46 protein-coding genes and 6 tRNA genes are annotated in these 48,939 nt (G+C 54.8%); 15 read left to right on the top strand and 37 right to left on the bottom strand.

The genetic code is table 11. The features are described from left to right. Positions 1 to 125 precede the first annotated feature (125 nt). From ACK13D_RS10695 to sdhC, 21 genes are all read right to left on the bottom strand, one after another. Positions 126 to 201: transfer RNA gene (locus ACK13D_RS10695), tRNA-Lys, on the bottom strand. Between the two features lie 46 nt (positions 202 to 247). Further along, positions 248 to 323: transfer RNA gene (locus ACK13D_RS10700), tRNA-Lys, on the bottom strand. A 164-nt stretch (positions 324 to 487) separates the two neighbouring features. After that, positions 488 to 1,282, bottom strand: a complete 795-nt coding sequence (cpoB, locus tag ACK13D_RS10705; protein ID WP_010260773.1) for a cell division protein CpoB — start codon at positions 1,280 to 1,282, stop codon at positions 488 to 490. A gap of 9 nt (positions 1,283 to 1,291) precedes the next feature. Continuing rightward, positions 1,292 to 1,822 carry a peptidoglycan-associated lipoprotein Pal gene (gene pal, locus ACK13D_RS10710; RefSeq protein ID WP_010260771.1) on the bottom strand — a complete coding sequence of 177 codons (531 nt, stop codon included), beginning with the start codon at positions 1,820 to 1,822 and terminating at the stop codon, positions 1,292 to 1,294. Positions 1,823 to 1,872: 50 nt separating this feature from the next. Next, positions 1,873 to 3,168: a Tol-Pal system beta propeller repeat protein TolB gene (gene tolB / locus ACK13D_RS10715; RefSeq protein WP_010260769.1), complete on the bottom strand. Its 1,296-nt coding sequence runs from the start codon at positions 3,166 to 3,168 to the stop codon at positions 1,873 to 1,875. Positions 3,169 to 3,283: 115 nt separating this feature from the next. Continuing rightward, positions 3,284 to 4,585: a cell envelope integrity protein TolA gene (tolA, locus tag ACK13D_RS10720; RefSeq protein ID WP_418796319.1), complete on the bottom strand. Its 1,302-nt coding sequence runs from the start codon at positions 4,583 to 4,585 to the stop codon at positions 3,284 to 3,286. A 27-nt stretch (positions 4,586 to 4,612) separates the two neighbouring features. Then, positions 4,613 to 5,041, bottom strand: coding sequence for a colicin uptake protein TolR (gene tolR, locus ACK13D_RS10725; RefSeq protein ID WP_010260764.1), 429 nt, complete (start codon positions 5,039 to 5,041; stop codon positions 4,613 to 4,615). Between the two features lie 13 nt (positions 5,042 to 5,054). Continuing rightward, complete coding sequence (tolQ, locus tag ACK13D_RS10730) at positions 5,055 to 5,741, bottom strand: Tol-Pal system protein TolQ (protein WP_010260762.1); 687 nt, start codon at positions 5,739 to 5,741, stop codon at positions 5,055 to 5,057. Continuing rightward, positions 5,738 to 6,142, bottom strand: coding sequence for a tol-pal system-associated acyl-CoA thioesterase (ybgC, locus tag ACK13D_RS10735; RefSeq protein ID WP_010260759.1), 405 nt, complete (start codon positions 6,140 to 6,142; stop codon positions 5,738 to 5,740). The genes tolQ and ybgC overlap by 4 nt, the downstream gene beginning before the upstream one ends. Positions 6,143 to 6,320: 178 nt before the next feature. Beyond that, positions 6,321 to 6,614: a cyd operon protein YbgE gene (gene ybgE, locus ACK13D_RS10740; protein WP_022626040.1), complete on the bottom strand. Its 294-nt coding sequence runs from the start codon at positions 6,612 to 6,614 to the stop codon at positions 6,321 to 6,323. Then, positions 6,614 to 6,718, bottom strand: coding sequence for a cytochrome bd-I oxidase subunit CydX (gene cydX / locus ACK13D_RS10745; RefSeq protein ID WP_010260755.1), 105 nt, complete (start codon positions 6,716 to 6,718; stop codon positions 6,614 to 6,616). The genes ybgE and cydX overlap by 1 nt, the downstream gene beginning before the upstream one ends. Before the next feature lie 15 nt (positions 6,719 to 6,733). Next, positions 6,734 to 7,873 (bottom strand): cytochrome d ubiquinol oxidase subunit II, encoded by a 1,140-nt coding sequence (cydB, locus tag ACK13D_RS10750; RefSeq protein WP_010260752.1) that lies wholly within the window; start codon positions 7,871 to 7,873, stop codon positions 6,734 to 6,736. Between the two features lie 11 nt (positions 7,874 to 7,884). Beyond that, the gene (gene cydA, locus ACK13D_RS10755; RefSeq protein WP_010260749.1) at positions 7,885 to 9,456 is read right to left on the bottom strand and encodes a cytochrome ubiquinol oxidase subunit I; all 1,572 of its coding nucleotides are present in this window, start codon (positions 9,454 to 9,456) and stop codon (positions 7,885 to 7,887) included. A gap of 574 nt (positions 9,457 to 10,030) precedes the next feature. After that, complete coding sequence (gene sucD, locus ACK13D_RS10760) at positions 10,031 to 10,906, bottom strand: succinate--CoA ligase subunit alpha (RefSeq protein WP_010260744.1); 876 nt, start codon at positions 10,904 to 10,906, stop codon at positions 10,031 to 10,033. Continuing rightward, positions 10,906 to 12,072 (bottom strand): ADP-forming succinate--CoA ligase subunit beta, encoded by a 1,167-nt coding sequence (gene sucC, locus ACK13D_RS10765; RefSeq protein WP_003853151.1) that lies wholly within the window; start codon positions 12,070 to 12,072, stop codon positions 10,906 to 10,908. Before sucC ends, sucD begins: the two co-directional genes overlap by 1 nt. Positions 12,073 to 12,142: 70 nt before the next feature. Beyond that, positions 12,143 to 13,366, bottom strand: coding sequence for a 2-oxoglutarate dehydrogenase complex dihydrolipoyllysine-residue succinyltransferase (odhB, locus tag ACK13D_RS10770; RefSeq protein ID WP_010260740.1), 1,224 nt, complete (start codon positions 13,364 to 13,366; stop codon positions 12,143 to 12,145). Positions 13,367 to 13,381: 15 nt separating this feature from the next. Further along, positions 13,382 to 16,189 (bottom strand): 2-oxoglutarate dehydrogenase E1 component, encoded by a 2,808-nt coding sequence (gene sucA, locus ACK13D_RS10775; RefSeq protein WP_010260738.1) that lies wholly within the window; start codon positions 16,187 to 16,189, stop codon positions 13,382 to 13,384. Positions 16,190 to 16,389: 200 nt separating this feature from the next. After that, on the bottom strand, positions 16,390 to 17,106 hold the full coding sequence (locus ACK13D_RS10780) for a succinate dehydrogenase iron-sulfur subunit (RefSeq protein ID WP_010260736.1): 717 nt from the start codon (positions 17,104 to 17,106) through the stop codon (positions 16,390 to 16,392). A gap of 14 nt (positions 17,107 to 17,120) precedes the next feature. Further along, entirely contained in the window at positions 17,121 to 18,887 is a 1,767-nt protein-coding gene (gene sdhA, locus ACK13D_RS10785) for a succinate dehydrogenase flavoprotein subunit (protein WP_022626042.1), read from the bottom strand. Then, positions 18,888 to 19,235 (bottom strand): succinate dehydrogenase membrane anchor subunit, encoded by a 348-nt coding sequence (gene sdhD / locus ACK13D_RS10790; RefSeq protein WP_009091417.1) that lies wholly within the window; start codon positions 19,233 to 19,235, stop codon positions 18,888 to 18,890. Beyond that, on the bottom strand, positions 19,229 to 19,618 hold the full coding sequence (gene sdhC / locus ACK13D_RS10795) for a succinate dehydrogenase cytochrome b556 subunit (RefSeq protein WP_029519433.1): 390 nt from the start codon (positions 19,616 to 19,618) through the stop codon (positions 19,229 to 19,231). Before sdhC ends, sdhD begins: the two co-directional genes overlap by 7 nt. A 633-nt stretch (positions 19,619 to 20,251) precedes the next feature. On the opposite strand from sdhC, the gene ACK13D_RS10800 reads away from it, so the two are divergent. Beyond that, on the top strand, positions 20,252 to 21,535 hold the full coding sequence (locus tag ACK13D_RS10800) for a citrate synthase (protein ID WP_010260725.1): 1,284 nt from the start codon (positions 20,252 to 20,254) through the stop codon (positions 21,533 to 21,535). 286 nt (positions 21,536 to 21,821) lie between these two features. Here ACK13D_RS10800 and nei read toward each other — a convergent pair whose 3' ends face one another. The 11 genes from nei to ACK13D_RS10855 all read right to left on the bottom strand — a co-directional run bounded on the left by nei (position 21,822) and on the right by ACK13D_RS10855 (position 31,050). Continuing rightward, complete coding sequence (gene nei / locus ACK13D_RS10805) at positions 21,822 to 22,610, bottom strand: endonuclease VIII (protein ID WP_033766694.1); 789 nt, start codon at positions 22,608 to 22,610, stop codon at positions 21,822 to 21,824. Between the two features lie 11 nt (positions 22,611 to 22,621). Next, on the bottom strand, positions 22,622 to 23,269 hold the full coding sequence (gene pcp, locus ACK13D_RS10810; protein ID WP_346446363.1) for a pyroglutamyl-peptidase I: 648 nt from the start codon (positions 23,267 to 23,269) through the stop codon (positions 22,622 to 22,624). A gap of 6 nt (positions 23,270 to 23,275) precedes the next feature. Further along, the gene (locus ACK13D_RS10815) at positions 23,276 to 24,292 is read right to left on the bottom strand and encodes a DUF979 domain-containing protein (protein ID WP_346462147.1); all 1,017 of its coding nucleotides are present in this window, start codon (positions 24,290 to 24,292) and stop codon (positions 23,276 to 23,278) included. Further along, on the bottom strand, positions 24,292 to 25,020 hold the full coding sequence (locus ACK13D_RS10820; protein WP_346465274.1) for a DUF969 domain-containing protein: 729 nt from the start codon (positions 25,018 to 25,020) through the stop codon (positions 24,292 to 24,294). The genes ACK13D_RS10815 and ACK13D_RS10820 overlap by 1 nt, the downstream gene beginning before the upstream one ends. A 53-nt stretch (positions 25,021 to 25,073) precedes the next feature. Then, on the bottom strand, positions 25,074 to 25,811 hold the full coding sequence (gene pxpA, locus ACK13D_RS10825; RefSeq protein ID WP_045140672.1) for a 5-oxoprolinase subunit PxpA: 738 nt from the start codon (positions 25,809 to 25,811) through the stop codon (positions 25,074 to 25,076). After that, on the bottom strand, positions 25,801 to 26,730 hold the full coding sequence (gene pxpC, locus ACK13D_RS10830) for a 5-oxoprolinase subunit PxpC (RefSeq protein ID WP_010671294.1): 930 nt from the start codon (positions 26,728 to 26,730) through the stop codon (positions 25,801 to 25,803). Before pxpC ends, pxpA begins: the two co-directional genes overlap by 11 nt. After that, the gene (pxpB, locus tag ACK13D_RS10835; protein WP_033756894.1) at positions 26,724 to 27,380 is read right to left on the bottom strand and encodes a 5-oxoprolinase subunit PxpB; all 657 of its coding nucleotides are present in this window, start codon (positions 27,378 to 27,380) and stop codon (positions 26,724 to 26,726) included. The genes pxpC and pxpB overlap by 7 nt, the downstream gene beginning before the upstream one ends. 159 nt (positions 27,381 to 27,539) lie before the next feature. Further along, complete coding sequence (locus tag ACK13D_RS10840) at positions 27,540 to 28,283, bottom strand: type 2 GTP cyclohydrolase I (protein ID WP_010260703.1); 744 nt, start codon at positions 28,281 to 28,283, stop codon at positions 27,540 to 27,542. An 18-nt stretch (positions 28,284 to 28,301) separates the two neighbouring features. Continuing rightward, the gene (gene phrB, locus ACK13D_RS10845; RefSeq protein ID WP_191924564.1) at positions 28,302 to 29,726 is read right to left on the bottom strand and encodes a deoxyribodipyrimidine photo-lyase; all 1,425 of its coding nucleotides are present in this window, start codon (positions 29,724 to 29,726) and stop codon (positions 28,302 to 28,304) included. Between the two features lie 12 nt (positions 29,727 to 29,738). Next, entirely contained in the window at positions 29,739 to 30,695 is a 957-nt protein-coding gene (locus tag ACK13D_RS10850) for a YbgA family protein (RefSeq protein ID WP_010671291.1), read from the bottom strand. Positions 30,696 to 30,849: 154 nt separating this feature from the next. Beyond that, positions 30,850 to 31,050 (bottom strand): DUF2517 family protein, encoded by a 201-nt coding sequence (locus tag ACK13D_RS10855; protein WP_010671290.1) that lies wholly within the window; start codon positions 31,048 to 31,050, stop codon positions 30,850 to 30,852. A 257-nt stretch (positions 31,051 to 31,307) separates the two neighbouring features. Here ACK13D_RS10855 and kdpE point away from each other — a divergent pair, with 257 nt between their 5' ends. Continuing rightward, positions 31,308 to 31,982 carry a two-component system response regulator KdpE gene (kdpE, locus tag ACK13D_RS10860; RefSeq protein WP_346551205.1) on the top strand — a complete coding sequence of 225 codons (675 nt, stop codon included), beginning with the start codon at positions 31,308 to 31,310 and terminating at the stop codon, positions 31,980 to 31,982. 271 nt (positions 31,983 to 32,253) lie between these two features. Here kdpE and pgm read toward each other — a convergent pair whose 3' ends face one another. Both pgm and seqA read right to left on the bottom strand, forming a co-directional pair. Continuing rightward, the gene (gene pgm, locus ACK13D_RS10865) at positions 32,254 to 33,894 is read right to left on the bottom strand and encodes a phosphoglucomutase (alpha-D-glucose-1,6-bisphosphate-dependent) (RefSeq protein WP_010260692.1); all 1,641 of its coding nucleotides are present in this window, start codon (positions 33,892 to 33,894) and stop codon (positions 32,254 to 32,256) included. Between the two features lie 26 nt (positions 33,895 to 33,920). Continuing rightward, on the bottom strand, positions 33,921 to 34,469 hold the full coding sequence (gene seqA / locus ACK13D_RS10870; RefSeq protein ID WP_010260690.1) for a replication initiation negative regulator SeqA: 549 nt from the start codon (positions 34,467 to 34,469) through the stop codon (positions 33,921 to 33,923). Between the two features lie 250 nt (positions 34,470 to 34,719). Between seqA and ybfF the strand changes: the two genes are divergently transcribed. The 4 genes from ybfF to fur all read left to right on the top strand — a co-directional run bounded on the left by ybfF (position 34,720) and on the right by fur (position 37,383). Next, positions 34,720 to 35,484, top strand: a complete 765-nt coding sequence (ybfF, locus tag ACK13D_RS10875) for an esterase (RefSeq protein ID WP_033766681.1) — start codon at positions 34,720 to 34,722, stop codon at positions 35,482 to 35,484. Between the two features lie 168 nt (positions 35,485 to 35,652). Further along, on the top strand, positions 35,653 to 35,928 hold the full coding sequence (gene ybfE, locus ACK13D_RS10880; RefSeq protein WP_010260688.1) for a LexA regulated protein: 276 nt from the start codon (positions 35,653 to 35,655) through the stop codon (positions 35,926 to 35,928). A 132-nt stretch (positions 35,929 to 36,060) separates the two neighbouring features. Then, positions 36,061 to 36,591, top strand: coding sequence for a flavodoxin FldA (gene fldA / locus ACK13D_RS10885; RefSeq protein ID WP_010260687.1), 531 nt, complete (start codon positions 36,061 to 36,063; stop codon positions 36,589 to 36,591). Between the two features lie 348 nt (positions 36,592 to 36,939). Then, the gene (gene fur, locus ACK13D_RS10890) at positions 36,940 to 37,383 is read left to right on the top strand and encodes a ferric iron uptake transcriptional regulator (RefSeq protein WP_009091454.1); all 444 of its coding nucleotides are present in this window, start codon (positions 36,940 to 36,942) and stop codon (positions 37,381 to 37,383) included. Positions 37,384 to 37,454: 71 nt separating this feature from the next. Here the strand turns inward: fur and ACK13D_RS10895 are convergent, their stop codons facing one another. The 3 genes from ACK13D_RS10895 to nagE form a co-directional block, all read right to left on the bottom strand. Then, positions 37,455 to 37,850, bottom strand: coding sequence for a hypothetical protein (locus ACK13D_RS10895; RefSeq protein ID WP_010260686.1), 396 nt, complete (start codon positions 37,848 to 37,850; stop codon positions 37,455 to 37,457). Between the two features lie 235 nt (positions 37,851 to 38,085). Next, the gene (gene glnS, locus ACK13D_RS10900; RefSeq protein ID WP_010260682.1) at positions 38,086 to 39,753 is read right to left on the bottom strand and encodes a glutamine--tRNA ligase; all 1,668 of its coding nucleotides are present in this window, start codon (positions 39,751 to 39,753) and stop codon (positions 38,086 to 38,088) included. A gap of 152 nt (positions 39,754 to 39,905) precedes the next feature. Then, positions 39,906 to 41,933 (bottom strand): N-acetylglucosamine-specific PTS transporter subunit IIBC, encoded by a 2,028-nt coding sequence (gene nagE / locus ACK13D_RS10905; RefSeq protein WP_033779582.1) that lies wholly within the window; start codon positions 41,931 to 41,933, stop codon positions 39,906 to 39,908. A gap of 328 nt (positions 41,934 to 42,261) precedes the next feature. Here nagE and nagB point away from each other — a divergent pair, with 328 nt between their 5' ends. From nagB to ACK13D_RS10950, 9 genes are all read left to right on the top strand, one after another. Next, the gene (nagB, locus tag ACK13D_RS10910) at positions 42,262 to 43,062 is read left to right on the top strand and encodes a glucosamine-6-phosphate deaminase (protein WP_010260676.1); all 801 of its coding nucleotides are present in this window, start codon (positions 42,262 to 42,264) and stop codon (positions 43,060 to 43,062) included. A 62-nt stretch (positions 43,063 to 43,124) separates the two neighbouring features. Beyond that, complete coding sequence (nagA, locus tag ACK13D_RS10915; RefSeq protein WP_418796331.1) at positions 43,125 to 44,273, top strand: N-acetylglucosamine-6-phosphate deacetylase; 1,149 nt, start codon at positions 43,125 to 43,127, stop codon at positions 44,271 to 44,273. Positions 44,274 to 44,280: 7 nt separating this feature from the next. Continuing rightward, complete coding sequence (nagC, locus tag ACK13D_RS10920; protein ID WP_418796333.1) at positions 44,281 to 45,501, top strand: DNA-binding transcriptional regulator NagC; 1,221 nt, start codon at positions 44,281 to 44,283, stop codon at positions 45,499 to 45,501. Between the two features lie 39 nt (positions 45,502 to 45,540). After that, complete coding sequence (locus tag ACK13D_RS10925; RefSeq protein WP_010260664.1) at positions 45,541 to 46,293, top strand: HAD-IIA family hydrolase; 753 nt, start codon at positions 45,541 to 45,543, stop codon at positions 46,291 to 46,293. Positions 46,294 to 46,600: 307 nt separating this feature from the next. Further along, positions 46,601 to 48,268 (top strand): asparagine synthase B, encoded by a 1,668-nt coding sequence (gene asnB / locus ACK13D_RS10930; RefSeq protein WP_418796335.1) that lies wholly within the window; start codon positions 46,601 to 46,603, stop codon positions 48,266 to 48,268. A gap of 218 nt (positions 48,269 to 48,486) precedes the next feature. After that, positions 48,487 to 48,563 (top strand) — tRNA-Met (locus ACK13D_RS10935). Positions 48,564 to 48,572: 9 nt separating this feature from the next. Further along, a tRNA-Leu gene (locus tag ACK13D_RS10940) sits at positions 48,573 to 48,657 on the top strand. Between the two features lie 22 nt (positions 48,658 to 48,679). Then, positions 48,680 to 48,754 (top strand) — tRNA-Gln (locus ACK13D_RS10945). Between the two features lie 34 nt (positions 48,755 to 48,788). Continuing rightward, a tRNA-Gln gene (locus ACK13D_RS10950) sits at positions 48,789 to 48,863 on the top strand. The last annotated feature ends 76 nt before the right edge of the window (positions 48,864 to 48,939 follow it).

Below are 48,939 nucleotides of genomic sequence, written 5' to 3' on the forward strand. Positions count from 1 at the left end.
AACCTGCGACCAATTGATTAAAAGTCAACTGCTCTACCAACTGAGCTAACGACCCATCTTAGGTTGTGAAGCAATGCTGAAGTGTTCTTCTTAAAACTGCGCGGTAAAAGCGCGTCTGAGGAAGATGGTGGGTCGTGCAGGATTCGAACCTGCGACCAATTGATTAAAAGTCAACTGCTCTACCAACTGAGCTAACGACCCGCTGGGGGCTTACAACCGTTCAACACGCCAGGCGGCTGAGATAAGATGGTGGGTCGTGCAGGATTCGAACCTGCGACCAATTGATTAAAAGTCAACTGCTCTACCAACTGAGCTAACGACCCATCTTCAGGCTTACCAGACACTTTGCAATGTATCCCGGCAACGGCGGCATATATTACTGATTTAGCGGGGTAGCGCAACTCTTATTTCTGCTAAATGCTTCAGTTGCTTACCTTTCATACGGCAAGACCAGAAATCACACGATATCTGGCCTGAACCGTACAGATTACAGACTTGTCAGACGTTTTTGCGCCTGCTTAGCAGATTCGGTGTCTGGATAAAGTTTGATCACCTGCTGGAAGACCGCTTTAGCTTTCGCTGTGTCTTTTTTCTCCTGCATGATGACGCCCACTTTCAACAACGCTTCTGCAGCTTTTGGCGACTTCGGATAGTTTTTCACTACCGTGGCGTAATAGTAAGCGGCGTCGTCCTTTTTGCCTTTGTTATAGTTCAGCTGTCCCAGCCAGTAATTGGCGTTCGGCTGATAGGTCGAATCCGGGTAACGTTTTACCCACGCCTGGAGCGCGCTGATCGCCTGATCATACTGTTTCTTCTCCAGAATCAGCGCCACAGCCGCATTGTAATCGCTGTTAGCGTCACCGGTCTGCGCAGGTGCGCTATCCGTTGATGCTGCCGCGCCTGCGGTTGCTGCTGCGCCGGTATCCGCTGCGGCATTACTGCCCGCTGCCTGCTGACCGCCGCTGGTGCTGGCACTGCTCAGGCTGTCAATCTGCTGGTAAAGCTGCTTCTGCCGCTCAACCACCTGATTCAACTGATACGTGTTTTGCTGGATTTGCCCACGCAGCGCGTCGATATCACGCTGGTTATCGCTCATCTGCTGCTGCAATTGCTGCATCAGCTGTGCCTGGGCATTAGAAATTCGTTCAAGAGTGGTGACACGGTCTTCGACCGAGCCGGAGCCAACGCTACTGATTGACGCTTGGGCATTAGCGGCCCAGGGGGCCGCTACGCCAATCAGTAACGACAGACTCAACAGGTGATGTCTGAAGTTACTAACCATGTGATTCTCTTAGTAGACCAGAACGGCACGACGGTTTTTAGAATACGCTGCTTCGTCATGACCCAGAACAGCTGGCTTCTCTTTACCGTAAGATACGATAGACATCTGATCAGCCGACACGCCTTTGCCCTGCAGGTACATTTTAACCGCGTTAGCACGACGTTCGCCCAGGGCGATGTTGTATTCCGGCGTACCGCGCTCATCCGCATGACCTTCGATGGTCACTTTGTATGACGGGTTGCTGCGCAGGAAGGTTGCATGCTGATCCAGCATCTGTGCGTAATCAGACTGAACGTCATACTTGTCCAGGCCGAAGTACACGATGTTGTTCTGCTGCAGCTGCTGCATCTGCAGACGAGCCTGCTCGTCAGAAGACATGTTGCCGCCGTTGCCGTTCATGCCAGAATTTGCACCGTAAGCGCCGCCATCAGCGCCCATGCCAGTCTGGTCATTGTTGTTGTTCTTGTGTGAGCTACAAGCCGCTACTGCCAGAACCGGCAGAGCCAGCATCAAACCCTTCAGCACTTTGTTCAGTTGCATTTCAAAATCCCATTATTGTTTATTGTTTGTGATGTCTGAACTGTCAGACATTACAGATACGGCGACCAGGCAGGAAATTTTACCTGTCCATCAGTTGCCGGAAGACGCGCTTTGAAACGGCCGTCGGTAGAAACCAACTGCAACACGGAACCCATACCCTGAGTAGAGCTGTAGATTACCATTGTGCCATTGGGTGCCAGGCTCGGCGTTTCATCCAGGAACGTGTCCGTTAACGTTTGAACGGCTCCCGTTTCCAGATCCTGTTTGGCGACGTGTTGAGCACCACCGTTGGTGCTAATCATCACCATTGACTTACCATCTGTTGCGACATCCGCATCCTGGTTCTGACCGCCTTCCCAGGTAATACGTTGTGGCGCGCCACCGTTAAGTCCGACTTTGTAGATTTGTGGAGCACCAGCCTGATCGGAGGTGTAAGCCAGCGTCTGGCTGTCCGGGAACCAGGTCGGTTCGGTGCTGTTATAGCGACCATCGGTAATCTGACGCGTCTGACCTGAGGCCAGATCCATCACATAGAGGTTCAGGCTGCCGGTTTTAGAGAGTGCGAACGCTAGTTTAGAGCCATCCGGCGAGAACGCTGGGGCACCGTTGTGACGTGGATAGGAGGCGATCTGACGGATAGCACCGTTCGACAGCGTCTGTACCACCAGCGCAGATTTGCCGCTTTCAAAGGTCACGTAAGCAACTTTGCTGCCATCCGGAGACCAGGCTGGCGACATCAGCGGCTGTGGTGAACGATGCACGACAAACTGGTTGTAACCATCGTAGTCAGCAACGCGCAGCTCATACGGGAACTGGCCGCCGTTGGTCTGCACCACATAGGCGATACGGGTACGGAAAGCGCCCTTGATGCCGGTCAGCTTCAGGAACGTTTCGTCACTGGCCGTATGAGCGGCATAACGCAGCCACTGCTTCGTCACTTTATAACTGTTTTGAGCCAGCACGGTACCGGGAGCACCGCCGGTGTCGACCAGCTGGTACGAAACCTGATAGCTGCCATCCGGGTTAGACGCGACCTGACCGACGACCACGGCATCAATGCCGAGTGCACTCCACGCGGCAGGCTGAACTTCCTGCGCGCTGGCAGGCTGCTGTGGCAGACGCGAGCGATCCAGTGGATTAAATTTGCCACTGTTGCGCAGGTCAGCTGCAACGATGCCGCCGATATCTTCCGGCGCTGCGCCAGCACCGGCCCATTTAAACGGCACCACGCCAATCGGGCGCGCAGTGTTGACACCCTGGGTGATCTCAATTCGAACTTCTGCATGCAGCATGGCTGCCCACAGCAGGATAAAAAAGCCTAACGTAACGCGAAGAGCTTGCTTCATTTTATCTCCCTTATCTGAACCTCAGTCCACGATAATTGGCACTGTTCCTGGAAACCACGAGTACAACTTAAGTACGGCACGCTAAACATAGATCAACTTGCCGCCCGTTACTGCATTATTGCGGTTTAAAACGCATTGGGGCGTTTTTAAACACTTCGTAGACCGCCTGCGAAGGCGGCTTCGGAATACGTGCCTGTTTTGCGGCAGCAATCGCGGCCTGACAGAGCGCGGGATCGCCACCCTCTGACTTAACATCAATCAACAAGCCATCAGGCGCAAGTTTAATCCGCAAATCACAGGTTTTTCCGCGATACAGATCCGCATCATAGAATCGGCTCTGAATCGCACTCACAACCTGACCCATGTAGGAGTTGATTTCCGCGCCTGATGCACCCGCTTTCTTCTGGTTTCCCTGCCCTGCTGCGCCGCCAGAGGTGCCGCTTTTCGGTGCATTTTTACCGGAAGCGAGTCCACCCAGCAAATCATCGACATCGCTGTCGTTGGCAGCATCGGCGGCGGCTTTCGCTTTAGCATCCGCTTTGGCCTTAGCGGCAGCATCGGCTTTGGCTTTCGCCGCGGCATCGGCTTTCGCTTTCGCGGCAGCTTCCGCCTTCTCTTTGGCGGCCTCTTTAGCCGCTTCCGCTTTCTCTTTTGCTGCTTCTGCGGCTTTCTCTTTCGCCGCCTCTGCGGCTTTTTCTTTGGCTTCAGCAGCTTTTTGTTTAGCCTCTTCAGCGGCTTTGGCTTTGGCATCCGCCGCCGCTTTCACTTTGGCTTCAGCTGCGGCTTTCGCATCTGCTTCAGATTTCGCCTTCGCTTCCGCAACGGCTTTCTCTTTTGCTGCAGCGGCAGCAGCGGCTTTCGCCTGCTGATCAGCCTGCTTCTTTGCTTCGGCTGCGGCCTGTTTCGCCTGCTCAGCCGCAGCTTTTGCCTGCGCATCTGCCTGAGCTTTTGCATCCGCTTTGGCTTTGGCAGCCGCCGCTTCCGCCGTTTTTTGCTGCTCCTGCGCCTGCTTATCAGCGTCTTCGGCAGCTTTCTGCTGCTCAGCCTGCTGTTTCGCCTCTTCTTTCGCGGTTTCCTGCGCGGCTAAACGCTCTTTTTCCAGCGCTTTCAGACGCTGCTGTTCAGCAGCCTGTTTCTGTTGCAGCTCTTCAGCCTGCTGCTGCGCCTGCTTTTTACGCTGCTGCTCAGCCCGCTGGCTGTCACTTTGCTGGTTCTGCTGACGATTGTATTGACTCACGACGGCACCGGGATCGACCATCACTGCATCAATATCACTGCCTCCGCCACCCGCACTGCTGGCGTCAATGTGCTCATTAAACGAGCTCCAAATCAGCAGCGCGATCAGCACGATATGCAGAATCACCGAAATGATTATCGCGCGCTTTAACTTCTCGTTTTGCTCGGTTGCCTTCGACACACTCGGTTCCCAAAAAACGGTTCGATTTTAAATCGGCTGCGTCATCAAACCGACAGATTTAACACCCGCCTGGTGCAGCAGGTTGAGCGCTTTAATAATTTCATCGTAAGGCACCTCTTTCGCGCCCCCGATCAAAAAGACCGTCTTAGGATTCGCTTCCAGTCGACGCTGCGCTTCGCTGATTACCTGCTCTGGCGGAAGTTGATCCATACGATCGTGATCCACGACCAGGCTGTACTGACCCACGCCCGCCACTTCGACAATCACCGGCGGATTATCATCGCTGGCAACGGTTTTCGAATCGGTCGCATCAGGCAGATCCACTTCCACGCTCTGGGTAATAATGGGCGCCGTTGCCATGAAGATCAGCAACAGCACCAACAGGACGTCCAGTAGCGGAACGATGTTGATTTCCGACTTCAGGTCGCGGCGTTTGCGACCACGTACTCTGGCCATCATTAACCTCTATTTACTTAGCGCTATCGCTGGAGAAAGCCTGGCGATGCAGAATGGCAGTGAACTCTTCCATGAAGTTGTCGTAGCCCTGCTCCAGTTTGTTTACGCGCTGGTTCAGACGGTTGTACGCCATCACCGCCGGAATCGCGGCAAACAGACCGATAGCGGTCGCAATCAACGCTTCAGCGATACCCGGTGCAACCATCTGCAGGGTTGCCTGCTTCACGGCACCCAGTGCGATAAAGGCGTGCATGATCCCCCAGACGGTGCCGAACAGTCCGATATAAGGGCTGATAGAACCGACGGTGCCGAGGAATGGAATGTGGTTTTCCAGCGCTTCCAGCTCACGGTTCATTGAGATACGCATCGCACGGCTCGCACCATCAATGACCGCTTCCGGCGCATGGCTGTTGGCGCGATGCAGGCGGGCGAACTCTTTAAAGCCGGAATAGAAAATCTGCTCCGAACCACCCAGTTCTTCCCGGCGCTCCTGGCTCTCCTGATAGAGGCGCGAGAGTTCGATGCCGGACCAGAATTTGTCTTCAAACGCCTCCGCTTCTCTTCCCGCCGCATTCAGAATACGTGTGCGCTGAATAATGATGGCCCAGGAGGCAATAGAAAAGCCGATCAAAATCAACATGATAAGTTTGACCAGAAGGCTCGCCTTCAGGAACAAATCAAGAATGTTCATGTCAGTCACTGCTTGAACTCCGCGACAATAGACTTGGGAAGCGCAATCGGCTTCATTAGATGTGGGTTAATGCAGGCAATCAGGACTTCTGCCTCATTGAGCACTTTGCCTTCAGTATTCACGATACGCTGAGTGAACGTCATGGTAGCCCGTGTCATTGATGTGACCTCGCTCTGGATCTCCAGAAGGTCATCAAGACGCGCCGCCGCCAGATAGTCCACCGATATACGCCGTACCACAAAAGCGATCTGCTGTTCTAACAGCGTCTGCTGATTAAAATGGTGCTGTCGCAACATTTCAGTACGTGCTCGTTCATAAAAAGCGATATAGCTGGCGTGATAAACCACACCACCGGCATCAGTATCTTCGTAGTAGACCCGAACCGGCCAGCGAAACAGCGTTGTACTCACTCTACATCCCGGCCTCGTTTTAAACGTTGTTACTATACGCAAGAGAATTGGGGTTGGGAATGGCTCGTCAGAGCCAGGCGAAAATAATTATCGCTCCGTAACAAACGGAACGATTTCAGGGAGATTAATTGACCAGACGCTGACAAAAATTCACTGACAGCGCCGATGAGGCGGGGTCTTAAAGATAAAAACGGTAAAGCGCAATAAATAGCACCAGCATGGCGGGTAACGGGGCAAACAGCGCCTGCCATCGGGTTTGCTTTGGCCGGAAGCCCACACCGTGGATCACCCCACTGCAGACCGCCCAGATCAGCACCAGCCCCTGCAGAGCCGGTAACTGGCCTGCCTGATTGGCAAAGCGTGTTGGATCCCACATCACGCCGCCTGCGGTCAGCAGCGCCAGCAGCAGTGAAAGGGCCCGTAACGGGCCCTTATCCATCAGATCATACAGCATCCGAATTAGCGTTCGCATCAGTGAGGCTCATCCTGCGCTTCAATGTGCTCAATCGCCAGCGCGGTCACGATACCAAAGGCACAGGCCAGCAACGTGCCGAGAATCCAGGCAAAATACCACATGCGACGTCTCCTTAATTAATAGAGTGAGTGACTGTTGCTTTCAATATGCTCTTTGGTGATACGACCAAACATCTTCCAGTAGCACCAGGTGGTGTAGGCCAGAATGATCGGCACAAAGATAGCGGCGGCAACGGTCATGGTTTGCAGCGTCAGCAGGCTGGACGTTGCGTCCCACATGGTCAGGCTCACACCCGGCACCGTGCTGGATGGCATGATGAACGGGAACATTGCAATACCGGCTGTCATGATGACGCAGGCCAGCGTCAGTGAGGAGAACAGGAACGCCCAGGCGCCCTTCTCAACCCGCGAGCAGAGTATGGTCAGCAGCGGCAGCACAGCGCCCAGCAGCGGGAACAGCCACAGCACAGGGTGGTTCTGGAAGTTGACCATCCAGGCCCCCGCTTCGCGCACCACGGTTTTGCCCAGTGGGTTAGAGGCGGCGAAGTGATCCATAGTGCTGGTCACCACATAACCATCGATACCATATTTCACCCAGACGCCCGCCAGGATAAAGCAGACCATCATCACCAGGGCGGCAAGTTGTGCTGCGGTGCGTGAACGCAGATGCAGTTCGCCGGTAGTGCGCATCTGCAGATAGGTTGCACCCTGCGCCAGAATCATCGCCACACTGACCACACCCGCCAGCAGCCCAAACGGATTCAGCAGCTGGAAGAAGTTACCGGTATAGAACAGGCGCAGATACTCATCGGCATGGAACGGCACGCCCTGTAACAGGTTGCCAAACGCTACGCCGATCACCAGCGGCGGCACGAAGCTGCCAATGAAAATCCCCCAGTCCCAGGCACCGCGCCAGCGATTGTCTTCAATCTTCGAACGGTAATCGAAGCCAACCGGACGGAAGAACAGCGACGCGAGCACCAGAATCATCGCCACGTAGAAGCCAGAGAAGGCTGCCGCGTAAACCATCGGCCAGGCGGCAAACAGCGCGCCACCTGCGGTGATCAGCCAGACCTGGTTACCGTCCCAGTGTGGGGCGATACTGTTAATCATGATACGACGTTCAGTATCATTCCGGCCCAGAATGCGTGTCAGCATCCCGACACCCATATCAAAACCATCTGCGACGGCAAAGCCAATCAGCAGCACGCCAATCAACAGCCACCAGACAAAGCGCAGAACTTCATAATCAAACATGGTCGCTCTCCTTATCCCTGTACCGGCTGGGTGATTGCCGTGATCTGCTCATGATGATAACGCCCGGTTTTCAGGCTGCTCGGCCCAAGGCGGGCGAATTTGAACATCAGGTACATCTCAGCCACCAGGAACATTGTGTAGAGTCCGCAGATCAGGATCATTGAGAACAGCAGATCGCCAACGGTCAGGGAGGAGTTGGCCACCGCAGTCGGCAGCACTTCACCGATAGCCCAGGGCTGACGACCATACTCCGCCACAAACCAGCCTGATTCGATAGCGATCCACGGCAGCGGAATACCAAACAGCGCCGCTTTCAGTAACCAGCGATTTTTACCGATGCGGTTACGCAGTACGCTCCAGAACGCCAGCGCGATAATGCCCAGCAGCAGTACGCCACACAGCACCATGATGCGGAAGGCGAAATAGAGCGGAGCGACACGCGGGATAGAGTCCTGCGTCGCCTGTTTAATCTGCGCTTCGGTCGCATCAGCCACGTTGTCGGTATAACGCTTCAGCAGCAGACCGTAGCCGAGATCCTGTTTGTGACTGTTGAACGCGTCACGCACCGCCGGATCCTGGCTGCCACCGCGCAGCTCATTCAGCAGGGCATAGGCTTTCATGCCGTTGCGGATGCGCACTTCATGCTGTGCCATCAGATCTTTCAGGCCGGTTACCGGCGTATCGGTAGATCGGGTGGCGATCAGGCCCAGCAGCCAGGGGATCTGTACTGCGTATCGGTTCTCCTGAGTTGCCTGATCGGGCAGGCCAAACAGGGTAAACGAGGCCGGTGCCGGCTGGGTTTCCCACTCCGCTTCGATAGCGGCCAGTTTGGTTTTCTGCACGTCACCCATTTCGTAACCTGACTCATCGCCAAGAACGATGACTGACAGCACCGCCGCCATGCCAAAGCTGGCCGCGATAGCGAACGAGCGTTTAGCAAAGGCGAAGTCACGGCCTTTCAGCATGTACCAGGCGCTGATGCCCATAATAAACATTGCACCTGTGGTGTAACCGGCTGCCACGGTGTGCACGAATTTCACCTGCGCGACCGGGTTCAGCACCAGCTCTGAGAAGCTGACCATCTCCATGCGCATGGTTTCGAAGTTGAACTCAGAGGCGATCGGGTTCTGCATCCAGCCGTTAGCCACCAGAATCCACAGCGCCGACATGTTTGAGCCCAGCGCCACCAGCCAGGTGACGGCGAGGTGCTGCACTTTGCCCAGGCGATCCCAGCCAAAAAAGAACAGGCCAACAAAGGTGGATTCCAGGAAGAACGCCATCAGACCTTCGATGGCGAGCGGCGCGCCGAAGATATCGCCGACGTAGTGAGAGTAATATGACCAGTTAGTCCCGAACTGAAATTCCATGGTCAGGCCGGTGGCGACACCCAGCGCAAAGTTAATACCAAATAACTTGCCCCAGAACTTCGTCATATCTTTATAGATTTGTTTGCCGCTCAGGACATATACCGTTTCCATGATCGCCAGCAAAAACGCCATACCCAGCGTTAAAGGGACGAACAGAAAATGGTACATCGCCGTTAAGGCAAACTGTAACCGCGACAGCTCGACGATATCTAACATAAGGACTCCTTGCTCCTCGCTTTGTCTCCGTCACGCGCGCGATCAGATCGAACGCAATCAGAGTCAGCAACGACTGTTTATTGATTCCAGTTTTTTATTACCCGCAGAACAGGTCTGTGAGCTGCCCGAACAGGCGAGTAGCGAATGAAGCAGCTCAGAAAATTGTCAATCAGCGCTTTCGTTAACGCGTGCTTTAACAGGAGGAAAGCGGGTGTTATCCCGGGTTGAGCAGACGTTTGAAAATTTGTGTAAAAGGCTGGATTGATGCAGCGCAATTTACGCCCTTAGCGTTGCGCTTTGCCAGAGATATAGTTGGATATAAGTCGCGATTAATTGATCTGGATTAACGCAATAAATTTCCAGATAGGGTCAGGTAGGTTTCTTGTTAATGAGATGTCAGTAATGAAATAAAGCGCGAAGAAATAATTTACCTTTGACACTTTTTCTTAACGTGATGAGCCGCGGGCCAGCTATTTTACCGCGCACTCTTCTCTTTAGCTTCCTGCGTTATAGCTCTCATTTACAGGCATAAAAAAAGCCACCCGAAGGTGGCTTAGTCTCAGATGACGCTGACTTATTTAGCAGGTAATACGGCTTTAACTGCGTCACCGATATCCGCCAGGCTGCGGACAGTTTTCACGCCTGCCGCTTCCAGCGCAGCAAATTTCTCATCTGCTGTACCTTTACCACCGGCAATGATGGCGCCAGCATGGCCCATACGCTTGCCTTTCGGCGCGGTGACGCCAGCAATGTAGCCTACAACCGGCTTGGTCACGTGCTCTTTAATGAAGGCTGCAGCTTCTTCTTCTGCGCTACCGCCGATCTCACCGATCATCACGATAACTTCAGTCTGTGGATCATCCTGGAACATTTTCAGGATGTCGATGAAGTTAGAGCCTGGGATCGGGTCACCACCAATGCCAACGCAGGTTGACTGGCCGTAGCCGATATCCGTGGTCTGCTTAACCGCTTCATAGGTCAGGGTGCCTGAACGTGACACGATACCGACGCGGCCCGGCTGGTGAATGTGGCCCGGCATGATGCCGATTTTACATTCGCCTGGGGTGATAACCCCTGGGCAGTTTGGACCGATCATCCGCACGCCTGCTTCATCCAGCTTCACTTTCACGGTCAGCATATCCAGGGTCGGGATGCCTTCGGTGATGGTGATGATCAGTTTGATGCCCGCGTCGATCGCTTCCAGGATGCCATCTTTACAGAAAGGAGCCGGAACGTAGATCACAGTGGCGGTCGCGCCGGTTGCTTCTACCGCTTCGCGAACGGTGTTGAACACCGGCAGGCCGAGATGGGTCGTGCCACCTTTGCCTGGCGTCACGCCGCCAACCAGTTGGGTGCCGTATGCCAGCGCCTGCTCAGAATGGAAAGTCCCCTGGCCACCGGTGAAACCCTGGCAAATGACTTTGGTGTTTTTGTCGATCAGAATGGACATTATTTACCCTCCGCGGCAGCAACAACACGCTGTGCGGCGTCTGTCAGGCTGGTTGCTGCAATGATGTTCAGACCGCTGTCCGCCAGTTTCTGGGCGCCCAGCTCGGCGTTGTTACCTTCCAGACGTACCACAACTGGCACGTTCACACCCACTTCAGCGACTGCGCCGATGATGCCGTCGGCAATCAGGTCGCAGCGTACGATGCCGCCGAAGATGTTAACGAATACGGCTTTAACCGCATCGTCAGACAGGATGATTTTAAAGGCTTCGGTCACGCGCTCTTTGGTTGCGCCGCCGCCGACATCAAGGAAGTTGGCCGGTTGACCGCCGTGGTGTTTAACGATGTCCATGGTGCCCATCGCCAGACCTGCGCCGTTAACCATACAACCGATGTTGCCTTCCAGCGCAACATAGTTCAGTTCCCACTGTGTCGCATGGGCTTCACGCGGATCTTCCTGGCTTGGATCGCGCATTTCGCGCAGCTCTGGCTGACGGAACAGGGCATTGCCATCGGCACCCAGTTTGCCATCCAGGCAGATCAGGTCGCCCTGTTTGGTGATCACCAGCGGGTTGATCTCAACCATCGCCAGATCGCGCTCCAGGAACAGTGTCGCCAGGCCCATGAAGATCTTGGTGAACTGGCCAACCAGCTTGCCGGTCAGGCCAAGTTTGAACGCCAGCTCACGGCCCTGATAAGGCTGCGGGCCAGTCAGTGGATCCAGCGCCATTTTGTGGATCAGGTGCGGGGTCTCTTCCGCCACTTTTTCAATTTCCACGCCGCCTTCAGTGGAGGCCATGAAAATTACGCGACGTGTTGCGCGATCGACCACAGCGCCCAGATAGAGCTCCTGATCGATATCGGTCGCCGCTTCAACCAGAATCTGGTTTACCGGCTGGCCGTTTGCGTCTGTCTGATAGGTGACCAGGCGTTTGCCCAGCCAGTTTTCAGCAAATGCGCGAATCTCTTCTTTGCTGTTAACCACTTTCACACCGCCCGCTTTACCGCGGCCACCGGCATGAACCTGACATTTAACTACCCACGGGCCTGCGCCAATTTTAGAGGCTGCTTCTTCCGCTTCACGTGGTGTAGTACAGGCGTAACCCGTTGGTGCCGGCATGCCATACCGTGCAAACAGTTGTTTCGCCTGGTATTCGTGTAAGTTCATGATGTTCTATCCATTCAGGTCTGAAAAGAGTAATGAGGTTGGGCGCGCGGCAAGGCGCGCCCGGTGAAAATCAGACATCCAGCAGCAGGCGCGCCGGATCTTCCAGCATCTCTTTCACTGCAACCAGATAACCAACTGATTCACGGCCATCGATCAGACGGTGGTCGTAGGAGAGCGCCAGATACATCATCGGCAGCACCACAACCTGACCATTGACCGCCATCGGGCGATCTTTGATGGCGTGCATGCCCAGGATGGCGCTCTGCGGTGGGTTGATGATCGGGGTGGACATCAGTGAACCAAAGACGCCGCCGTTGGTAATGGTAAAGTTACCGCCGGTCAGATCCTCAACTGTCAGCTTGCCGTCACGGCCTTTCACTGCCAGCTCTTTGATTTTCTTCTCGATGTCCGCCATGCTCAGCGCATCCACGTCACGCAGGACGGGTGTAACCAGACCACGTGGCGTAGAGACCGCAATGCTGACGTCGAAGTAGTTGTGGTAAACCACATCTTCACCATCGATAGAAGCATTCACTTCCGGATAGCGTTTCAGCGCTTCAACAACCGCTTTGATGTAGAAGGACATAAAGCCCAGACGTACACCGTGACGCTTCTCGAAGGCCTCACCATACTGCTTACGCAGATCCATGATGGGCTTCATGTTGATTTCGTTGAAGGTGGTCAGCATCGCGGTGCTGTTCTTCGCTTCCAGCAGACGCTCGGCAACACGCTTACGCAGACGGGTCATCGGCACGCGTTTTTCGCTGCGGTTAGCCACTGGCTGCTGCGCGGCGGCCGCATCAGCAGCTGGCGCAGCGGCTTTGGCAGCCTGCGGTTTGTTGGCCAGATGTTTTTCAACATCTTCACGGGTCAGACGACCGCCGACACCGCTGCCTTTGATCTGCGAGGCATCAAGATTGTGCTCTGCAATCAGACGGCGGATAGCCGGGCTGAGCGCATCGTTGCTCTCTTCTTCCAGTGACGCAGTCTGACGCTGAGCCGGGGTAGACTCTTTGCTTTCAGACTTCGCGCTGCTCTCTTTACCGGCGCTGTTGCCCTCTTTCAGACGACCCAGGATCTGGCGGGAAGTGACGGTGGCGCCCTCTTCTTCCAGAACGGCTTCCAGGATACCGTCCGCAGAGGCTGGCACTTCCAGTACAACTTTGTCAGTTTCGATTTCGACCAGCACTTCATCGCGAGTGACTGCATCGCCTGGTTTTTTATGCCAGGTTGCCACAGAGGCATCGGCAACCGATTCAGGCAGGTCGGGAACGAGAATATCTACGCTACTCATTATCTTTCCTTTTAATTAATTAACGTTCAGCGCGTCATTAACCAGGTCTTGCTGCTGTTGTTGGTGTACGGACATGTAACCCACGGCCGGTGAGGCGGATGCCGGGCGGCCTGCATAACGTAAGGTGGCACCAAACGGCACAACTTCACGGAAATGATGCTGACTGCAATACCAGGCGCCCTGATTCAGTGGCTCTTCCTGACACCAGACAAAATCCTGCACGTGAGCATACGCTTTTAATGCTTCCTGTACCGCGTGATGCGGGAACGGATAGAGCTGCTCGATGCGCACGATAGCCACATCGGTCTGCTCATTTTTACGACGCTGCTCCAGCAGGTCGTAATAGACTTTACCGGAGCACAGCACGACGCGTTTCACGCCCTGCGGATCCAGATCATCGACTTCGCCAATCGCAGGCTGGAAGCTGCCATTAGCCAGTTCATCCAGCGTGGAGATAGCCAGCGGATGACGCAGCAGTGATTTCGGCGACATCACAATCAGCGGACGGCGCATACCGCGCAGCGCCTGACGACGCAGCATATGGTAAACCTGCGCAGGGGTAGACGGCACGCAGACCTGCATGTTCTGCTCAGCACAGAGTTGCAGATAACGTTCCAGGCGCGCAGAGGAGTGCTCTGGCCCCTGACCTTCATAACCGTGCGGCAGCAGCATCACCAGGCCACACATCCGGCCCCATTTCTGCTCACCGGAGCTGATGAACTGGTCGATAACAACCTGTGCGCCGTTGGCGAAGTCACCAAACTGCGCTTCCCAGATGGTCAGGATGCGCGGCTCTGCGGTAGCATAACCATATTCAAAGGCCAGTACCGCCTCTTCTGACAGCACGGAGTCCCACACCTTGAACTGACCCTGTCCGCTGTGCACGTGGTGCAGAGGGGTATAGGTTGAGCCGTTCGCCTGGTTATGGACTACCGCGTGACGATGGAAGAAGGTTCCGCGACCGGTATCTTCACCCGACAGACGCACCGGAATGCCTTCATCAACCAGCGTGGCATATGCCAGGTTTTCCGCGCCGCCCCAGTCAAAGGCTTTCTCGCCTTCAGCCATCAGACGACGGTCGTTGTAAATCTTGGCAACACGCGACTGCACTTCCACCTCTTCAGGCACCTGGCTGATACGCAGCGCCAGTTCCTTCAGACGTTTCATGTCGACCTGAGCCGGGTAAGGTTCATCCCACTCATGATTCAGGTAAGGTGACCAGGTAAAGGAGTGCAGGCTCATTGGACGCCATTCCGGCACCACACACTCACCCGCATCCAGCGCATCACGGTAGAGATTGACCATTTCGGTCGCATCTTCCTGCGTGGCAATGGCTTCACCTTCCAGACGGTCGGCATAGATTTTACGCGGCGTCGGGTGTTTTTTGATTTTCTGGTACATCAGCGGCTGGGTCGCACTTGGCTCATCCGCCTCGTTGTGACCATGACGGCGATAGCAGACGAGATCGATAAACACATCACGCTTAAAGGTGTTGCGATAGTCGAGCGCCAGACGGGTCACAAACGCGACCGCTTCCGGATCGTCAGCATTGACGTGGAAAATCGGTGCCAGCACCATTTTGCCGATATCGGTGCAGTAAGGGGTCGAACGCGCATCTTTCGGGTTGGAGGTGGTGAAGCCAACCTGGTTGTTGATGACGATGCGAACGGTACCGCCCACTTCATAACCGCGCGCCTGTGACATGTTCAGAGTTTCCTGAACCACGCCCTGGCCAATCACGGCCGCATCACCATGAATGGTGATCGGTAAGACTTTATTGCTGGCTGGCTCATCCAGACGATCCAGACGGGCACGTACTGAACCCATGACTACCGGGCTGACGATCTCCAGGTGCGACGGGTTAAACGCCAGCGCCAGGTGAACCAGACCGCCTTCGGTTTCCACGTCAGACGAGAAGCCCATGTGGTACTTCACGTCACCGGTGCCCAGATGCTCTTTGTGCTTACCGGCGAACTCGTCGAACAGATCCTGTGGCTTTTTACCCAGCACGTTGATCAGCACGTTGAGACGACCACGGTGCGCCATACCCAGTACGACTTCACGGGTTCCGCTCTTACCGGCATGACGGATCATTTCGCGCAGCATCGGAACCAGTGCATCGCCGCCTTCCAGCGAGAAGCGTTTGGCACCCGGGAATTTCGCTCCGAGATATTTTTCCAGCCCTTCGGCCGCGGTCAGCTCTTTCAGGAAACCTTTTTTCTCTTCATTGCTGAAGGCTGCACGGCCCGCAACGGACTCAAGACGCTGCTGAATCCAGCGTTTCTCATCAGTGTTGTTGATGTGCATATATTCTGCACCGATCGAGCCGCAGTAAGTCTGAGTCAGCGCCTCGAACAGTTCGGCCAGCTTCATGGTCTCTTTGCCAATGGCAAAAGAGCCGACGTTAAAGCTTTCCTGAAAATCGGCCTCGGTCAGATCGTGAAAAGCGGGATCGAGATCGGCTACCCGGTCCTGTTTCCACAGACCAAGCGGGTCAAGATTGGCGTGCTGATGACCGCGGAAACGAAACGCGTTAATCAGCTGCAGCACTTTTACTTGCTTGGAGTTGGTTTCAGGATCGGAGACAGATGAGGTGTAACGAGATGCGTCTTTCGCCAGGCGACGGAAGTACTCACGTGTGGTGGAGTGAAACTGCTCAGGTTTCATTCCGGTGCCCGGTAACTGCTGGAACATCGAGCGCCACACTGCATCGACAGAGTCAGGATCGGTCAGGAAATCCTCATAGAGCTGCTCTATGTAAGACTGATTCGCGCCGGCCAGCCAGGAAGAGTCCAGCCAGGGCTTCATCGCGCTGTTCTGCATTGTGATCCCTTAAGCATTGCTATGCTTTTTTGAGGTTTCATTTGTTGCCGCTTTCGCGGTTTGCCGTAGTGAGTTCAGCGATACGAGCACTTTGCGCAGCGCGCGTGGCCCGTAAGGGAACCTTTGTAAACGTGGTAATCACCGCGCTTACAGAGGCTTCCGTAAAACACCGGGAACCTGAGGTTCCCGGCAGAAACTGCTTATGCGCCGCGCTGCAGCAGCATCGACTTGATATGGCCGATGGCGCGCGTCGGGTTCAGCCCTTTCGGACATACGCTCACACAGTTCATGATGCTATGGCAGCGGAATACGCTGAAAGCATCATTCAGATTGTCGAGACGCGCCTCGGTTTCGGTGTCGCGGCTGTCAATCAGGAAGCGGTACGCGGCCAGCAGGCCAGCAGGACCGATGAACTTCTCAGGATTCCACCAGAATGATGGGCATGAGGTTGAGCAGCAGGCACAGAGTATACATTCGTACAGGCCATCCAGGTGTTCACGCTCATCCGGCGACTGCAGATGTTCACGAGCTGGCGGATTTTCCCCATTATTCAACAGGAAAGGCTTAATTTTCTCATACTGTGCATAAAACTGGCTCATGTCTACAACCAGGTCACGCACCACCGGTAAACCTGGCAGCGGACGGATAACAATTTTCTGTTTGCCGTTGCCCAGCGCCGAGACGGGCGTAATGCAGGCCAGTCCGTTTTTACCGTTCATGTTCAGGCCATCGGAACCGCAGACGCCTTCACGACAGGAGCGACGAAACGCCAGGGTCGGATCTTTCTCTTTCAGGCGAATCAGTGCGTCCAGCAGCATCATGTCGCGACCATCTTCCGCTTCCAGGGTGTAATCCTGCATGCGCGGTTTGTCATCGACGTCCGGATTGTAGCGATAAATTGAAAACTCGAGTCTCATGATCGTCTCCGAAATTAGTAGGTACGCACTTTCGGCGGGAAGGCCGCGCGCAGTTTCGGCTGCATGTTCACCTCACGGCGCGTCATGCTTTCGGTTTCCGGGACATAAAGACTGTGGCACAGCCAGTTTTCATCATCACGATCCGGGAAGTCGAAGCGACTGTGCGCACCGCGGCTTTCGGTGCGATAGTTAGCCGCTACCGCCGTGGCAAAGGCCGTCTCCATCAGGTTATCCAGCTCCAGGCACTCAATACGCTGGGTGTTGAAATCCGGTGAGCGGTCATCCAGACGCGCTGACTTCAGGCGCTGGCGAATCTCTTTCAGCTCTTCCAGACCCTGTGCCATCGCTTCGCCTTCACGGAATACCGAGAAGTTATTCTGCATGCAGCGTTGCAGCGCTTTACGAATCTCAACCGGATCTTCACCCGTGGTGTTGTTTTCCCAGCGGTTGAAACGCGCCATCGCCCCGGCGATCTCATCTTCTGTGGCATCACGCAGGTCGCCCTGCTCCTGAATACTCGCCAGCAGATGCAGACCCGCTGCACGGCCAAAGACCACCAGGTCGAGCAGTGAGTTACCGCCCAGACGGTTGGCACCATGCACCGATACGCAGGCGATTTCACCGACGGCGAACAGGCCAGGAATCACTACATCTTCGCCCTGCTCATTGACGCGCAGGGCCTGGCCGGTCACTTTGGTCGGAATACCGCCCATCATGTAGTGGCAGGTCGGAATGACCGGAATCGGCTCTTTAATCGGATCGGCGTGCGCAAAGGTGCGTGACAGCTCAAGGATGCCAGGCAGACGTGACTCAAGCACCTCTTTACCCAGATGATCCAGTTTCAGTTTGAGATGTGGACCCCACGGGCCATCACAGCCGCGACCTTCACGGATTTCAATCATCATTGAGCGCGCAACCACGTCGCGGCCCGCCAGATCTTTGGCGTTCGGCGCATAACGCTCCATGAAGCGTTCGCCATGTTTGTTCAGCAGATAGCCGCCTTCACCACGGCAGCCCTCGGTGACCAGCACGCCCGCACCGGCGATACCGGTTGGGTGGAACTGCCACATCTCCATATCCTGCACCGGTACGCCCGCACGCAGTGCCATACCTACGCCGTCACCGGTGTTGATGTGTGCATTGGTGGTGGACTGGTAGATACGGCCCGCGCCGCCGGTGGCCAGAATGGTCGCTTTCGCTTTGAAATAAACGGTTTCGCCGGTTTCGATGCAGATAGCGGTACAACCCACGACTGCGCCATCGGCGTTTTTCACCAGATCCAGTGCATACCACTCAGAGAAGATAGTGGTTTTGTTTTTCAGGTTCTGCTGATAAAGAGTGTGCAGCAATGCGTGACCGGTACGGTCAGCCGCAGCCGCCGTACGCGCCGCCTGCTCGCCACCGAAATTCTTTGACTGGCCACCAAACGGACGCTGGTAGACTCGACCATCTTCCAGACGCGAGAAAGGCAGACCCATGTGTTCCAGTTCCAGAATCGCTTCCGGTCCGGTTTTACACATATATTCAATCGCGTCCTGGTCACCGATGTAGTCGGAACCTTTGACGGTGTCGTACATGTGCCATTCCCAGTTATCTTCATGGGTATTACCCAGCGCAACGGTAATACCGCCCTGCGCAGATACGGTGTGGGAACGGGTCGGGAAAACTTTAGATAACAGGGCACAGCTCTGGCCGCCCTGGGAGATTTGCAGTGCGGCTCGCATTCCTGCGCCACCTGCGCCGATTACCACGGCATCGAACTCTCTGATTGGCAAACTCATTTACACACCCCACACCACAACAAATCCATAAATCGCATACCACAACAGCGCCACGACAATCACAAACTGCAACAACAAGCGGGTTGGCAGTGATTTAACGTAGTCTGTTAACACCTGCCACATGCCAATCCAGCCGTGGATCAGAATGGAGAACAGCGTCAGCAGCGTGAACACTTTGGTGAATGCGGAAGCGAAGAAGCCACGCCACAGGTCATAAGTCAGCGTGTCTGTCATCACCACGAAACCGAGGATATAGACGATGTAGAGCGTTATGAGAATTGCAGTTGCCCGCAGCAGCAGCCAGTCCTGAATGCCGTTGCGACCCAATGCGGATGCATTGCTTACCATACGAGGACTCCCGCCAGAATTGCCAGCACGACAGTGATCACAAAAGTCATATGAGCGGAACGCTTACCAACCTGCAGCGTTTCGGCCAGATAACCAAAATCCATCAACATATGACGAATCCCGCTCACCGCGTGATAGGCCAGCGCCGTTAAGATGCCCCACATAATGAACTTCGCGAAGAAGCCATCCATGATGGACGCAGCGTGCTGGAAACCTTCAGGAGAGGAGAGAGAGAGACCGAGCAGCCACAGCAGGATGCCAATGGCAACCAATGTGATTACGCCGGAGACGCGGTGAAGAATGGACGATATTGCAGTAACGGGAAACCGGATCGTCGAGAGATCCAAGTTGACAGGTCTTTGTTTTTTCACGGTTTTGCCCACACAGCTCTTTTTTATTTTGCTTCCTCCGGACCTGAGGCGGAGTCTAATCACAACGCGTGGCAGACTTTAACCGTCACCAAAAAAGCAACATCCAGTGTTAATTGACGCGGTAGTAAACGCTGGGTGGCTCCTGGTGTCAGGGTGTTCCGGAGACCTGCCTGGAGTATAGGAGGATCACATTCTGATTACAATTCCCCTACAAACTCTTTGGTATATTTTAGGTGGAACAGTGATCCTACTCACGATTTTCACAATTGATACAATTTTAATTATCTGATTTGACAATAGTTCAACAATTCAGTTACAAACTAAGCCTGTAAATTCCTATGATGCGCAAAAGTTATGGGGATACACTTTCCCCTAAGCGCAAGTTATGTAACATTGCGATAATGAGCATTAAAAAGCATCAGGTTATTGGTTACCAAGAAGTTATGTCCTGACCGGATCTTTAACAACCGCGATATGCAGCATGTCCATGGCTCACCGGTTCCCGCTGGGAACGCGCCGCTCACTCTGTACCCTGCACCCGTTTTATCCCCGCAGAGTGATACTGTGTAGTTTTGCCAACCGCAACATGAACGCGTTTCAGGTGTCTAAAGATCCTTACCTACATAAGGCGCTATGGAGACGAAAATGACAGATAAAAAAGTAACGCTAACCCTGCAAGATGGAACATCTATTGAACTGGACGTGCTGAAAGGTACGCTGGGCCAGGATGTCGTTGATGTCCGCACTCTGGGTTCAAGTGGCCTGTTCACCTTCGATCCCGGTTTTACGTCTACCGCGTCCTGCGAATCTGCAATCACCTTTATCGATGGGGATGAAGGTATCCTGCTGCACCGTGGTTTCCCTATTTCTGAGCTGGCGACCCACTCTAACTATCTGGAAGTCTGCTACATCCTGCTGAACGGCGAAGCACCAAATCAGAAACAGTTTGATGAGTTCCGTACCACGGTTACCCGCCACACCATGATTCATGAGCAGATTACCCGCCTGTTCCACGGCTTCCGTCGCGATTCGCATCCGATGGCGGTAATGTGCGGTGTTACTGGTGCACTGGCTGCGTTTTACCACGATTCTCTGGATGTAAACATTGAGCGCCACCGCGAAATCGCAGCATTCCGTCTGCTTTCTAAAATGCCGACCATGGCAGCGATGTGTTACAAATATTCTATCGGCCAGCCGTTTGTCTATCCGCGCAACGATCTCTCCTATGCGGGTAACTTCCTGCACATGATGTTTGCCACGCCGTGCGAAGAGTACAAAGTGAATCCGGTGCTGGAACGCGCCATGGACCGCATCCTGATCCTGCATGCTGACCATGAGCAGAACGCCTCAACCTCTACCGTTCGTACCGCCGGTTCAAGCGGCGCGAATCCGTTTGCCTGTATCGCCGCCGGGATCGCCTCCCTGTGGGGACCGGCGCACGGTGGTGCCAACGAAGCGACCCTGCGTATGCTGGAAGAGATCAGCACCGTTGAGCATATTCCGGAATTTGTTAAACGCGCTAAAGACAAAAATGACTCCTTCCGTCTGATGGGCTTTGGTCACCGCGTTTACAAAAACTACGATCCACGCGCGACCGTGATGCGCGATACCTGCCATGAAGTCCTGAATGAGCTGGGTATGAAGGATGACCTGCTGGAAGTGGCGATGGAGCTGGAACACATTGCGCTGAACGACCCGTACTTCATCGAGCGTAAACTCTATCCAAACGTGGACTTCTACTCCGGTATCATTCTGAAAGCGATGGGTATTCCATCCTCCATGTTTACGGTGATCTTCGCGATGGCCCGTACCGTTGGCTGGATTGCACACTGGAAAGAGATGCACGACGAAGGCATGAAGATTGCCCGTCCGCGTCAGCTCTACACCGGTTATACCGAGCGCGAATTCAGCTCACAGTTGAAAAAGTAAGGTTCAGTGGATAGCGGAGAGGGATTTCCGCCTGATGTTGCTTTAAAGCCGGGGGCGGTTGGCTGTGATACCGCGCCTGCGCAGAGAACACGGTCAGATCGGAAAGTCGCTTAAACCATCCATGGCCGCTCGGCCCGCGCCGTCCCTGGCGCGGGACGCTTTCCTCCTCTGACCGTATTCCCTGCGCGTCAGACTTCTTCGTAGCGGCTGGAGTCACCCGGATTCGAGTTTGTCAGCTGTTTGCAGTAAGAACCTTTTCCTGTTTTGTTCGCCAATGCGGTCGCCCCTATCTCTGACAACCCGGACACCAGTAAAAAGGCCGTGATGAGAGCGTGCCCTTCTCAATCACCGTGCCGCAGCGTCGGCATTTTTTGCCCTGCCGATGAAACACCTCAAACTGAAACGCCGCTTCCTCATGATATTTCTTCATGGTTCCACGCATCCGATAGGCATGGCGCGGCACTGAAAGCAGCGCTTCGCTGAAAGCAGTCAGCTGATCGTTACTGAGATCCTGCGCCCGATGATTTGGCAGCAACTGTGCCAGCCAGAGAATTTCGGCACGCAGGTAGTTTCCCAGCCCGGCCAGAAAAGCCTGATCCAGCAGCAGACCACTGAACTGCCGCCGCCGGAAACGGGGTGACAGCAGCCGCTCTTTCACCTCTTCCACTGTCAGCGCACTGTTCAGCACATCCGGCCCGATACGATTAAGAAACGGATGCGCCGCCAGCGTATCTGCGTTGAGCAGCTCAATATCTGAGGCGCTGTAGAGCAGAATCGCTTTGCCCGCCGTCGCCAGTCGCACTCGCAACTGACGGGTGGAATTGAGTTCGGTGTCAGGTTTTACAATGCGCCAGACACCATACAGCTGGTTATGACTGTAGAGCGTCAGGCCATTGCTGAAATGAGTCAGCAGCGCTTTTCCCCGCGTCTCAATCGCCTGAACCTGCTCACCAATCAATGCCGGTTCATAGGTCTTGAGCTGAGGAAACGCGAACCACGCTTCCGTTAAGGGCTGACCCACAATGGCGTCTTCAAGTTTATCCGCCACGCGACGAATTTCCGGTCCTTCAGGCATCGTTCATCCTCTTAATGGGTGGCGCCGCCAGCCTGTCTGATATCCTCGCCGGTCTCCAGCGTGACCTTTACCGCAATTTCCAGCGACTGAATAATGGACGCCAGCGCCATGCTCGGTGCGCCCGGATGCTGCGCCGCCTGTTCAGGCAGATAAGGAATATGGATAAAGCCTCCCCGCACCGGACTGTCATGCTGCTCAAGCCAGTGCAGCAGGCCGTACATTACGCGGTTACAGGTAAAGGTGCCCGCCGTTTGCGACACTGACGCGGGGATCCCCGCTTCCCGCACCGCCGCCACAATCGCTTTGATGGGCAGACGGGAAAAATAGGCTGCCGGGCCACCAGCTACGACGGGCTCATCCACCGGCTGATGACCGGCGTTGTCCGGGATACGGGCGTCATCGACATTAATACCAATACGTTCAACGGTAATGTCGCTTCGCCCGCCCGCCTGCCCCACCGACAGAATCGCATCCGGTTTCACCTCTTCCAGCGCCTTATTCAGCACCCTGAGTACCTCGCTGAATACCACCGGCAACTGGCGGATCACTATCGTCGCCCCGCTAATCTGTTTACCTTCCAGCGCGCGCACCGCTTCCCATGAAGGGTTAATCGTTTCACCGCCAAAAGGTTCAAAGGCGGTCATCAGGACAGTTTTCATGCAACCTCACAGGAACATCAGGAAATAGAGCAGGAAAATATTAACGATTAACAGTAGCACACCGGTCGGAATCTGAGCCTTGATCACCGCGTTACGATCGGGCAGTTCCAGCAGCGCCGCCGGGACGATATTGAAGTTGGCCGCCATCGGCGTCATCAGCGTGCCGCAGTAGCCGGAGAACATGCCAATTGCCGCCATCACTGCCGGATTTCCGCCGTGCTGCAACACCAGAATCGGGATGCCGACGCCTGCGGTGATAATCGGAAACGCCGCAAAAGCATTACCCATGATCATGGTTAACAGCGCCATCCCGACGGCATAGACGGTAACCGCGACAAAGCGATTATCCACCGCCAGCCAGGTTTCTGTCAGATGCGAAATAGCACTGCCCACGCCCGCGCTGGTAAACAGCAGCCCCAGGGTGGCGAGGATCTGCGGCAGGATAAAGGCCCAGCCAATCGAATCCAGCAGGCGACGGGTCTCCTGCATCGACTGCACCGGTTTCTCGTGGGTCAGTTTTAACGCCACCAGCCAGCCAATCACACAGCCGACCATCATTGAAAACAGCGTCACCAGCGTGGCGTGGTTACCGGGGCCGAACACCGCATCCTGCAAACCGGGAATATGGTTAAACGCCAGCACACCGACCACGGTCACGACCGGAATCGCCAGTGCAGGCAGAAACAGTTTATTGCGCAGACGCAGCGCACTGGCCTGTTTCTCTTCATCGCTGCGCTGATGATAGCGACCCAGCCTGACACCGCCAAATCCGGCAATCAGCGCCATCACCACCACAATGACACCGATGCCGATGTGCAGCATACGGGTGCCCGCCGCATCTGAACCCATCCAGGCGCTCATCAGTTGTGTCGTCCAGTCACCGACCAGAAAAACCAGGCCATACAGCGCCCAGAACAGTCCGGTGGTAAAGCGACGCGGATTCGCGCTGTCACGCCAGGAAAGTAACGCCACCACCAGCAGGATAATGCCCGCCAGCCACATCAGATATTGTTGCTGGAACATTACTCACCTCCTTTGGCTTTCAGCGCCTGACGGTTCAGCTGCTGCAGCTCACGCGCCAGTTGCCGATCCAGCCGTACCAGACGTGCCGAGTGGATCAGGAACGCGGCGACGGCAGTCGGAATGCCCCATAAGGCGATGTGCAGCGGTTCGGTCTGAATCCCGGCTGACTCCTGCATAAAGTTATGCATAAAGATAATCGCGCCAAACGCCACAAAGATATCCTCACCAAAGAAGAGGCCGATATTATCGGTCGCCGCTGACATCGCTCGCAGCCGATAACGCAGCTCAGGTGAGATCTCGCCATAGCGGCTTTCAGTTGCTCCTTCCGCCATCGGTGCCAGCAACGGACGCACCATCTGCGGATGTCCGCCGAGACTGGTTAACCCCAGCGCGGCGGTGATTTCGCGCACAAACAGGTAGACGATCAGCAGCCGTCCGGCGGTTGCCGTTTTGATCTGTGCAATCCACGCCTGCGCCCGCTCTTTCAGTCCGTGACGCTCCAGCAGGCCAATGACCGCCAGCGGCAGCAGCAGGATCAGCGGCAGGTTGCGGGTGTTAAGAAAACCCGCCCCGAGCTTTTCCAGAATGTCCGCCAGCGGCATCATCGCGGCCAGACCGGTCACAAACCCGGCGACAATCACCACCAGCACCGGATTGAACCGTAACAGGAAGCCGACGACGATGGCGGCGATGCCCAGTAATGGCCAGAGATTTACTGCACTATCCATGGATTTCCCTCAGAGTTGAAAAACCCGGCATACGCCGGGCTAAGTGTGGTTATTCAGTTGCTGGTGACACGAATCTGCTGATCGGCAAACGCATCACGCAACCGCTGTGCAAATTGCAGGGCGTGCGCGCCGTCGCCATGTAAGCAGACGGTCTGTGCATTTACCGCTACCCATTCTCCGGTGATACTTTTAACTTTGCCCTGCTGCACCATCGTCAGCGTCTGACTGATAGCCAGCTGTTCATCTTCAATCAGCGCGCCCGGCTCGCTGCGCGGCACCAGCGCACCGCTGCTGAGATAGCCACGGTCGGCGAACACCTCTTCCCGCGTACGTAGGCCGTAGTGCGCCGCCGCGCGAATCGATTCGCTGTTAGCCAGTCCCACCACAATCAGCTGGCTGTCGACAGCCCTGATGGCGCGGGCAATGGCGTCCGCCAGCACCGGATCGGCCGCAGCCTGGTTGTAGAGCATGCCGTGCGGTTTAACATGAAGCAGCCGCGCACCTTCGCTTTCCGCCAGACTTTTCAGCGCACCAATCTGGTAGATCATCTGGGCGTAGACCGTTTCCGGCGGCAGCTGCATGGCGCTGCGGCCAAAGTTCTCCCGATCGGGAAAAGCGGGATGCGCACCAATTGCGACGCCGGATGCCTGTGCCCAGCGCACCGACTGCAGCATGGTCTGCGCATCACCTGCGTGAAAGCCACAGGCGATGTTGGCGGAACTCACCAGCTTCAGCAGTGCCTGATCGCTGGCGCAGCCCTCGCCCAGGTCGGCGTTTAAATCAATTTTCATTGAGTCCCCACTTCATCTGGTCCAGTGCGCGTTGCTGATGCTGACGTGCCAGCATCGCTTCCGGCAGGGTGCAGTGAATAAAATGAATCGGCTCACCCAGCCGGATTTGTGCCAGGTGATAGAGATCGGCTTCGATAACCGAGGCGATGCGCGGATAGCCGCCGGTGGTCTGGGCATCCGCCATCAGCACGATAGGCTGTCCGTTCGGCGGCACCTGAATCACACCCGGCATTACGCCGTGTGACAGCAGCTCGCGCGGGCTCTCGCGCTCAAGCTTGCGTCCCTCAAGCCGGTATCCCATCCGGTTACTTTGCGGGCTGAGTTTCCATGCGGTACGCCAGAACGCCTGCTGCGCTTCGCGGCTGAACTCGTGATACTCCGGGCCAGGTAGTGCGCGGATGCGGTTGCCCCATAGCAGTTGCCGCACCCCGACTTTACGGTCAAACGTGCGGGTCGGTTTACCCAGCGGGAGCTGATCGCCATCCTGCAAGGCTCGCCCCTGAAAGCCGCCAAATTTTGCTTTTAGATCGGTGCTGGCAGAGCCGAGCATCGCAGGAATATCAAAACCGCCCTGCACTGCCAGATAGCTGCGCATACCGCGCTGCGGCATCGCCAGTGACAGGAGCTGCCCCCGTTTCACCGGCGTGCGCCAGCCCGTCCAGACCGGCTGGCCGTCAAGCTCCGCATGGCAGCCTGCGCCGGTCAGCGCAAACCAGCCATCGCGGGTAAACTCCGCTTTGAACTGGCCGAGCACCATCTCCAGCACCGCGCTGTCGGGATCATTGCCCACCAGCACATTGGCGGTGAACATCGCGGGATGATCCAGCACACCGCCAGGGCTGATGCCATACTGACGCCAGCCGTAACGGCCCGCATCCTGAATAGTCGCGGCCAGGCCGGCTCGCAGAATGTTTAACATACGCCCTCCTGTTGCGGCACAAAGCGAACCCTGTCACCGGGACGGAGCAGCGTGGGCGGTTGCTGCAGGGGATCAAACAGCGCGGTGCGCGTCTGGCCAATCAACTGCCAGCCGCCGGGCGAAGCCAGCGGATAGACGCCGGTCTGGCTGCCGCCGATGCCCACCGAGCCGGCGGGCACTGCAACCCTGGGCTCAGCACGCCGCGGGATGTGCAGGCGCTGATCCAGTCCGCCCAGATAGGGAAAACCGGGCTGAAAGCCGATAAAAAAGACCACATAGTCGCTGCTGCTGTGCAGCTCAACCACCTGACGGGGCGTCAGCGCGGCGTGTTCCGCCACCACCGTCAGATCGGGGCCAGACTTGCCGCCATAGATCACCGGGATCTCCACCTGACGCGACTCCGGCAACTGCGCTTCACTCTCTTCCCACCAGCGCTGAAGCCGCTCTATTGCGTCCAGCGCGCTCTGCTGGGGATCACGCAGGATCAGGGTGATGTTATTCATGCCGGGGATTACCTCCAGCACGCTGGCATAGTCGTGCAGTCGCTGATTCAGTCCCCAGATTCGTTGCTGGCTCTCCAGTGAGACCGGCGGTTCCAGCTCCAGCACGACAGCGCGTTCACCCAATAAATAACACCGTGCTCGTTGCAACAGCTACCTCCCGCTCAGTTGAGATCGCGCCTGGCCGACCTGACCGGATGCCCGGTGCAGCCCATTGCTTATCTACGTAAAGCAAACAGTTATGCGAAAGTGACAGGGATGTGTCAACAGATTTAGGTCCTGCGCAGGCGCGCAGGACAAGGGAGAGTGTCAGGCAGGATTGGGGATATCGATGAAGGTCACATCAAGATCGTGGTGTTGCGCCAGCCAGTCGCCCAGCGCTTTTACGCCGCCGCGCTCGGTGGCGTGATGGCCTGCGGCAAAGAAATGCAGCCCCTGCTCACGCGCGCTGTGAATAGTCTGTTCAGAGACTTCACCGGTGATAAAGGCATCGACGCCCGCCGCCGCGGCCTGGTCGATAAAGCCCTGCCCGCCCCCGCTGCACCAGGCAATACGACGGATCAGCGCTGGCGCGTTGTCACCACAATGCAGGGGTTCACGTCCCAGCCGCTCACCGATTCGGCGGGCCAGCTGTTCGCCGGACAGGGGCTCAGCCAGCTCACCCCAGAACACCAGCGGCATCACTTCGCCGCGCACTTCGATATCCAGCAGTTTCGCCAGCTGGGCGTTGTTGCCTAATTCAGGATGCGCGTCGAGCGGCAGATGCCAGCCATAGAGATTGATATCGTTGGCCAGCAGGGTCCGCAGACGACGGCGCTTCATGCCTTTAATCGCGGCCGGTTCACTTTTCCAGAAATAGCCATGATGGACAATAATCGCATCGGCCTGACGCGCCACCGCCTCATCCAGCAGGGCCTGACAGGCAGTGACGCCGGTGATAATCGTTTTGATCTCGCTGCGTCCCTCAACCTGCAAACCGTTGGGGGCGTAATCGCTGAAACTGTGGCTATCGAGTTGCTGATTGATGAGCGTCTCTAATTCGTAATGGTTCATTCAGGCTCCTTCGAGGCCTCAGGCTGCGCTCTTGGCGCGCTCAAAGGCGTCTAATGTCTTTTTACGTGCCACCTTATGATCCACGATTGGTGCCGGATAATCGAGTTTCTTATGATGCTTCTCCGCCCAGACATGGGGCTGGTGAATATCACTGTCGGGGACCCCGGCCAGTTCAGGCAGATAGTGACGGATAAAATCCCCCTTCTCATCGAAGCGCTCGCCCTGCGTGGTCGGGTTAAAGATGCGGAAATAGGGCGCCGCGTCCGTGCCGGTCGAGGCCGCCCACTGCCAGCCGCCGTTGTTCGCGGCCAGGTCACCATCAATCAGCTGCTGCATGAAATAGCGTTCACCTTCACGCCAGTCGATCAGCAGATCTTTGACCAGGAAACTGGCGGTGATCATTCGTAAGCGGTTGTGCATCCAGCCCAGCGCCTTCATCTGACGCATTGCGGCATCGACAATCGGATAGCCGGTTTTACCCGCTTTCCACGCGTCGAAATGTGCGTCGTTACGCTGCCATTCAACGTTTCGCGTCCAGTCGATAAACGGCTTGTGTCGGCACAGCGCCGGCCAGGCAACCAGCAGATGACGGTAGAATTCACGCCAGATCAGCTCGTTCAGCCAGGTGAACGCGCGGCTGTTCTCCAGCGCATCGGGATGTTCATGCAGCACGCGATGCAGGCACTGACGTGGCGACAGTACGCCGGTCGCCAGATAAACCGACAGACGGCTGGTGGCGTCCAGCGCCGGAAGGTCGCGCTTAGCGGGATAGTCGATAACCGGTTGTGTGGCGAAATGGCGCAACCGCTTCAGCGCCGCCGCTTCGCCTGGCGGAAACAGATCCTGATCAAAGGCTTCGGTCGGATAGTCAAAGGCGGGAATCGGGGAGGCTTTCAGCGGTGCGCCTTCGCGCGCTTTCGGCGCAGGCACGCACTCAGGCAGACCCTGCTGCAAGCGGCGGACAAAGGCTTTGCTGAACGGGGTAAATACCTTATACATCGAGCGATCGCCGCTCTGCACACTGCCGGGCGGCAGCAACAGGCTGTCATCAAAGCCCTGGCAAATCACGCCCGCGTCGTCGAGACGCTTTTCAGCCTCCGCATCGCGCTGGCGTTCATTAACTTCATACTGGTAATTATAGAAGAGCTGATCGACCTGCTGCTTAGCGCAGAACTGCAGCAGCGCATCAATACTGTCGCTGAAGGCGTGACACGCCTGATAGTGCAGTTCAATGCCCCGCTCCGCCAGCGCACGCTGCACCTGCAACAGACTGGCGTGGATAAACGCCGCCTGCTTCGGTGACATGTCATGCTGCTGCCACTGTGCTGGCGTGGCAAGGTAGAGCGCAATCACTTTTGCATCGCTGTCGCGGCAGGCGGCGTGCAGCGCCAGATTGTCGTTGACGCGTAAATCGTTACGCAGCCAGACCAGATGGGTGGTCATACTCCTCCTGTATTACTGTCCGTAGCGTAAGCACAAGGCTTCGGGATAGGGATCGAAATAGCGTTGCTGGGCCAGCCACGGGTGCGGGTACTCCGCCATGTAGTGTTTGAGAATGGTAATCGGCACCAGCAGCGGTTGTGTGCCCTGACGATAGCGGTCAATCAGCGTTGCCAGCTCCTGGCGCTGCGGTGAGCTCAGATGCGTGCGGAAATAGCCCTGCACATGCATCAGCACATTGGTGTGATTGCGACGTGAGGCGGGACGTGACATCAGTTCCATCATGCGATTGCGGTACTCAAAGGCAAACGCGTCCAGCGACTCCCACTGGCTCATGGAGGCGACAAAGGGTCCCAGCTCGCGGTATTTCTCCTGCGAATGCGCCAGCATCATCAGCTTGTAACGGCTGTGGAAGGCGATCAGTCCCTGCCGGGTCAGACCGCTTTCCCACATCTGATTAAATTCATGCAGCGCGCAGACACGACCGATAAAGTTCTCACGCAGCGCGGGATCGTGCAGACGACCATCTTCTTCCAGCGGCAGCCAGGGCATCTCGCGCTGCAGGAATTCAGTAAAAATACCGGTGCCTGCTTTGCGGTTATTGTTGTTATCGGGCTCATAGACCCGCACCCGCTCCATGCCACAACTGGGTGATTTGGCGCAGAGGATATAGCCACAGAGGTGATGCAGCGATTTTACCCGCTCAGCAGACCAGTCACGCATCTGCGTCGTAACCTCTTCTCCGCCATCTTTGCTGAAGCAGAGATGCAGCTCATCATCGCCCTGCTTCACCAGACGCAATGCCGGGCGCGGCGTTGGCAGACCAATCGCCATCTCAGGGCAGATGGGCTCAAAACGGACAAATGGGGTGAGATCGTCGGTCGCAAAAGTAAGACGCTTATGCCCACCATCAAATCTGACGCGGTCGCCGAGCAGGCATGCACTGATTCCAACGGGGATTTTGTTGCTCATACTTGTACAACCTCCGAAATCTTGTAGAGGTTTAAGTGTAGCGTAAAATGGTCAGGAATAAAGGGTTAAAACGGGATTCCGGATCGCTTATTCTCAGAAAAAACGCAAAAAAAAGCCCGGTCAGTTGACCAGGCCTGTTTTGCGGCAGGGGAAATCACCAGAACGCGCCACCACCCGCTTCAGCCTGCGCCAGCCAGACCGGCTTGGCGCTGGTCTTACACCAGACGCGGTGCAGGTAGCTGTAGAAACGTGCCCGATCCTGTCGAAACAGCATAACAGGAAGCGCCAGTACGCCGAGAAGAACCACCAGCGTACGTCGCGCAATAATTTTATAACGTGGATAAGCCCGATACATGGTTTCTCCTCCTGGTAAGTGAAAAAGTGTGAATGTGATCTGTGTTCAACTTTACGCCAGGTTGTGTAATTTTACTACTCATCTGACCACTTATTTGCCGCTATTTTTACTGTTTAAGCATCAACCTGTAATTAAGTTACAAAAAGGTTACCGCCTGGTTGCGTTGGCGTTGAAAGGGCCGACAGATTATGGTCGCGGACGCCAGCATAAAATGTTGATAAAGTAGCGCTTCGGTCCCCACTCAAGGCAGGTATTGCGTGACCACGGTTTTGATCGTTGAAGATGAAAAAGAGATCCGGCGCTTTGTCCGGCTGGCGCTGGAAAATGAAGCCCTTAAGGCGTTTGATGCCGATACACTGCAACGCGGACTGATTGAAGCGGCGACCCGCAAGCCGGACTTAGTGATCCTGGATCTGGGTCTGCCGGATGGAGATGGCACCGATTTCATTCGTGACCTGCGACAGTGGAGCGCCATACCGGTGATTGTGCTGTCAGCGCGCAGCGATGAGCAGGATAAGATCGCCGCACTGGATGCGGGGGCAGATGACTATCTGACTAAACCCTTTGGCATTGGCGAACTGCTGGCGCGCGTCCGGGTTGCGCTGCGTCGTCATAGTGGCCAGCAGCCGGATGCCAGGGTGACGTTCGCCGACGTCAGCGTCGATTTCGCCGCACGACGGGTACAGCGCGGCAGCAGCGAGATTCACCTTACCCCGATTGAATTTCGTCTGTTGAGTATTCTGCTGAACAATGCCGGTAAGGTGCTGACGCAGCGGCAGTTGCTGAGCCAGGTCTGGGGACCCAATGCGGTGGAGCACAGCCATTACTTGCGCATCTATATGGGACATCTGCGCCAGAAACTGGAAGCCAATCCGACACAACCGGCTCATCTGCTGACGGAAACCGGGATCGGCTATCGCTTTATGCCATAAAAAAAGGCGCCAGAGGCGCCTGAGACTGTCAACAAATTCTGGCCCGGTTCGCTGTGAGACCGAGCTTGCTCAGGAAACAGGGTCAGATCGGAAAGACGCAAAAGCCGTCATCCATGACACGCTCGGCCCACGCCATCCATGGCGTGGGACGCTTTCCTCTTCTGACCCTGTTCCCTGCGCGTTAAATAAATCCGTTGCGGTCAGATTTACTCTGATGTGAGTTTACCAGCAGTCTGAGGCGCGCGATGCGCCTCTTTATCTGCCCGACTAATCAGGCGTTTTTCAGCACTTCGCTGACAATCTCAACGGCTTCTTTCTCAATCTGCGCGCGGTGTTCAGCGCCCAGGAAGCTTTCACAGTAGATTTTGTAAGCGTCTTCGGTGCCTGAAGGACGGGCAGCAAACCAGCCATTCTCCGTCATCACTTTCAGACCGCCGATAGATGCACCATTACCTGGCGCGGCAGTCAGACGAGCGGTGATAGGATCACCTGCCAGCGTATCAGCGCTGACCATCTCCGGTGACAGCTTCGACAGCGCGGCTTTCTGCGCTGAGGTGGCTGATGCCTGCAGACGGTTGTAGCTTGGTGCGCCAAAGCGTGCTGCCAGTTCGTCATAGTGCTGCTGCGGATTTTTACCGGTTACGGCAGTAATTTCAGCGGCCAGCAGACACATGATGATGCCATCTTTGTCCGTAGACCACGGCGTACCGTCGAAACGCAGGAATGAAGCGCCTGCGCTCTCTTCGCCACCGAAACCGAGGCTGCCGTCATACAGACCATCAACAAACCATTTGAAACCCACCGGCACTTCCACCAGCTTGCGACCAATGTCGTTGACCACACGGTCAATCATGGCGCTGGAGACCAGGGTTTTACCCACGGCAACATCCTGACCCCACTGTGGGCGGTGCTGGAACAGATAGTTGATCGCCACCGCCAGATAGTGGTTTGGATTCATCAGACCCGCCGGGGTCACAATGCCGTGACGGTCATAATCGGGATCGTTGCCGAACGCCAGATCGAACTTGTCACGGTAAGCCAGCAGGCCTGCCATTGCGCTTTCAGACGAGCAGTCCATGCGGACCACGCCATCTTTATCCAGATGCATAAAGCGGAAGGTCTGATCGACCGCGTCATTCACCAGCGTCAGATCCAGCTTGTAGTGCTCAGCAATACGCTGCCAGTAAGCAATACCGGAACCACCCAGTGGATCCACACCCAGCTTCAGGCCCGCTTTCTGAATCGCCGGGAAGTCGATAATCTCTGCCAGACCTTCAACATAAGGCTGGATCAGATCTTTTTCGACCACATGACCGCTGGCCATCGCCTGCTCCAGCGGCAGACGTTTCACCTCTTTCAGGCCATCTTTGATCAGCTGATTGGCACGATCTTCAACCACTTTGGTGACGTTGGTATCAGCAGGTCCGCCGTTAGGTGGGTTGTACTTGATGCCGCCATCTTCCGGTGGGTTATGCGACGGCGTAATCACGATGCCGTCAGCCAGCGCGCCACCCGCTTTGTTGTGCTCAAGAATCGCATTCGAGATCGCAGGGGTCGGCGTATAGCCATTATCCTGCTGCACAATCACATCAACGCCGTTCGCCGCCAGCACTTCCAGAACAGACAGGATGGCGGGTTCTGACAGCGCATGGGTGTCTTTACCGACGTAGCAAGGCCCGGTGATACCATTCTTTTTACGCTCTTCGGCAATCGCCTGAGCGATCGCCAGAATGTGCATCTCGTTGAAGCTTTGACGCCCTGCACTGCCGCGATGGCCGGAAGTGCCAAATTTCACCGCATGTTCCGGGTTCGCCACATCGGGCTGCAGGACATAATATTGTGACGTTAATTGTGCAACGTTAATCAAATCGCTCTGCTGGGCGGGTTGCCCGGCACGTGGGTGATTGGCCATTGGCGCTGCTCCCTGACGCTTAAGTTTTAAATGGTGCCGCAAACTTTCTCGGTCAGTTCCGCAGGGAACTGCATCGAGAGCATGATGTGTTCGATCATGCTGCATTTACGACCAGTATTGGTGTTGGTGATCACCCAGTACGGCGTGCCGGGCACATGCTTCGGCTTAGTATGGGTGCCATTCTGCAACAGCGTATGCTCATCACCTGCAAAATAGACGCGGGTGCGGCCCTGCAGAGATGCAGTAGCTTCAGCAAAGGCTGCGGTATCAAGACGATAGAGCGTTGACAAGATAAGCATAAAGCGATTCACCGCCCGCTTCTGCTCCGCATATTCATCGGAAAGCAGCAGCTCGCGCACCGCGCGGACACGATCCTGCGGGCGCGAACCCACAGACGCAGGCTGGGACTCTTTCGCTGCATCTTTTGAGGCTGGCTGTGCAGGCGAAGCGGGTGCAGTCTGACCGGCCGTGAACTTCAGCATACGACGCAGAATGTCGGATGCGCTTTCACCAATGTGTTGCGTGTGGCTGGCAATATAACGGTAGAGCTCTTCGTCAACTTCGATCGTTTTCATCTTATTCCGTACGGTTCTTTCTCATGACAGAACCACCTGTTTCCTGAAAAGCTCTGAGTATAGTCAGGCAATTCAAAGGGTGTGTGGGTTCTAACATCAGGATTATAAAGTTAAAGTCAGGCGGGTTGTTAGCAATCAAACGGTTTACGGGCAAAAGTCAGAATATGTCCTAATGCCGCCGGAACCGGCGCGCCTGAAAAGGTGAAACCATGATAACCTAAGCTCAGGTCTCAAACTTAAGAACTTTGCTATGATTTTGAACGCCCGTCTGCAAACTGAACAATCCCCTGCTGATTCTCTGCCCATCCTGCTTATTCACGGTCTGTTTGGCAGTCTCGATAACCTTGGCGTGCTGGCGCGCGGGCTGAAAGATGCCGGTCCGTTGCTGCAGGTAGATGTCCGCAACCACGGACTTTCACCACGATCTGACGAGATGAACTACGCTGTAATGGCGCAGGATATGGTCGAAACACTGGATGCACATGGCATTGATCGCGTCGCGGTGATCGGACACTCGATGGGCGGTAAAATCGCCATGACCATGAGCGCGCTGGTGCCGGAACGCATTGAGCGCCTGGTGATGATCGATATCGCCCCGGTGGATTACCAGACGCGCCGTCATGACCAGATATTTGCCGGCATTCGTGCCGTCACCGATGCGGGCGTCTCATCCCGCAGCGAGGCGGCGAAGGTCATGCGAACGCTGATCGAGGAAGAAGGGGTGATCCAGTTCCTGCTGAAATCCTTCCAGGAGGGGGAGTGGCGCTTCAATGTCCCGGTGCTGTGGGATAACTACACCACGATATCTGGCTGGCAGCCGGTTCCCGCCTGGAATCACCCGGCGCTGTTTATTCGCGGCGGCGACTCCAGCTACCTGGATAACAGCTATCGCGATGCGTTGCTGCAGCAGTTCCCGGCCGCTCAGGCGCATGTGATCGGTGGCGCAGGACACTGGGTTCATGCAGAGAAACCCGATGCCGTTTTGCGCAGTGTCCGTCGCTTTTTTGCGCTTTAAAAGCAAATAGATGGCGGTAAAAGTTTAGGATTGGCGTCCGGCGTAAGCGTGAAGTATGATGGCGCGCTAAAATTTTGCCGCGGGTCAGTTTTGCTGCGGCAATGGCCAATAATTTATAATCTGCGCGGTGAGTGTCTGGCGCCCGCCCCCATTCAGTTTTACTAAGCCATGGCAAAAGAACAGACTGACCGCACGACGCTCGATCTCTTTGCTGATGAGCGCCGCCCTGGTCGACCCAAAACCAGTCCGCTTTCGCGTGATGAACAGCTGCGCATTAACAAGCGCAATCAACTGAAACGTGACAAAGGACGCGGGCTTCGTCGTGTCGAACTGAAAATGAACAGTGACGCCGTCGATGCACTCAATACGCTGGCAGAACAGCGCAATCTCAGCCGTAGCGAACTGATTGAACAGATGCTACTGGCACAGCTCAAACTGGATTAATGCGGGCAAATCGCACGCAGGAGCAAATGTCGGGGCTTTAACCGTTCACCGGTTTTCTCTCGTCTGCTATTATTCGCTGAAATGTGCTGCGGCACACATCTCATCATCAGGATTTAAGAGGTTATTTTACTCATGGCACTCGTAGGCATCTTCTTCGGCAGCGATACCGGCAATACCGAAAACATTGCAAAAATGATCCAGAAACAGCTGGGTACAGATGTTGCAGAAGTCCATGACATCGCAAAAAGCACAAAAGAAGATCTGGAAGCGTTTGATATCCTGCTGCTGGGTATTCCGACCTGGTACTACGGCGAAGCGCAGTGCGACTGGGATGACTTTTTCCCGACGCTGGAAGAGATCGATTTTAACGGCAAGCTGGTTGCGCTGTTTGGCTGTGGCGACCAGGAAGATTACGCAGAGTATTTCTGTGATGCCATGGGCACGATTCGCGACATTATCGAACCGCACGGTGCCGTGATTGTCGGACACTGGCCAACTGAAGGCTACCACTTCGAAGCTTCGAAAGGCCTGGCCGATGACACCCACTTCCTGGGCCTGGCCATTGACGAAGATCGCCAGCCTGAGCTGACCAGCCAGCGTGTTGACCAATGGGTTAAGCAGATTTTTGATGAACTGCAGCTGAAAGAGATCATCGAAGCCTGATCCTGCCCGACTCAATGTGAGCGCCAGCTCACATTGAGGCAATGAAAATGCCTATAGAAATAATAGCCACATTTTTTTAACTTTCTCCGTTTAATCTGTAGAATACCCGCATCGATCTTCCGCTTATTTTCTCAGGCGGCAAGACTAAGTGATGTGCTAACAGACCTCTGTCAGAATCTTCCCCGGCCCGGTGACGAATCCCCAATAGCCCATGATGATTCAGACACGCCCTCTGGTTTTCATTTCATCGCTTCAGTTCTATAATGAGACGCAAATGAGAATGAGCACAGATCGACATTCAAGGCGATAAGCCACAAAAGTGAATATTAGTAACAGGACAAAATCCGCATGACTGACAACAACACCGCATTAAAGAAGGCTGGCCTGAAAGTAACGCTGCCCAGACTGAAAATTCTGGAAGTGCTTCAGGAACCTGAGTGCCATCACGTCAGTGCGGAAGATTTGTATAAACGCCTGATCGACATTGGCGAAGAGATTGGCCTGGCGACCGTTTACCGTGTTCTGAACCAGTTTGATGATGCCGGTATTGTGACTCGTCACAACTTTGAAGGCGGCAAGTCTGTCTTCGAACTGACGCAGCAGCATCACCACGATCACCTGATCTGCCTGGATTGCGGCAAGGTTATCGAGTTCAGCGACGAATCGATTGAAACGCGTCAGCGTGAAATCGCGACCCGCCATGGCATCAAGCTGACCAACCACAGCCTCTATCTCTATGGACACTGTACGCTGGGCGATTGCCGTGAAGACGAAACGCTGCACGACCAGTAACGCTGGCGCGGCCTGAAATAAAAAAACCGGTGAATTCACCGGTTTTTTTTCGTCTGTTTTCTGCCCTCACCTCAGGCGACCAGCGTCTCCTGCAGATAGCGCCAGCGTGGAATAGAGCTGCTGCAATCCAGAATGGCCAGCGAAATGCGGCTCTGGTTATTGCCGTTCATCATCTGCATTTCGCGATACTGTACGACGATCTCTTTTTCATGATGAGAGAGAATGACATGTTCACAGGTGGCAATGCGCATCCCTTCCCGCTGCCCTTGTAACTGCTGGAAAAGATCCTCGACCTCGTTCAGATTGTACTCTTTGCCCTTTGGGGTCACCATGCGAAATTCAGGATGAAAATAGGACATCAGCAGCTGGAAACTGTCATCAGATCCGGCTGGCTGATTAAAAATACGTTCAATGAGCTGATGTAAAACGACGACACTGTGTTTGGCTTCCTGGGCGAGAACTGTCATTTTTTTTCCTTCTGTAACCCGCTTTGCAACCTCTGAGAGCGGATAGCCTACCTGAAAGCTGACAATTCACATCCTGAAATTGATTAATTTTTTTAAACTCAGATTGCTCCCACAAGGCGGTATTGAACCGGTTGTGGTTAGTGCAGAATAAACGTCGGCGATGGTAAAAATCGGGGCAATAAAAAAGGGCGATAAATCGCCCTTTTGTCATTTTATGAGGTCAGCCCCAAAAAATTTATTCGCCCGTTTTGGTCCAGGTATCACGAAGACCAACGGTGCGGTTAAACACCAGTTGCGTGGGTTTCGAGTAAACGCTGTCGGCGCAGAAATAACCTTCACGTTCAAACTGAAACGGTGTTGTTGGTTCCACATCGCGCAGGCTGGGTTCAACAAAGCCGTTTTTGATGGTCAGTGACTCAGGATTAATGACCGCCAGGAAATCCTCTGCAGCAGCCGGGTTTGGCACACTGAACAGACGATCATACAGACGGAACTCAGCTGGCTGCGCGTGATCCGCAGAAACCCAGTGAATCACGCCTTTGACTTTGCGGCCATCGGCTGGATCTTTGCTCAGCGTATCAACATCGCTGGTGCAGTAGATGCAGGTAATGTTGCCCGCTTCATCTTTGGCGACCCGCTCAGCACGAATCACATAGGCGTTACGCAGGCGGACTTCTTTGCCCAGCACCAGACGCTTATATTGTTTGTTCGCCTCTTCACGGAAATCCGCGCGATCGATCCAGATCTCGCGGCTGAACGGCACTTCACGCGTGCCCATCTCCGGTTTACCCGGATGATTTGGCATGGTGACGATTTCGCTATGGCCTGCTGGCAGGTTTTCGATCACCACTTTAAGCGGATCTAAAACCGCCATGGCGCGGGGCGCATTCTCGTTGAGATCATCGCGGATACAGGACTCCAGCGAGGCCATCTCCACGATGTTATCCTGCTTGGTCACGCCAATACGACGACAGAACTCACGGATAGAAGCGGCGGTGTAACCACGACGACGCAGACCTGAAACGGTCAGCATGCGCGGATCGTCCCACCCTTCTACGTGCTTCTCGGTCACCAACTGAGTGAGTTTACGTTTCGACATCACCGCATACTCCAGATTCAGGCGCGAGAATTCATACTGACGCGGATGAACCGGAATAGTGATGTTGTCCAGCACCCAATCATAGAGACGGCGGTTGTCCTGAAACTCCAGCGTACAGAGCGAGTGCGTAATGCCTTCCAGCGCATCGGAGATGCAGTGGGTAAAGTCATACATCGGGTAGATGCACCACTTATTGCCGGTCTGGTGGTGTTCCGCGAACTTGATGCGGTAAAGCACCGGATCGCGCATCACGATAAAATTAGAGGCCATGTCGATTTTGGCGCGCAGACAGGCGGTGCCTTCGGCAAACTCACCGTTTCGCATCTTCTCAAACAGCGCCAGATTCTCTTCCACGCTGCGATCGCGATAAGGGCTGTTTTTACCCGGCTCTTTCAGGGTGCCGCGATATTCACGAATCGCATCCGGACTCAGTTCATCAACGTAGGCCAGTCCTTTGGAAATCAGCTCGATGGCATAGTTGTAGAGCTGATCGAAATAGTTTGATGAGTAACAGACCTCACCGCTCCACTCAAAACCCAGCCACTGAACGTCACGCTTGATGGATTCAACGAATTCCATATCCTCTTTAACCGGATTGGTATCGTCGAAACGCAGGTTGCATTGCCCCTGATAATCCTGGGCGATGCCAAAATTCAGACAGATCGATTTCGCATGACCAATATGCAGATAGCCATTGGGCTCCGGCGGAAAACGGGTATGCACGCTGCTGTGCTTACCGCTCGCCAAATCTTCGTCAATGATCTGACGAATAAAGTTAGTTGGGCGGGCTTCAGCCTCACTCATCTCAAAAATCCTCAATACGAATAACGGGTGATTTGTACCACGAAGTAACGGAGTATGATCCACAAAGCGTCTGAGGGAAACAACCGTTTGTTAAGCCTTTAAAACAAAAAAGGCAGGAATCGCTTCCTGCCTGTGGGGTTCTGTTGCGGGGATTAGCCTTTCACTTCATACAGCGGGGTTTCCCCTGCTATTACCTGACCCTGTGCCAGTAAAGTCAGACCGGCGAAATCGTCGCTGTTGCTGACCACGACCGGACTCACCATTGAGCGGGCATTGGCGTTAAGGAATTCAAGGTCCATCTCCAGTACTCGCTGACCGGCGACCACGCTGGCCCCCTCTTCAACCAGACGGGTAAAGCCTTTACCTTCCAGCGCCACGGTATCCAGCCCCATGTGCACCACAATCTCCACGCCATTGTCGGTTTCCAGACAGAAGGCATGATTGGTGTTAAAGATTTTCACCAGCGTACCGGCAATCGGTGCCACTACCCATTTGTCGCTGGGCTTGATCGCCAGACCGTCGCCCACCGCTTTGCTGGCAAAGGCTTCATCCGGCACATCATCCAGCGCCACGACTTCACCGCTGACCGGCGCCAGCAGCGTGGCGATGACCTGCTTCTCACTGTTCAGCACCGCCTGCGGTTTAACGTCCGGCTCGGCCGGCGCACTGCTGGTAGCCGCTGCAGCGACCGGACCTTTGGTCAGCACTTTTTTCATGGCCGAGGCGATGCTTTCTGCCTGGGTACCTACGATGATCTGCACGCTCTGTTTGTTAAGACGGATCACACCGGACGCGCCAAGACGCTTAGCAACCGCCTCATTCACCTGCGCCGAGTCATTCACGTTAAGACGCAGACGGGTGATACAGGCATCGATGCTGGTTAAGTTAGCTGAACCACCAATCGCCCCAATGTAACGGCGCGCCAGTGACTCTGTGGCACTTTCACCGTTATCCGTTTTATCAACGTTAACGTCATAACCATCAGTTTCATCACCATCAACCGCCAGCTCGCGGCCCGGCGTCATCAGGTTGAATTTTTTGATGGTAAAGCGGAACACCACATAATAGATAACGAAGAAGACCAGACCCTGCGGGATCAGCATGTACCAGTGTGTCGCCAGCGGATTACGGGTCGACAGCACCATATCCACCAGCCCGGCGCTGAAACCAAATCCGGCAATCCAGTGCATGCTGGCAGCGATGAAGACAGAAATACCGGTCAGGACGGCGTGGATCAGATAAAGCACGGGTGCCACGAACATGAAGGAGAACTCCAGCGGTTCGGTAATACCCGTAAAGAAGGCAGCAAACGCCGCGGCCAGCATGATACTACCCACTTTGACGCGGTTCTCAGGACGTGCACAGTGGTAGATAGCCAGCGCAGCACCCGGCAGACCAAACATCATGATCGGGAAGAAGCCCGCCTGATAACGACCGGTGATGCCGACAGTTGCCGATCCGTCAGCCAGTGACTGTGCACCGCCAAGGAATTTAGGAATGTCATTAATGCCCGCAACATCGAACCAGAACACCGAGTTCAGGGCGTGATGCAGACCGACCGGAATCAGCAGGCGGTTAAAGAAGGCGTAGATACCGGCACCGGCAGAGCCGAGCTTCTGGATATGTTCACCAAAGCCGACCAGACCGTTAAAGATAACCGGCCAGATATACATCAGGATAAAGGCGACCAGGATCATCAGGAACGAAACGAGAATCGGCACCAGTCGCCGTCCGCTGAAGAAGGAGAGTGCTTTCGGCAGCTCGACGTGGCTGAAGCGGTTATAGACCTCCGCCGACAGGATACCGACCAGAATACCGACAAACTGGTTATTAATTTTACCAAACGCCACAGGCACCTGGTCAACCGGCATCTTCTGTATCATCGCCACCGCGGCCGGTGAGCAGAGCGTGGTGACTACCAGGAATCCGACAAAGCCGGTCAGGGCTGCCGCACCATCTTTATCTTTCGACATGCCATACGCGACACCAATCGCAAACAGCACTGACATGTTTTCGATGATGGCAGCACCAGATTTGATCAGTAACGCCGCCAGCGCATTACCTGCGCCCCAGCTGTCTGGATCGATCCAGTAGCCCACGCCCATTAATATCGCTGCTGCTGGCAGGGTTGCTACCGGCACCATCAGTGCGCGCCCCACCTTTTGTAAGTAACCTAACATATCCCCTTCCCCCTATGAGCCTGACTTGTCGCTTTGCGCTGCTTAATGTTGTTATGTCAGCTGCAAAGATCGTTAATACACTTCATATCACGCAGCGAAGTGTAATGATAAATTAATTCGCCTCGCAAATTAAAAGCCTGGTAAATGTGATTTTTATCACTAAAAAACATCGTTTCATACGGCAACATCTGGCTATGACCGTAAACTTATTTTATGATCCGAAATATTGAATTATGCGCTGGCCATGGCGACAATGAATCATCTGTTCAGATTGGTGACTCACGCAACGGCTTAGCCATCCCCTTTCTATTTTCAATTGAGGTGAAACATGAGACTGATTCCTTTAGCGACGCCAACCCAGGTGGGAAAATGGGCCGCCCGACATATTGTTAATCGTATCAATGCGTTTAACCCGACGGCGGATAAACCTTTTGTCCTGGGGCTGCCAACCGGCGGTACGCCACTGGAAGCGTACAAACACCTGATTGATATGCACAAAGCGGGCCAGGTCAGTTTTAAAAACGTCGTGACATTCAATATGGATGAATATGTTGGCCTGCCAAAAGAGCATCCTGAGAGCTATCACAGCTTCATGTATCGCAATTTCTTCGATCACGTTGATATTCAACCGGAAAATATCAACCTGCTGAATGGTAATGCCCCCGATATTGACGCAGAATGTCGTCAGTACGAAGAGAAAATTCGCGCGCTGGGTAAAATTCACCTGTTCATGGGCGGCGTTGGCAACGACGGTCATATCGCCTTTAACGAACCGGCTTCCTCTCTCGCTTCCCGTACCCGCATTAAAACCCTGACCCATGACACCCGCGTGGCGAACTCCCGCTTCTTTAACGGTGACGTTGATCAGGTGCCTAAATATGCGCTGACGGTCGGCGTCGGTACGCTGCTGGATGCAGAGGAAGTGATGATTCTGGTTACCGGCCATGTTAAAGCGCAGGCATTACAGGCGGCGGTTGAAGGCAACGTTAATCATATGTGGACCATCAGTTGCCTGCAGCTGCACGCGAAATCGGTGGTAGTGTGCGATGAGCCGGCCACCATGGAACTGAAAGTGAAAACCGTGAAATATTTCCGCGAAATGGAAGCGGAAAATATGAAAGGCGTGTAACAGAACATTGTCATGCCCTGCTGTTACGCTGAGTGACAGCAGGCCAGGACGGGAGAAGAAAGATGTACGCATTAGTTAACGGTCGAATCTACAGTGGCCATGAGGTTCTGGATAATCACGCGGTGGTGGTTGCCGATGGGCGTATTGCGCGCATCTGTCCGCGTGAAGCGCTCCCGGCGGATATGGAGCAGCGGGATATGGCAGGGGCAAATATTGCGCCAGGCTTTATCGATCTCCAGCTCAATGGCTGCGGTGGCGTGCAGTTCAATGACAGCCTTGAGGCGCTCAGCATTGAAACGCTGGAAACGATGCAGCGCGCCAATGAAAAGTCTGGCTGCACCAGCTTTTTACCGACTCTGATAACCAGCAGCGACGACCTGATGAAGCGGGCGATTGAAACCATGCGCGCCTACCTGCAGAAACATCAGAATCAGGCGCTGGGTCTGCATCTGGAAGGGCCCTGGCTGAGCAAAGCGAAAAAAGGCACCCACGATCCGGCGCTGATTCGCCTGCCGGATGCGGCAATGGTGCAGTACCTGTGCGACAACGCGGACGTCATCACCAAAGTCACGCTTGCCCCTGAAAATGCGGGTAGCGATGTGATTCGTCAATTGACTGATGCCGGGATTATTGTCTCAGCCGGTCACTCGAATGCGACCTATGAAGAGGCTAAAGCGGGCTTTTCTGCTGGTGTGAGTTTCGCGACGCACCTCTACAACGCCATGCCCACCTTTGCCGGACGTGAACCCGGGCTTATCGGTGCGCTGTTTGATTCGCCTGATGTATACTGCGGCATTATTGCGGACGGTTTACATGTACATTACGCTAACGTGCGCAATGCAAAACGCATCAAAGGCGACAAACTGGTGCTGGTCACGGATGCCACTGCACCGGCTGGCGCGGACATAAGCGAGTTTATTTTTGCAGGCAAAACAATCTATTATCGCGATGGGCTCTGTGTCGACGAAAACGGCACATTAAGTGGTTCTGCCCTGACGATGATTGAAGCGGTACAAAACAGCGTTGAGCATGCAGGGATCGCACTGGACGAAGCGTTGCGCATGGCAACACTCTACCCGGCACGGGCGATGGGCGTGGAAAGGCAGTCAGGCTCGATCGAAGCAGGAAAAATCGCGAACCTGACTGTGTTTACGCGCGACTTTAAAATCATAAAGACGTTTGTCAACGGAGACGACGTCCTGAGCGAGTAAGCACTGAATGACCACTGGCGGCCAGTCACAAATAGGAAATGTCGATCTTGTTAAGCAACTCAATAGCGCAGCGGTTTACCGGCTGATTGATCAACAGGGGCCGATATCGCGCATTCAGATTGCCGAACTTAGCCAGCTCGCGCCCGCCAGCGTCACCAAAATTACCCGTCAGTTGATTGAGCGCGGCCTGATCAAAGAGGTAGACCAGCAGGCGTCTACCGGTGGTCGCCGCGCCATCTCCATTATCACTGAAACCCGCCATTTCCATACCATCGGCGTCCGCCTCGGACGCAACGACGCCACCCTGACTCTGTTTGACCTCAGCGGTAAATCGCTGGCGCAGGAAGATTATGCGCTGCCGGAACGCACCCAGGAGACGCTGGAACATGCGCTGTTTAACGCCATCAGCAGCTTCATTGAGCAGCACCAGCGTAAAATTCGCGAGCTGATCGCGATTTCAGTGATCCTGCCTGGGCTGGTCGATCCGATTAACGGCGTGATCCGCTATATGCCACACATCTCTGTCAGCCGCTGGCCGCTGGTCGCCAGCCTGAAAAAACGTTTTAACGTTACCAGTTTTGTGGGTCATGATATTCGCAGCCTGGCGCTGGCCGAGCACTATTTCGGTGCAAGCCGCGACAGTGCTGACTCGATTCTGGTGCGTTTACACCGTGGCACGGGCGCCGGCATTATTGCCAACGGCCATATTTTTCTCGGCAGCAACGGCAACGTTGGCGAGATCGGCCATATTCAGGTCGACCCGCTTGGCGAGCGCTGTCACTGCGGCAACTTTGGCTGCCTTGAAACTATTGCCGCCAACGGCGCCATTGAAAATCGGGTACGCCATCTGCTGAATCAGGGCTATCCCAGCGTACTGACGCTGGAGGCGTGCCAGATATCTCACATCTGCAAAGCGGCCAATCAGGGTGATGCACTGGCCTGCGAAGTGGTTGAGCACGTTGGCCGTTATCTTGGCAAAGCTATCGCGATTGCGATCAACCTGTTTAATCCGCAAAAAGTGGTGCTGGCGGGTGAGATCACTGAAGCAGAAAAAGTGCTGCTGCCCGCGATTGAGGGCTGCATTAATACTCAGGCATTAGAGGCCTTCCGTAAAAATCTGCCGGTCGTGCGTTCCACCCTGGATCATCGTTCCGCTATTGGCGCCTTTGCGCTCGCTAAACGTGCCATGCTTAACGGCATTCTGCTGCAACATCTTCTGGAAGACTAAGCTAACCCGCTGCTGTGGCGGGCCATATCGGATCTGACTATGACCATTAAAAGCGTAATTTGTGATATCGATGGCGTGCTGATGCACGACAACACGGCCGTTCCCGGCGCACAGGAGTTTTTACAGCGCATTCTGGCCAAAGAGATGCCGCTGGTGGTGCTGACGAACTATCCCTCGCAAACCGAGCAGGATCTGGCAAACCGCTTTGCCTCGGCCGGTGTCGAGGTGCCCGACTCCGTTTTCTATACCTCCGCAATGGCAACCGCCGACTTCCTGCGCCGTCAGGAGGGCAAAAAGGCGTATGTGATTGGTGAGGGCGCACTGATTCATGAACTCTACAAAGCGGGCTTTACCATTACCGATGTGAATCCCGATTTTGTCATTGTCGGAGAGACGCGCTCGTTTAACTGGGACATGATGCATAAAGCGGCTTTCTTCGTGGCTAATGGCGCTCGCTTTATTGCCACCAATCCGGATACCCATGCACGCGGTTTTATTCCTGCCTGTGGCGCACTCTGTGCGGGTATTGAGAAGATATCAGGCCGTCGCCCGTTTGTGGTCGGCAAGCCCAGCCCCTACATCATGCGCGCCGCGCTGAACAAAATGCAGGCCCACTCGGAAGAGACCGTGATTGTCGGTGACAATCTGCGAACCGATATTCTGGCCGGTTTTCAGGCGGGTCTGGAGACGGTGCTGGTGCTCTCCGGCGTCTCGACGCTGAGTGATATCGATGCCATGCCGTTCCGTCCGGACTGGATCTACCCTTCTGTGGCCGATATCGACCTGTTCTGATTCATTTCTCTTATGACGCATCCGGCTAATCTGTGATGCGTCACCTCTTTTTGCGCTATATATCCCACTTTTACTGCCTGATTTCTGCTCACAAAAGCTATTTTATTGCTGATCCATCAACGAAACGGCATTAAAATTATCGTTTATTCAATTTTATTGCCATGCAAGCAATCTTTTTATCAGTAAATCACGATTCCTCTTGCATTGAATGCACCAAATAGCGCATTTTCTTATGTATCACGCAGCATCAGGCTGCCGGACAAACGCAAAAGATAACATCGCCGTAAGGTGAGCTCAGGAGTCAGTTATGTGTTCAATTTTTGGTGTGCTGGATCTGAAAACCGATCCTGTTGAGCTGCGCAAAAAAGCGCTGGAATGTTCACGCTTAATGCGTCATCGCGGCCCGGACTGGTCAGGCGTCTACGCCGATGACCATGCTATTCTGGCGCATGAACGTCTCTCAATTGTTGACGTTAACAATGGCGCACAGCCGCTGTACAACGCCGATCACACCCACGTACTGGCAGTTAACGGCGAAATTTATAACCATCAGGCACTGCGCGCTGAACTCAGCGATCGCTACGCGTTTCAGACCGGTTCTGACTGTGAAGTGATTCTGGCGCTCTATCAGGAGAAAGGTGTCGATTTCCTCGATGAGCTGGAAGGCATGTTCGCCTTTATCCTCTATGACACCGTTAAAAAAACGTACCTGATTGGTCGCGACCACATCGGCATCATCCCGCTATATATGGGTAACGATGAGCATGGCAACCTGTTTGTTGCTTCAGAAATGAAAGCGCTGGTGCCAGCCTGCCGTTCAATCAAAGAGTTCCCGCCGGGAAGCTACCTCTACAGCACCGATGGCGAGATCCGCCGTTACTGGCAGCGCGACTGGATGGAATATAAAAACGTTGAGCACAACACCACCGACGCCGCTGGCCTGAAACATGCGCTGGAAGAGTCCGTGAAAAGCCACCTGATGTCAGATGTGCCTTACGGCGTGCTGCTGTCAGGCGGTCTGGACTCTTCCATCATTTCAGCCGTGACCAAACGTTACGCGGCGAAACGGGTTGAAGATCAGGATAAAAGTGATGCGTGGTGGCCACAGCTGCACTCCTTCGCGGTAGGGCTGGAAGGTTCACCCGACTTAAAAGCGGCGAAATCGGTGGCGGAGCATCTGGGCACCGTACACCATGAAATTCATTTCACCGTGCAGGAAGGTCTGGATGCCATTCGCGATGTGATTTATCACATTGAAACCTATGACGTCACCACCATTCGTGCCTCTACGCCAATGTACTTAATGTCGCGTAAAATTAAAGCGATGGGCATTAAGATGGTGCTGTCGGGCGAAGGCGCAGATGAAGTCTTCGGCGGCTATCTCTATTTCCACAAGGCGCCAAACGCCAAAGAGTTCCACGAAGAAAACGTGCGTAAACTGCAGGCGCTGCATATGTTCGACTGCGCCCGTGCCAACAAAGCGATGTCCGCCTGGGGCGTTGAAGCCCGCGTACCGTTCCTGGATAAAAAATTCCTGGATGTGGCGATGCGAATCAACCCGGCCGATAAAATGTGTGGCAGCAACGGTAAAATGGAGAAGCACATTCTGCGTGAATGTTTCTCCTCTTACCTGCCGGAGAGCGTGGCGTGGCGTCAGAAAGAGCAGTTCTCGGATGGCGTGGGTTACAGCTGGATCGACTCACTGAAAGAAGTGGCTGCGAAGCAAATCAGCGATCAGCAGCTGGCTACCGCTCACTTCCGCTTCCCGTTCAACACGCCGGGTTCGAAAGAAGCCTATCTCTATCGTGAGATCTTTGAAGAGCTGTTCCCGCTGGCGAGCGCGGCAGAGTGTGTGCCTGGCGGTCCATCGGTCGCCTGTTCTTCTGCCAAAGCGATTGAATGGGATGAAGCGTTTAAAAACATGGACGATCCCTCTGGTCGTGCCGTGGGTGTGCATCAGTCAGCCTATAAATAAGCCGGCTGAAAGCAACCAGAATGGGCCCGCTGCGGCCCATTTTTTTTACGATTAGCGTTGTATTCACTGAAAAATTGCCGAATAAACACCCAGGCTGGTTATAAGCCAGTCAAACAGCGATTATCTGGCAAAAAACGGTAAAAAAATTGTTGACGCTGTCTGGTCAACTCCGCATAATGCGCCCCGCAACGCCGATGAAGGTAACGCGAAAAAAAGATGGCTACGTAGCTCAGCTGGTTAGAGCACAGCACTCATAATGCTGGGGTCACAGGTTCGATTCCCGTCGTAGCCACCATCTTTTTTTGCGGGAGTGGCGAAATTGGTAGACGCACCAGATTTAGGTTCTGGCGCCGCAAGGTGTGCGAGTTCAAGTCTCGCCTCCCGCACCATTTCATTATTCGGCAGCGTGGATGGGATATCGCCAAGCGGTAAGGCACCGGTTTTTGATACCGGCATTCCCTGGTTCGAATCCAGGTATCCCAGCCAATTTCGATGATTCTCGAGGCTGAGAACGGACGAATGGGATATCGCCAAGCGGTAAGGCACCGGTTTTTGATACCGGCATTCCCTGGTTCGAATCCAGGTATCCCAGCCATCATTGAAATGCAGTACAATTTGGCTACGTAGCTCAGCTGGTTAGAGCACAGCACTCATAATGCTGGGGTCACAGG

The sequence above is a fragment of the Pantoea sp. K16 genome (genome assembly GCF_048452805.1).
Classification (GTDB): domain Bacteria; phylum Pseudomonadota; class Gammaproteobacteria; order Enterobacterales; family Enterobacteriaceae; genus Pantoea; species Pantoea agglomerans.

Excerpts from the sequence above, each read along its gene's own strand:
- cpoB (WP_010260773.1), bottom strand. The coding sequence starts at position 1,282 with ATGGTTAGTAACTTCAGACATCACCTGTTGAGTCTGTCGTTACTGATT.
- pal (WP_010260771.1), bottom strand. The coding sequence starts at position 1,822 with ATGCAACTGAACAAAGTGCTGAAGGGTTTGATGCTGGCTCTGCCGGTT.
- tolB (WP_010260769.1), bottom strand. The coding sequence starts at position 3,168 with ATGAAGCAAGCTCTTCGCGTTACGTTAGGCTTTTTTATCCTGCTGTGG.
- tolR (WP_010260764.1), bottom strand. The coding sequence starts at position 5,041 with ATGGCCAGAGTACGTGGTCGCAAACGCCGCGACCTGAAGTCGGAAATC.
- ybgE (WP_022626040.1), bottom strand. The coding sequence starts at position 6,614 with ATGCGAACGCTAATTCGGATGCTGTATGATCTGATGGATAAGGGCCCG.
- cydX (WP_010260755.1), bottom strand. The coding sequence starts at position 6,718 with ATGTGGTATTTTGCCTGGATTCTCGGCACGTTGCTGGCCTGTGCCTTT.
- cydB (WP_010260752.1), bottom strand. The coding sequence starts at position 7,873 with ATGTTTGATTATGAAGTTCTGCGCTTTGTCTGGTGGCTGTTGATTGGC.
- cydA (WP_010260749.1), bottom strand. The coding sequence starts at position 9,456 with ATGTTAGATATCGTCGAGCTGTCGCGGTTACAGTTTGCCTTAACGGCG.
- sucD (WP_010260744.1), bottom strand. The coding sequence starts at position 10,906 with ATGTCCATTCTGATCGACAAAAACACCAAAGTCATTTGCCAGGGTTTC.
- sucC (WP_003853151.1), bottom strand. The coding sequence starts at position 12,072 with ATGAACTTACACGAATACCAGGCGAAACAACTGTTTGCACGGTATGGC.
- odhB (WP_010260740.1), bottom strand. The coding sequence starts at position 13,366 with ATGAGTAGCGTAGATATTCTCGTTCCCGACCTGCCTGAATCGGTTGCC.
- sucA (WP_010260738.1), bottom strand. The coding sequence starts at position 16,189 with ATGCAGAACAGCGCGATGAAGCCCTGGCTGGACTCTTCCTGGCTGGCC.
- ACK13D_RS10780 (WP_010260736.1), bottom strand. The coding sequence starts at position 17,106 with ATGAGACTCGAGTTTTCAATTTATCGCTACAATCCGGACGTCGATGAC.
- sdhA (WP_022626042.1), bottom strand. The coding sequence starts at position 18,887 with ATGAGTTTGCCAATCAGAGAGTTCGATGCCGTGGTAATCGGCGCAGGT.
- sdhD (WP_009091417.1), bottom strand. The coding sequence starts at position 19,235 with ATGGTAAGCAATGCATCCGCATTGGGTCGCAACGGCATTCAGGACTGG.
- ACK13D_RS10800 (WP_010260725.1), top strand. The coding sequence starts at position 20,252 with ATGACAGATAAAAAAGTAACGCTAACCCTGCAAGATGGAACATCTATT.
- nei (WP_033766694.1), bottom strand. The coding sequence starts at position 22,610 with ATGCCTGAAGGACCGGAAATTCGTCGCGTGGCGGATAAACTTGAAGAC.
- pcp (WP_346446363.1), bottom strand. The coding sequence starts at position 23,269 with ATGAAAACTGTCCTGATGACCGCCTTTGAACCTTTTGGCGGTGAAACG.
- ACK13D_RS10815 (WP_346462147.1), bottom strand. The coding sequence starts at position 24,292 with ATGTTCCAGCAACAATATCTGATGTGGCTGGCGGGCATTATCCTGCTG.
- ACK13D_RS10820 (WP_346465274.1), bottom strand. The coding sequence starts at position 25,020 with ATGGATAGTGCAGTAAATCTCTGGCCATTACTGGGCATCGCCGCCATC.
- pxpA (WP_045140672.1), bottom strand. The coding sequence starts at position 25,811 with ATGAAAATTGATTTAAACGCCGACCTGGGCGAGGGCTGCGCCAGCGAT.
- pxpC (WP_010671294.1), bottom strand. The coding sequence starts at position 26,730 with ATGTTAAACATTCTGCGAGCCGGCCTGGCCGCGACTATTCAGGATGCG.
- ACK13D_RS10840 (WP_010260703.1), bottom strand. The coding sequence starts at position 28,283 with ATGAACCATTACGAATTAGAGACGCTCATCAATCAGCAACTCGATAGC.
- phrB (WP_191924564.1), bottom strand. The coding sequence starts at position 29,726 with ATGACCACCCATCTGGTCTGGCTGCGTAACGATTTACGCGTCAACGAC.
- ACK13D_RS10850 (WP_010671291.1), bottom strand. The coding sequence starts at position 30,695 with ATGAGCAACAAAATCCCCGTTGGAATCAGTGCATGCCTGCTCGGCGAC.
- ACK13D_RS10855 (WP_010671290.1), bottom strand. The coding sequence starts at position 31,050 with ATGTATCGGGCTTATCCACGTTATAAAATTATTGCGCGACGTACGCTG.
- pgm (WP_010260692.1), bottom strand. The coding sequence starts at position 33,894 with ATGGCCAATCACCCACGTGCCGGGCAACCCGCCCAGCAGAGCGATTTG.
- seqA (WP_010260690.1), bottom strand. The coding sequence starts at position 34,469 with ATGAAAACGATCGAAGTTGACGAAGAGCTCTACCGTTATATTGCCAGC.
- ybfF (WP_033766681.1), top strand. The coding sequence starts at position 34,720 with ATGATTTTGAACGCCCGTCTGCAAACTGAACAATCCCCTGCTGATTCT.
- ybfE (WP_010260688.1), top strand. The coding sequence starts at position 35,653 with ATGGCAAAAGAACAGACTGACCGCACGACGCTCGATCTCTTTGCTGAT.
- fldA (WP_010260687.1), top strand. The coding sequence starts at position 36,061 with ATGGCACTCGTAGGCATCTTCTTCGGCAGCGATACCGGCAATACCGAA.
- fur (WP_009091454.1), top strand. The coding sequence starts at position 36,940 with ATGACTGACAACAACACCGCATTAAAGAAGGCTGGCCTGAAAGTAACG.
- ACK13D_RS10895 (WP_010260686.1), bottom strand. The coding sequence starts at position 37,850 with ATGACAGTTCTCGCCCAGGAAGCCAAACACAGTGTCGTCGTTTTACAT.
- glnS (WP_010260682.1), bottom strand. The coding sequence starts at position 39,753 with ATGAGTGAGGCTGAAGCCCGCCCAACTAACTTTATTCGTCAGATCATT.
- nagE (WP_033779582.1), bottom strand. The coding sequence starts at position 41,933 with ATGTTAGGTTACTTACAAAAGGTGGGGCGCGCACTGATGGTGCCGGTA.
- nagB (WP_010260676.1), top strand. The coding sequence starts at position 42,262 with ATGAGACTGATTCCTTTAGCGACGCCAACCCAGGTGGGAAAATGGGCC.
- nagA (WP_418796331.1), top strand. The coding sequence starts at position 43,125 with ATGTACGCATTAGTTAACGGTCGAATCTACAGTGGCCATGAGGTTCTG.
- nagC (WP_418796333.1), top strand. The coding sequence starts at position 44,281 with ATGACCACTGGCGGCCAGTCACAAATAGGAAATGTCGATCTTGTTAAG.
- ACK13D_RS10925 (WP_010260664.1), top strand. The coding sequence starts at position 45,541 with ATGACCATTAAAAGCGTAATTTGTGATATCGATGGCGTGCTGATGCAC.
- asnB (WP_418796335.1), top strand. The coding sequence starts at position 46,601 with ATGTGTTCAATTTTTGGTGTGCTGGATCTGAAAACCGATCCTGTTGAG.